Annotated in this window: 58 protein-coding genes and 2 pseudogenes (1 of these 60 only partly in view); 31 read left to right on the forward strand and 29 right to left on the reverse strand. The window is 67.8% G+C overall.

Going from position 1 to position 56,130, the window contains the following annotated elements; translation table 11 throughout:
- Positions 1–383, reverse strand: a 383-nt coding sequence (locus ABI385_RS08825; RefSeq protein ID WP_348103379.1) for a methyltransferase domain-containing protein, incomplete at its 3' end; no start/stop codon positions are given.
- Between the two features lie 166 nt (positions 384–549).
- Between ABI385_RS08825 and rpsA the strand changes: the two genes are divergently transcribed.
- The 8 genes from rpsA (at position 550) to ABI385_RS08865 (ending at position 8,598) form a co-directional block, all read left to right on the forward strand.
- A complete protein-coding gene (gene rpsA, locus ABI385_RS08830) occupies positions 550–2,058 on the forward strand; it encodes a 30S ribosomal protein S1 (RefSeq protein WP_348103380.1) in 1,509 nt (502 codons plus the stop codon).
- 164 nt (positions 2,059–2,222) lie between these two features.
- Positions 2,223–2,477 carry a hypothetical protein gene (locus ABI385_RS08835; RefSeq protein WP_348103381.1) on the forward strand — a complete coding sequence of 85 codons (255 nt, stop codon included), beginning with the start codon at positions 2,223–2,225 and terminating at the stop codon, positions 2,475–2,477.
- Positions 2,478–2,773: 296 nt separating this feature from the next.
- On the forward strand, positions 2,774–3,748 hold the full coding sequence (locus tag ABI385_RS08840) for a sugar ABC transporter permease (protein WP_348103382.1): 975 nt from the start codon (positions 2,774–2,776) through the stop codon (positions 3,746–3,748).
- A complete protein-coding gene (locus ABI385_RS08845; protein WP_348103383.1) occupies positions 3,745–4,572 on the forward strand; it encodes a carbohydrate ABC transporter permease in 828 nt (275 codons plus the stop codon). Before ABI385_RS08840 ends, ABI385_RS08845 begins: the two co-directional genes overlap by 4 nt.
- A gap of 51 nt (positions 4,573–4,623) precedes the next feature.
- Entirely contained in the window at positions 4,624–5,937 is a 1,314-nt protein-coding gene (locus ABI385_RS08850; RefSeq protein WP_348103384.1) for an ABC transporter substrate-binding protein, read from the forward strand.
- 1 nt (position 5,938) lies between these two features.
- Entirely contained in the window at positions 5,939–7,084 is a 1,146-nt protein-coding gene (locus tag ABI385_RS08855) for an ATP-binding cassette domain-containing protein (protein WP_348103385.1), read from the forward strand.
- Between the two features lie 399 nt (positions 7,085–7,483).
- Entirely contained in the window at positions 7,484–7,756 is a 273-nt protein-coding gene (locus ABI385_RS08860; protein ID WP_348103386.1) for a hypothetical protein, read from the forward strand.
- Positions 7,669–8,598, forward strand: coding sequence for a transposase (locus ABI385_RS08865; RefSeq protein WP_348103448.1), 930 nt, complete (start codon positions 7,669–7,671; stop codon positions 8,596–8,598). The genes ABI385_RS08860 and ABI385_RS08865 overlap by 88 nt, the downstream gene beginning before the upstream one ends.
- Positions 8,599–8,689: 91 nt before the next feature.
- On the opposite strand, the gene ABI385_RS08870 is transcribed toward ABI385_RS08865, so the two are convergent.
- Positions 8,690–9,187, reverse strand: coding sequence for a GNAT family N-acetyltransferase (locus ABI385_RS08870; protein ID WP_348103449.1), 498 nt, complete (start codon positions 9,185–9,187; stop codon positions 8,690–8,692).
- A gap of 414 nt (positions 9,188–9,601) precedes the next feature.
- Between ABI385_RS08870 and ABI385_RS18495 the strand changes: the two are divergent.
- Positions 9,602–9,928: pseudogene (locus ABI385_RS18495) on the forward strand (hypothetical protein); the annotation flags it as partial.
- A 467-nt stretch (positions 9,929–10,395) separates the two neighbouring features.
- Here ABI385_RS18495 and ABI385_RS08885 read toward each other — a convergent pair.
- Positions 10,396–10,716 (reverse strand): DUF1761 family protein, encoded by a 321-nt coding sequence (locus ABI385_RS08885; RefSeq protein ID WP_348103389.1) that lies wholly within the window; start codon positions 10,714–10,716, stop codon positions 10,396–10,398.
- Positions 10,717–10,800: 84 nt separating this feature from the next.
- On the opposite strand from ABI385_RS08885, the gene ABI385_RS08890 reads away from it, so the two are divergent.
- On the forward strand, positions 10,801–11,472 hold the full coding sequence (locus ABI385_RS08890) for a helix-turn-helix domain-containing protein (protein ID WP_348103390.1): 672 nt from the start codon (positions 10,801–10,803) through the stop codon (positions 11,470–11,472).
- Between the two features lie 343 nt (positions 11,473–11,815).
- On the opposite strand, the gene ABI385_RS08895 is transcribed toward ABI385_RS08890, so the two are convergent.
- Together ABI385_RS08895 and ABI385_RS08900 are read right to left on the reverse strand one after the other, a co-directional pair.
- Positions 11,816–12,229, reverse strand: coding sequence for a PPOX class F420-dependent oxidoreductase (locus tag ABI385_RS08895; RefSeq protein ID WP_348103391.1), 414 nt, complete (start codon positions 12,227–12,229; stop codon positions 11,816–11,818).
- The gene (locus tag ABI385_RS08900; protein WP_348103392.1) at positions 12,229–12,657 is read right to left on the reverse strand and encodes a DUF6069 family protein; all 429 of its coding nucleotides are present in this window, start codon (positions 12,655–12,657) and stop codon (positions 12,229–12,231) included. Before ABI385_RS08900 ends, ABI385_RS08895 begins: the two co-directional genes overlap by 1 nt.
- 94 nt (positions 12,658–12,751) lie before the next feature.
- On the opposite strand from ABI385_RS08900, the gene ABI385_RS08905 reads away from it, so the two are divergent.
- Entirely contained in the window at positions 12,752–13,195 is a 444-nt protein-coding gene (locus ABI385_RS08905; protein ID WP_348103393.1) for a MarR family transcriptional regulator, read from the forward strand.
- A gap of 652 nt (positions 13,196–13,847) precedes the next feature.
- Here the strand turns inward: ABI385_RS08905 and ABI385_RS08910 are convergent.
- Positions 13,848–14,672, reverse strand: a complete 825-nt coding sequence (locus tag ABI385_RS08910) for a transglutaminase domain-containing protein (RefSeq protein WP_348103394.1) — start codon at positions 14,670–14,672, stop codon at positions 13,848–13,850.
- Positions 14,673–14,949: 277 nt separating this feature from the next.
- Here ABI385_RS08910 and ABI385_RS08915 point away from each other — a divergent pair, with 277 nt between their 5' ends.
- Positions 14,950–15,345: an SRPBCC family protein gene (locus ABI385_RS08915; protein ID WP_348103395.1), complete on the forward strand. Its 396-nt coding sequence runs from the start codon at positions 14,950–14,952 to the stop codon at positions 15,343–15,345.
- A 102-nt stretch (positions 15,346–15,447) separates the two neighbouring features.
- Here the strand turns inward: ABI385_RS08915 and ABI385_RS18500 are convergent, their stop codons facing one another.
- Positions 15,448–15,540, reverse strand: a complete 93-nt coding sequence (locus tag ABI385_RS18500; RefSeq protein ID WP_407068245.1) for a type II toxin-antitoxin system RelE family toxin — start codon at positions 15,538–15,540, stop codon at positions 15,448–15,450.
- Positions 15,541–16,047: 507 nt separating this feature from the next.
- Between ABI385_RS18500 and ABI385_RS08920 the strand changes: the two genes are divergently transcribed.
- Complete coding sequence (locus tag ABI385_RS08920; RefSeq protein ID WP_348103396.1) at positions 16,048–16,344, forward strand: Rieske (2Fe-2S) protein; 297 nt, start codon at positions 16,048–16,050, stop codon at positions 16,342–16,344.
- Positions 16,345–16,439: 95 nt separating this feature from the next.
- Here ABI385_RS08920 and ABI385_RS08925 read toward each other — a convergent pair whose 3' ends face one another.
- The 4 genes and pseudogenes from ABI385_RS08925 to ABI385_RS08940 all read right to left on the reverse strand — a co-directional run.
- Positions 16,440–16,637, reverse strand: coding sequence for a hypothetical protein (locus ABI385_RS08925; protein ID WP_348103397.1), 198 nt, complete (start codon positions 16,635–16,637; stop codon positions 16,440–16,442).
- Between the two features lie 513 nt (positions 16,638–17,150).
- Positions 17,151–17,369 carry a hypothetical protein gene (locus tag ABI385_RS08930; RefSeq protein ID WP_348103398.1) on the reverse strand — a complete coding sequence of 73 codons (219 nt, stop codon included), beginning with the start codon at positions 17,367–17,369 and terminating at the stop codon, positions 17,151–17,153.
- A gap of 223 nt (positions 17,370–17,592) precedes the next feature.
- Positions 17,593–17,919, reverse strand: a complete 327-nt coding sequence (locus ABI385_RS08935) for an SDR family oxidoreductase (protein ID WP_348103399.1) — start codon at positions 17,917–17,919, stop codon at positions 17,593–17,595.
- Between the two features lie 64 nt (positions 17,920–17,983).
- Positions 17,984–18,184 (reverse strand): annotated as a pseudogene (locus ABI385_RS08940) (SDR family NAD(P)-dependent oxidoreductase); the annotation flags it as partial.
- Between the two features lie 69 nt (positions 18,185–18,253).
- Here ABI385_RS08940 and coaE point away from each other — a divergent pair.
- Positions 18,254–19,432, forward strand: a complete 1,179-nt coding sequence (coaE, locus tag ABI385_RS08945) for a dephospho-CoA kinase (RefSeq protein WP_348103400.1) — start codon at positions 18,254–18,256, stop codon at positions 19,430–19,432.
- 31 nt (positions 19,433–19,463) lie between these two features.
- Here the strand turns inward: coaE and ABI385_RS08950 are convergent, their stop codons facing one another.
- Together ABI385_RS08950 and ABI385_RS08955 are read right to left on the reverse strand one after the other, a co-directional pair.
- Entirely contained in the window at positions 19,464–19,859 is a 396-nt protein-coding gene (locus ABI385_RS08950; protein WP_348103401.1) for a hypothetical protein, read from the reverse strand.
- Positions 19,831–20,067 carry a hypothetical protein gene (locus ABI385_RS08955; RefSeq protein WP_348103402.1) on the reverse strand — a complete coding sequence of 79 codons (237 nt, stop codon included), beginning with the start codon at positions 20,065–20,067 and terminating at the stop codon, positions 19,831–19,833. Before ABI385_RS08955 ends, ABI385_RS08950 begins: the two co-directional genes overlap by 29 nt.
- 154 nt (positions 20,068–20,221) lie before the next feature.
- On the opposite strand from ABI385_RS08955, the gene uvrB reads away from it, so the two are divergent.
- The 3 genes from uvrB (at position 20,222) to ABI385_RS08970 (ending at position 23,787) form a co-directional block, all read left to right on the forward strand.
- Entirely contained in the window at positions 20,222–22,333 is a 2,112-nt protein-coding gene (uvrB, locus tag ABI385_RS08960; protein ID WP_348103403.1) for an excinuclease ABC subunit UvrB, read from the forward strand.
- 23 nt (positions 22,334–22,356) lie between these two features.
- Positions 22,357–22,803, forward strand: a complete 447-nt coding sequence (locus ABI385_RS08965) for a group II truncated hemoglobin (RefSeq protein WP_348103404.1) — start codon at positions 22,357–22,359, stop codon at positions 22,801–22,803.
- A gap of 87 nt (positions 22,804–22,890) precedes the next feature.
- Complete coding sequence (locus tag ABI385_RS08970; RefSeq protein ID WP_348103405.1) at positions 22,891–23,787, forward strand: EamA family transporter; 897 nt, start codon at positions 22,891–22,893, stop codon at positions 23,785–23,787.
- A gap of 31 nt (positions 23,788–23,818) precedes the next feature.
- On the opposite strand, the gene ABI385_RS08975 is transcribed toward ABI385_RS08970, so the two are convergent.
- The 3 genes from ABI385_RS08975 to ABI385_RS08985 all read right to left on the reverse strand — a co-directional run bounded on the left by ABI385_RS08975 (position 23,819) and on the right by ABI385_RS08985 (position 26,284).
- Positions 23,819–24,838 (reverse strand): TerC family protein, encoded by a 1,020-nt coding sequence (locus tag ABI385_RS08975; RefSeq protein WP_348103406.1) that lies wholly within the window; start codon positions 24,836–24,838, stop codon positions 23,819–23,821.
- Between the two features lie 230 nt (positions 24,839–25,068).
- Complete coding sequence (locus ABI385_RS08980; RefSeq protein WP_348103407.1) at positions 25,069–25,413, reverse strand: MmcQ/YjbR family DNA-binding protein; 345 nt, start codon at positions 25,411–25,413, stop codon at positions 25,069–25,071.
- A 10-nt stretch (positions 25,414–25,423) separates the two neighbouring features.
- Positions 25,424–26,284 carry an NlpC/P60 family protein gene (locus ABI385_RS08985; protein ID WP_348103450.1) on the reverse strand — a complete coding sequence of 287 codons (861 nt, stop codon included), beginning with the start codon at positions 26,282–26,284 and terminating at the stop codon, positions 25,424–25,426.
- 27 nt (positions 26,285–26,311) lie between these two features.
- On the opposite strand from ABI385_RS08985, the gene ABI385_RS08990 reads away from it, so the two are divergent.
- Positions 26,312–27,118: a serine hydrolase gene (locus ABI385_RS08990; protein WP_348103408.1), complete on the forward strand. Its 807-nt coding sequence runs from the start codon at positions 26,312–26,314 to the stop codon at positions 27,116–27,118.
- Positions 27,119–27,334: 216 nt separating this feature from the next.
- Here the strand turns inward: ABI385_RS08990 and ABI385_RS08995 are convergent, their stop codons facing one another.
- From ABI385_RS08995 to ABI385_RS09005, 3 genes are all read right to left on the reverse strand, one after another.
- Positions 27,335–28,063, reverse strand: coding sequence for a hypothetical protein (locus ABI385_RS08995; RefSeq protein ID WP_348103409.1), 729 nt, complete (start codon positions 28,061–28,063; stop codon positions 27,335–27,337).
- A gap of 175 nt (positions 28,064–28,238) precedes the next feature.
- The gene (locus ABI385_RS09000; RefSeq protein WP_348103410.1) at positions 28,239–29,396 is read right to left on the reverse strand and encodes a histidine kinase; all 1,158 of its coding nucleotides are present in this window, start codon (positions 29,394–29,396) and stop codon (positions 28,239–28,241) included.
- 26 nt (positions 29,397–29,422) lie between these two features.
- The gene (locus ABI385_RS09005) at positions 29,423–30,532 is read right to left on the reverse strand and encodes a hypothetical protein (RefSeq protein ID WP_348103411.1); all 1,110 of its coding nucleotides are present in this window, start codon (positions 30,530–30,532) and stop codon (positions 29,423–29,425) included.
- Positions 30,533–30,733: 201 nt separating this feature from the next.
- On the opposite strand from ABI385_RS09005, the gene ABI385_RS09010 reads away from it, so the two are divergent.
- A complete protein-coding gene (locus tag ABI385_RS09010; protein WP_348103412.1) occupies positions 30,734–31,402 on the forward strand; it encodes a response regulator transcription factor in 669 nt (222 codons plus the stop codon).
- Between the two features lie 58 nt (positions 31,403–31,460).
- Here the strand turns inward: ABI385_RS09010 and ABI385_RS09015 are convergent, their stop codons facing one another.
- Positions 31,461–32,156: a response regulator transcription factor gene (locus ABI385_RS09015; protein ID WP_348103413.1), complete on the reverse strand. Its 696-nt coding sequence runs from the start codon at positions 32,154–32,156 to the stop codon at positions 31,461–31,463.
- 170 nt (positions 32,157–32,326) lie between these two features.
- Between ABI385_RS09015 and ABI385_RS09020 the strand changes: the two genes are divergently transcribed.
- From ABI385_RS09020 to ABI385_RS09030, 3 genes are read left to right on the forward strand one after another with little or no spacing between them, the layout of a single operon-like run.
- On the forward strand, positions 32,327–32,851 hold the full coding sequence (locus ABI385_RS09020; RefSeq protein WP_348103414.1) for a hypothetical protein: 525 nt from the start codon (positions 32,327–32,329) through the stop codon (positions 32,849–32,851).
- Between the two features lie 40 nt (positions 32,852–32,891).
- Entirely contained in the window at positions 32,892–34,025 is a 1,134-nt protein-coding gene (locus ABI385_RS09025; protein ID WP_348103415.1) for a hypothetical protein, read from the forward strand.
- On the forward strand, positions 34,018–35,295 hold the full coding sequence (locus tag ABI385_RS09030) for a histidine kinase (protein WP_348103416.1): 1,278 nt from the start codon (positions 34,018–34,020) through the stop codon (positions 35,293–35,295). Before ABI385_RS09025 ends, ABI385_RS09030 begins: the two co-directional genes overlap by 8 nt.
- Positions 35,296–35,427: 132 nt before the next feature.
- Here the strand turns inward: ABI385_RS09030 and ABI385_RS09035 are convergent, their stop codons facing one another.
- The 3 genes from ABI385_RS09035 to ABI385_RS09045 are packed head-to-tail and all read right to left on the reverse strand — an operon-like array spanning position 35,428 to position 38,634.
- Entirely contained in the window at positions 35,428–36,114 is a 687-nt protein-coding gene (locus ABI385_RS09035) for an MBL fold metallo-hydrolase (RefSeq protein WP_407068246.1), read from the reverse strand.
- Complete coding sequence (locus tag ABI385_RS09040; protein WP_348103417.1) at positions 36,107–36,829, reverse strand: maleylpyruvate isomerase family mycothiol-dependent enzyme; 723 nt, start codon at positions 36,827–36,829, stop codon at positions 36,107–36,109. The genes ABI385_RS09035 and ABI385_RS09040 overlap by 8 nt, the downstream gene beginning before the upstream one ends.
- The gene (locus ABI385_RS09045) at positions 36,826–38,634 is read right to left on the reverse strand and encodes a glycoside hydrolase family 15 protein (RefSeq protein ID WP_348103418.1); all 1,809 of its coding nucleotides are present in this window, start codon (positions 38,632–38,634) and stop codon (positions 36,826–36,828) included. Before ABI385_RS09045 ends, ABI385_RS09040 begins: the two co-directional genes overlap by 4 nt.
- A 102-nt stretch (positions 38,635–38,736) precedes the next feature.
- Here ABI385_RS09045 and uvrA point away from each other — a divergent pair, with 102 nt between their 5' ends.
- The 3 genes from uvrA to ABI385_RS09060 all read left to right on the forward strand — a co-directional run bounded on the left by uvrA (position 38,737) and on the right by ABI385_RS09060 (position 43,226).
- Positions 38,737–41,841, forward strand: coding sequence for an excinuclease ABC subunit UvrA (gene uvrA / locus ABI385_RS09050; protein ID WP_407068249.1), 3,105 nt, complete (start codon positions 38,737–38,739; stop codon positions 41,839–41,841).
- Between the two features lie 302 nt (positions 41,842–42,143).
- Positions 42,144–42,656, forward strand: a complete 513-nt coding sequence (locus ABI385_RS09055) for a hypothetical protein (protein WP_348103420.1) — start codon at positions 42,144–42,146, stop codon at positions 42,654–42,656.
- 42 nt (positions 42,657–42,698) lie between these two features.
- Positions 42,699–43,226 carry a hypothetical protein gene (locus ABI385_RS09060; protein ID WP_348103421.1) on the forward strand — a complete coding sequence of 176 codons (528 nt, stop codon included), beginning with the start codon at positions 42,699–42,701 and terminating at the stop codon, positions 43,224–43,226.
- Positions 43,227–43,278: 52 nt separating this feature from the next.
- Here ABI385_RS09060 and ABI385_RS09065 read toward each other — a convergent pair whose 3' ends face one another.
- From ABI385_RS09065 to ABI385_RS09090, 6 genes are all read right to left on the reverse strand, one after another.
- Entirely contained in the window at positions 43,279–43,569 is a 291-nt protein-coding gene (locus ABI385_RS09065; RefSeq protein ID WP_348103422.1) for a putative quinol monooxygenase, read from the reverse strand.
- 81 nt (positions 43,570–43,650) lie between these two features.
- Positions 43,651–44,355 carry an ABC transporter ATP-binding protein gene (locus ABI385_RS09070; protein ID WP_348103452.1) on the reverse strand — a complete coding sequence of 235 codons (705 nt, stop codon included), beginning with the start codon at positions 44,353–44,355 and terminating at the stop codon, positions 43,651–43,653.
- Positions 44,356–44,369: 14 nt separating this feature from the next.
- On the reverse strand, positions 44,370–45,314 hold the full coding sequence (locus ABI385_RS09075) for an ABC transporter ATP-binding protein (RefSeq protein ID WP_348103423.1): 945 nt from the start codon (positions 45,312–45,314) through the stop codon (positions 44,370–44,372).
- Positions 45,311–47,083: an ABC transporter permease subunit gene (locus ABI385_RS09080; protein ID WP_348103424.1), complete on the reverse strand. Its 1,773-nt coding sequence runs from the start codon at positions 47,081–47,083 to the stop codon at positions 45,311–45,313. Before ABI385_RS09080 ends, ABI385_RS09075 begins: the two co-directional genes overlap by 4 nt.
- The gene (locus tag ABI385_RS09085; protein ID WP_348103425.1) at positions 47,080–48,003 is read right to left on the reverse strand and encodes a branched-chain amino acid ABC transporter permease; all 924 of its coding nucleotides are present in this window, start codon (positions 48,001–48,003) and stop codon (positions 47,080–47,082) included. The genes ABI385_RS09080 and ABI385_RS09085 overlap by 4 nt, the downstream gene beginning before the upstream one ends.
- Before the next feature lie 128 nt (positions 48,004–48,131).
- Entirely contained in the window at positions 48,132–49,358 is a 1,227-nt protein-coding gene (locus tag ABI385_RS09090) for a branched-chain amino acid ABC transporter substrate-binding protein (RefSeq protein ID WP_348103426.1), read from the reverse strand.
- Between the two features lie 311 nt (positions 49,359–49,669).
- On the opposite strand from ABI385_RS09090, the gene ABI385_RS09095 reads away from it, so the two are divergent.
- From ABI385_RS09095 to gap, 6 genes are all read left to right on the forward strand, one after another.
- A complete protein-coding gene (locus ABI385_RS09095; protein WP_348103427.1) occupies positions 49,670–50,134 on the forward strand; it encodes a Rieske (2Fe-2S) protein in 465 nt (154 codons plus the stop codon).
- A gap of 33 nt (positions 50,135–50,167) precedes the next feature.
- On the forward strand, positions 50,168–52,195 hold the full coding sequence (gene uvrC, locus ABI385_RS09100; protein WP_348103428.1) for an excinuclease ABC subunit UvrC: 2,028 nt from the start codon (positions 50,168–50,170) through the stop codon (positions 52,193–52,195).
- Positions 52,192–53,121, forward strand: a complete 930-nt coding sequence (rapZ, locus tag ABI385_RS09105) for an RNase adapter RapZ (RefSeq protein WP_348103429.1) — start codon at positions 52,192–52,194, stop codon at positions 53,119–53,121. The genes uvrC and rapZ overlap by 4 nt, the downstream gene beginning before the upstream one ends.
- A complete protein-coding gene (gene yvcK, locus ABI385_RS09110) occupies positions 53,118–54,125 on the forward strand; it encodes a uridine diphosphate-N-acetylglucosamine-binding protein YvcK (RefSeq protein ID WP_348103430.1) in 1,008 nt (335 codons plus the stop codon). Before rapZ ends, yvcK begins: the two co-directional genes overlap by 4 nt.
- Positions 54,126–54,316: 191 nt before the next feature.
- On the forward strand, positions 54,317–55,294 hold the full coding sequence (whiA, locus tag ABI385_RS09115) for a DNA-binding protein WhiA (RefSeq protein WP_348103431.1): 978 nt from the start codon (positions 54,317–54,319) through the stop codon (positions 55,292–55,294).
- Between the two features lie 131 nt (positions 55,295–55,425).
- Positions 55,426–56,130 carry the 5' portion of a type I glyceraldehyde-3-phosphate dehydrogenase gene (gene gap, locus ABI385_RS09120; protein ID WP_348103432.1) on the forward strand. 300 nt of this gene lie beyond the right edge of the window, so only the first 705 of its 1,005 coding nucleotides appear in the window; it begins with the start codon at positions 55,426–55,428; its stop codon lies beyond the right edge, outside the window.

Below are 56,130 nucleotides of genomic sequence, written 5' to 3' on the forward strand. Positions count from 1 at the left end.
GGAAGGGCCGCCGCGTCGCACTGCAGCAGCGGCAGCCACACCTCGGGGTCGGACCGCCCGTCGCCTCGGTCGATCTGACGACCTCGTCGCAGCATCCCGGCCGACAGGTCGGACGCGACGACGGCCGCACCGTGAGTCGCTACCCAGCGCCCGCACTGGCCGGCCCCCGCGCCGATCTCGAGCACCCGCATACCGGCCAGGTCGCCCAACAGGTGGACCTCGGCCTCGCGCAACCCTTCTGGACCCCAGACGAAGTCGGCGTCGCCGAGGAAGGCGCCGTGCTCGGCGTAGTAGTCCACCGCCTCGGTGTCCCACCAGGTCCGGTTCGCTCGCACGGTCTCGGGCTGGGCCGCCAGGCGGCGTTCGGCCGGTGGCGACGTCACGGCGTACCGGCGCTTTGACCGTGGCGCAAGTCCGCCGGTACGATGACCACGCACACGCGTGTGCGTCCTACGGTCATGCCCATCCCACGGTGGCGCGAACCGATCTCTTCATTCCAGCACCCTTCCTGTCCATTCTCTCTATGTCCACCAACGGAGTCCCTCCTACATGACTGCCAGCACGGCCATCAAGGCCGCCCCTCAGGTCGCGATCAACGACATCGGATCCGAGGAAGACCTGCTCGCCGCGATCGACGCGACGATCAAGGATTTCAACGACGGAGACATCGTCGAGGGTGTCATCGTCAAGGTCGACCGGGACGAGGTCCTGCTCGACATCGGCTACAAGACCGAGGGCGTCATCCCCTCGCGCGAGCTGTCCATCAAGCACGACGTCGATCCTGCCGACGTGGTCAAGGTCGGCGACGAGGTCGAGGCCTTGGTTCTCCAGAAGGAGGACAAGGAGGGTCGGCTGATCCTGTCCAAGAAGCGCGCCCAGTATGAGCGCGCCTGGGGCACGATCGAGAAGATCAAGGAGGAGGACGGCGTCGTCACCGGCACCGTCATCGAGGTCGTCAAGGGTGGTCTCATCCTCGACATCGGCCTGCGCGGCTTCCTGCCGGCCTCTCTCGTCGAGATGCGTCGCGTCCGTGACCTGCAGCCCTACGTGGGCAAGGAGATCGAGGCCAAGATCATCGAGCTCGACAAGAACCGCAACAACGTTGTCCTGTCGCGCCGCGCCTGGCTCGAGCAGACGCAGTCCGAGGTGCGCACGACGTTCCTCAAGGAGCTCCAGAAGGGCCAGGTGCGGACTGGGGTCGTGAGCTCGATCGTCAACTTCGGTGCGTTCGTCGACCTCGGTGGGGTCGACGGCCTGGTGCACGTGTCCGAGCTGTCCTGGAAGCACATCGACCACCCGTCCGAGGTCGTCGAGGTGGGCCAGGAGGTCACCGTCGAGGTCCTCGACGTGGACATGGATCGCGAGCGTGTCTCCCTGTCTCTCAAGGCGACGCAGGAGGACCCGTGGCAGCACTTCGCCCGGACCCACGCGATCGGTCAGGTCGTGCCGGGCAAGGTCACCAAGCTCGTCCCGTTCGGTGCGTTCGTGCGCGTCGACGACGGCATCGAGGGCCTGGTCCACATCTCCGAGCTGGCCGAGCGGCATGTGGAGCTGCCCGAGCAGGTCGTCACGGTCAACGACGACATCTTCGTCAAGGTCATCGACATCGACCTCGAGCGTCGTCGGATCTCGTTGTCCCTGAAGCAGGCCAACGACGAGAACGGCCCTGTGGCCGAGTTCGACCCGACGCTCTACGGCATGGCCGCGGAGTACGACGAGCAGGGCAACTACAAGTACCCCGAGGGCTTCGACCCGGAGACCAACGAGTGGCTGCCGGGCTTCGACACCCAGCGTGAGAAGTGGGAGAAGCAGTACGCCCAGGCCCACGAGCGGTGGGAGGCCCACAAGACGCAGGTCGATGCTGCCGCCAAGGCCGACGCTGAGGCTGCTGCGGGCGGAACCGACAACCCGACGTCCTACTCCTCCAGCACGGGCAGCGGCCCGGCCGAGGAGTCCGAGAGTGCGGCTCCGGTGAGTCCGCCCCAGCCGGTCGCCGAGGGCACCTTGGCCTCCGACGAGGCGCTCGCCGCCCTACGGGAGAAGCTCACCGGGAACTGACCGGTATGCCGGTCGACTGCTGAGAACGGCCCGTCACCCCCTCGGGGTGGCGGGCCTCTTGGTCTGAGGACGAGGACGAGCTCGGACCGACCAGGACGCCCACGGTGCCTCCCTGGGAGTGGCATCCTGATGCATGACTCGCACACGGTCGAGCACCACGGTGGATGTCCACCGATCCACCGAGGTGGACGCCGGCGACGCCGCCTACGACGAGCACCCGGCCGACGAGCCGCACGAGTGGGGTGACCCGGCCTGGTGGCGATCCGGTAACCCGGCGGTCGTTGGTCAACCTCGACTCGATCGAGAGCGCGTCCCTCGGCGTGCTCGTCGACGGGCTGGTTGTCGGCTGCCGGCTGGCCGATGCTCGGATGCGAGAGGTCTGTGCAGCACTGGCGATCGCGGTGGACTGCACCGCCTGACACCGGACGTGGCGCACCACAGGACCATGAGCCGGCTTCGTCCGTCGAGATCGACTCGTGTCCTGCCGGGTGGCGTGTTGTGCCAACCACGCGGCGATCCGTGGCGAGAATGACTCACGTCAGCGACCGCCCTCAGGCGTAGTCTCGTTGACGTTTGGCTCCACGACACCGACGTCACACGGAGGGTTCATGCGGTTCACCCCCGCCCGTCACCGGGCCCCGACACGCTCGGCCTCGATGGACGGCGAGCGGACTACCAGGCGCACGAGGCGCTCGAGGCATACGGACGGTTGCCGGTGACCTCCCAGGAGATCGTCATCGCGACGAGCGATCGGCCCGCCCCGCCACAGGCGAGCGGGGGGCCGCCACCGGCCGTCGGTGCACCCCCGAAGCAGTCCGGCCGGGACTGGCGCGAGTGGCTGCTCGCCGGAGGTCTGCTGCTGCCCAACCTGGCGCTGCTCATCGTCTTCACCTACCGCCCGCTGCTCGACAACATCCGGCTGTCCTTCACCGACTGGAACATCTCGTCGCCGACGTCGAGCTTCATCGGCCTGTCCAACTACACCGAGTGGTTCACCCGGGCCGACACCCGGACCATCGTCGCGAACACGCTGATCTTCACCATCGCGACCGTCGTGCTCTCGATGGGCATCGGTCTGGCGCTGGCGTTGCTCCTGGACCAGCGGCTGCGGGGACGCAACCTGGTCCGTTCGGTCGTGTTCGCCCCGTTCGTGATCTCCGGCGCGGCAATCGGGGTGGCGTTCCAGTTCGTGTTCGACCCCAACTTCGGGCTCGTCCGCGACCTGCTGACCCGGATCGGGGTGAGCACGCCCGACTTCTACCAGCAGCAGCACTGGGCGTTGTTCATGGTGACGGTGACCTACATCTGGAAGAACCTCGGCTATGCCTTCGTCATCTACCTCGCGGCTTTGCAGGGACGCCGCGAGGACCTCGACGAGGCGGCCGAGATCGACGGCGCCTCGTCGTGGACCCGGTTCCGGCGAGTGCTGATGCCGCAGCTGCGGCCGACGACCTTCTTCCTGTCTATCACCGTGCTGCTCAGCTCGGTGCAGGTCTTCGACATCATCAACGTGATGACGCGCGGGGGACCGGTCGGCATCGGCACCACCACGCTGGTCTACCAGGTCTACCAGGAGACCTTCGTCAACTTGAGGGCCGGATATGGCGCGACCGTGGCCACGGTGATGTTCCTCGTGCTGCTCGCCGTCACGGTGTTCCAGGTGCGGATCATGGACAGGAACAAGGTATGAAGCGCGGGCTCGGCTGGACGGCCGTCGGCTACGTCGCGATGGTCGCGGTCGTTCTCGTCGTCGCCGTGCCGTTGTTCTGGATCCTCATCACGTCGCTCAAGGAACGGCCGGACATCTACACCCGTCCGGCGCAGTGGTGGCCGAACCCGGCCACCAAGGAAAACTACGGCGACGTCACGACGCGGATTCCGTTCTGGAACTACCTGCGCAACTCGGTGATCCTCACGAGCGCCACCGCGGCCGCCAAGATCGTCCTCGGCGTGCTCAGCGCTTATGCGTTGTCGCTGTTGCGTTTTCCCGGTCGCAGCATCGTGTTTCTCGTCGTCATCGCTGCGCTGATGGTGCCCAACCAGATCACTGTCATCTCCAACTACGCGCTGGTCGCCCAGCTCGGCTGGCGCAACACCTACCAGGGCATCATCATCCCGCTCGCCGGCGTGGCGTTCGGGACGTTCCTCATGCGCAACCAGTTCCTCTCGCTGCCCGGCGAGATCATCGAGGCGGCCCGCCTCGATGGCACCGGCCCGATGAAGCTGCTCTGGCGGATCGTGATGCCGCTGTCGTGGCCGACGCTGGTCGCGTTCTCGCTCATCACGGTCGTCAACGAGTGGAACGAGTATCTCTGGCCGTTCCTCATGTCCGACGACGAACGGGTGGCGCCGCTGCCGGTCGGGCTGACCTTGCTGCAGAACAACGACGGCCTGACCAACTGGGGCCCGGTGATGGCCGGGACGATCCTCGCGATGCTCCCCATCCTCGTGCTGTTCCTCTTCCTTCAGCGCCAGATGATCAAGGGCCTGACGGCGGGGGCTGTGAAGAGCTGACCCAGCCGACCCACGTGCACTGAGACGCATACCCAAACGGAAGGCACTCCCATGCAGGATCTGACTCGTCGAGGTTTCCTCGGACTTGCCGGCGGCACGGCCGCGGCGGCAAGCCTCGCAGCGTGCGCCGGCACCGGCAGCCCGGCCACCGGTGGCGGCGGTGGTGGTGCCGGCACCGGCAGCGGCACCGGGACCATCGAGTTCTGGAGCAACCACCCCGGGACCTCGAAACCCGTGGAACAGACCATCATCGCGGCCTTCCAGAAGGCCAACCCCGGACTGACCGTGAAGCTGGTGGACGGGGGCAAGAACTACGAGGAGGTCGGGCAGAAGTTCAACGCCGCGCTGGCCGGCGGGTCGGTGCCCGACGTCGTCGTGGCCTCCGACGTCACGTGGTTCAACTTCGCGCTGAACAAGCAGTTCACGCCGCTCGACCCGCTGCTCTCGTCGGCGGGGATCAAGACCGACGACTACGTCGACTCGCTGTTCAACGACTACAAGTTCAACGACCAGCACTTCGCCCTGCCGTACGCCCGATCGACGCCGCTGTTCTACTACAACAAGGACCTCTGGAAGGCTGCCGGCCTGGAGGACCGCGGCCCGAAGACGTGGGACGAGTTCAAGGAGTGGGCGCCCAAGATCGCCGCCGTCACCGGTTCGGACAAGTCGGTGTTCGAGATCCCGGACGGGTCGAACTACCTCGACTGGTACTTCCAGAACATGGTGTGGTCGTTCGGCGGGCAGTACTCCAAAGAATGGACCCCGACCTTCAACGACCCGAAGACGGTCGAGGCCGGGAAGTACCTCCAGTCGCTGGTCAGCAACAAGTGGGTCAAGTTCGGCAAGACGCCGGAGGCCGACTTCGGAGCTGGCATCGTCGCCTGCATCCTGCAGTCGACCGGTTCCCTCAAGGGAATCGCCGCCGCGGCCAAGTTCGGCGTGGGAACGGCGTTCCTGCCGGGCACCGACAACTGCCCGACCGGCGGCGCGGGGGTCGCGATCCCGGCCAAGATCTCGGACGAGCGCAAGGCCAACGCCCTGAAGTTCATCGAGTTCCTGACGAACGCCGACAACACCGTGACCTTCACCCAGGCGACGGGGTATATGCCGGTGCGCAAGTCCGCGCTGGACAACGCAAGCGAGAAGGCTTTCCTCGACAAGTACCCGAACTCCAGGACCGCCGTCGAGCAACTGCCCCATACGCGCTCGCAGGACTACGCGCGCGTGTTCGTGCCCGGCGGCGGCGCCCGGATCGGCAAAGCGCTGGACCAGGTTGCCCAGGGTGGCGACGTGTCGTCGATCTTCCAGGGCCTCAACGACGAGACGCAGCAGGCCTACGACAGCCAGATCAAGTCGAAGCTCTGACATGGCCACGGTGTACTTCGACGAGGCAACCCGGATCTTCGCGTCCGGTCAGGCCCCTGCCGTCGACCACCTGACGCTCGACATCCCCGAGGGTGAGTTCCTCGTACTGGTCGGCCCGTCGGGGTGTGGGAAGTCGACGACGCTTCGTATGCTCGCCGGCCTCGAGGCGGTCAACGGAGGACGGATCCTCATCGACGGTCACGACCAGAAAGGTGTACGTGGTCGGGACCGGGACGTCGCGATGGTCTTCCAGAGCTATGCGCTCTACCCCAACATGACGGCGGGGGAGAACATGGCGTTTGCCTTGACGAACGCCAAGGTCGCCAAGGACGAGATCCAGAAAAGGGTCGCCGAGGCAGCGCGCATCCTCGAGCTCGAGCCCCTGATCGACCGCAAGCCGGGCCAGCTGTCGGGTGGCCAGCGTCAACGGGTGGCGATGGGCCGAGCGATCGTACGCAACCCCAAGGTGTTCTGCATGGACGAGCCACTGTCCAACCTGGACGCCAAGCTGCGGGTCAGCACCCGGTCGGAGATCGCGGCGCTGCAGCGGCGCCTCGGGATCACGACGGTGTATGTCACTCACGACCAGGTCGAAGCGATGACCATGGGCCATCGGGTCGCGGTCCTCAGGGACGGCCGGCTGCAGCAGGTCGGCACCCCGCAGGACCTCTATGACAACCCGGTCAACACGTTCGTCGCCGCGTTCATCGGCTCGCCGTCGATTACGCTCATCGAGTCGCCGGTGCACGACGGCGTCGCCTCGGTGCACGGGGCGAGCGTCCCGCTGAACCGGGCGCTACTCGCGGGCGCCACGGACTCTGTCGTGGTCGGCCTGCGTCCCGAAGCGTGGCGGTTGGTCGACGCCGGCACCCAGAACGCCGTGGACCTGCGCGTCGACCTGGTGGAGTCGCTCGGGTCGGAGTCGTTCATCTACGGCGTACCGGTGGACCATTCGGCGGCGGGTGCGGGCAGGCCCGCCGACGACGCTGACGTCATCGGTCTCGGCGGCGGAAGCCGGGGCCAGCGGATCACGGTCCACGCCGGGAAGAAGGTGCGTCCCGGGGTCGGCGACGTCGTCCGCATTGCCTGCGACCCCGACGAGGTGCACCTTTTCGCCGCCGACACGGGGGAGCGGCTGACGGCCTGACGGGCGTAACCGAGCGAGTCGGGCGGCCGGTCGTTCGAAGCCTCCTCAGCCCCCCGGGCGACATAGGTTCAGGTTTCCTGAGTCCTCACCTGCCGGATAGCGGACGTTGCACGGAGGAAAAAACCCGCCGGCGCCGGGTGCCGGACCGAGCCCCGGCCACCCGTCCGCGTATGAGCACCAGGTCTGGGTTGGCGGCGGGCTAACCCACTGGCGAGAGCCTGTGGCCCTGTCGTGGTGGCCATGTTGGAGTCGACCCCGGCTAACACGACGCACTGGTCGCGGTCCTCGATGGCGGCACGCAGCGGGTTGTCCAAGTCCTCCATTGGGCGGATCTAGCGCGCGTTCGGGCTCAAGCCGCACCACACCGATGGGTTCAAGGTTTCCACAGATCCACTGTTCGTGGACAAGGTCTTCGATGTTGTCGGGCTGTACCTGAACCTTCCCGAGGCGGCCGTGATGCTGTGTGTGGATGAGAAGAGCCAGGTCCAGGCCCTGGCCCGCTCACAGCCGGCGTTCCCGATGATGCCCGGCATGCCGGAGAAACGCACCCACGACTACGTCCGGCACGGCACGGCACCACCAGCCTGTTCGCGGCATTCAACACCGCCGACGGCACCGTCATCAGCTCGCTGCACCGTCGTCATTGCACGGTGGAGTTCAAGAAGTTCCTGACCACGATCGACGCGCGGGTCCCACAGGACCTGGACGTGCACCTGATCTGCGACATTTACGGCACCCACAAGAGCCCAGCGATCATCACCTGGCTAGCCGCACACCCACGATTCACCGTCCACTACACCCCGACCTACTCCAGTTGGATTAACCAGGTCGAGCGGTGCTTCGGGTTCCTGACCGAACAGCTCCTCCAGCGCAGCGACCACCGCAGCGTCCAAGCGTTGGAGAGAGACACATCCGCGCCTGGGTCAAGGCCCGGAACCAGAACCCCAGACCGTTCATCTGGACCAAGTCCGCCGAGCAGATCCTCGCCTCACTCTGACGACTTCTTAAACGAATTGGCGGGGGACACTAGCGACCCGGAGGTGAAAGGTCATGGCATCCAGCGTGCTCGTGGTCCCCAGTTGTGGCAACTCCTGACGAAACCGGCCAGAGGGGACAGGGGCATGCCCGCGCCGGTCACCAGCGGCCGCGGGTTGCATCCGGATGGGCCCTGTTCATGGCTGCCCTATTACGCCCCGGCCCTGTTATGGCCTTCGCTGCTGCTGGCAGTCACCTTCGCCTACCTCCGGCGGCGCATAAGTTGCCGGAGCCGACCTAACCCAGGCGAGCGGAAAGCAGAGGCAGGACGAGCGCCGACAGCACTACTCCATCGACAGTGCCGCGGCGAGACCTGGCTTTGCCACCGCCGCGGTGGGAGTACCGGGCGGCGCACGCGGTCACATCGTCTTCCCCGACCGCGCCGACACCGGCAAGCGCACGATCTATACCGCCACCGCCCAGAAACTCGACGGTCACTGGATCTTCGTCGGCTACCAAACACGCCGCTGGTGGCCTGAACCCGCGCAACGTCGATCGACTACTCGCTGCAGCCCGTAGAGCCATCGTCTTGCGGGACCGCACGCTCGTAGCCGAAGGGGGGCGTTGCGGCTATATCCGCATGTGGCTGATACGGGTCTCGTAGTGATGCAGCTGAGAGTCAGTTTCGACCTGGAGGAAGCCGGCGTGTTCGAGGGTCCGCTGTGATGCAACGTTGTCGAGATCTGTGTCAGCGCGGATCGTCGTCACGCCGAGATCGGCGGCAATCTGCACCAGGCTTCCCAGTGCTTCCGCCGCGTAGCCGTGTCCTCGCGCGGACGGCACCAGTCCGTAGCCGATCTCGACGACTTCGCCATCGGGGGGTCCTTTGAATCCAACGCCACCGACAGCCAGCCCGTCGGATCGAAGCCTGATCTGGTAGTAGCCGAAGGGACGCTGGTCGCCGTTCTGCTCGGTAGCGCGCAGAATGCCGCCGATGGCAGCCAGGTCTCCTTCGAACGGATAGTCGGCTGCCCAAGCGTCGCCTGCTTGCGGCGCATGATCGCGGATGCGCCGGGCCTCCTGCTCGTCGACTGGATGCAGGCTCAACCGTGCCGTGCGGAACTCCATGTCGAGCACTCAACCCACATGCTCAGCTGAGCGCAACCGGGTTACGACCCCCTCCGTCTGCCGCGGTCCACGCGGCCGGGCCAAGCGGCTAGGTACGGGTCCGATGCCAGCTCGGACATCAACGCAAATAGACCATCATCGAACAGTTGTGACTCGCCAAGCCGAACCCCTACCGGAACGGGCCGTGCGGGAGATGGCAGGGTTGCTTGTGTGGGTGTAGATCGAGCCGTGCTGTTCCAGTTGGCAACGTACGAGCCGTTTGAACGTGTCGCCAAGGCCATGCCTGGTGGTGAGATGGCTGCATGGCGGGCCGCGTCTCGCTAGGTAGCGGGACGCTCCCAAGCCGAAGCGCTGACTGCTTCAGCCGGCCTGCTCCAGGGAGGCCACGGGGTCAGCGTCGACCTGTTCGGTGAGCTGGTCGAGAACGCTGCTGCTGCCGAGGAGGTAGTCGAGGACTACCAGTCGCTGGCGACCGCGCTGCCCCCGCCGCCGGCGGATGCTTGGCTGTCGGTGGACCTGACCCATCTGGCACTGGATACCGACTCGACCGGTGCCGCAGACCGGCTCGCTGCCATCGCTGAGGCCCTGGCCGACGGACGGCGAGTTCAGGTGCGCGCCGAGAACGCCGCCCGGACGGACACGGTCCTGACCTGCGTGCTGGACGTGGCCAGCCGTGGCTTGGCCGACCGGGTCTGCGCCACGGTGCAGGCGAACCTGCGGCGCTCAACCGTCGACGTGGACACGTTGACCCAGGCGGGCGTCCACGTCCGGCTGGTCAAGGGCGCCTACGTCGAGACCAACGGTGCGCACCCCTACGGCGAACCCACCGACGTGGCATACCTGCGCCTGGGATTTCAGCTCGCCCGGGCAGGAGCGGCATGGTCCATGGCCACTCACGACGGCCGGCTGCGCGAGGCGCTACTACTCGCACTGGGAACGGTGCCAGTAGAACAACTGCTCGGCATACGCCCAAGGTTCTCCTGGACCTGCGCGAGCGAGGTGCGGCCGTCCCGCAGACCGATCGTCCGCGGGACGCCCCGAGTTGCGCTGTTGCGCCTTCAAGCAGGAGCGAGGGCGCGTCACGAGAGGTGTGGCGTTGAGCGGCTCTCCAGGTCGTCGCGAAAGCTACAGCAGCCCGATCACCAGTGCCATGGCGAGAAACAGCACCAGTTGATAGCTGCCGTTGATCAGGGTCAGTTTCGGCGGCTTCAGCTCGAAGGCATTGTGCTGGAGCAGCGTGTGGCCGAGAACGTCGACCACGCCACGAGCCCGACCAGCAGCGCCATCCACACCGACCCGTCTTTCGTGGCCGCTGAGGCGGTCCCGATGCCGACTGCCAGTCCGACCGCGGTCACGCTGTTCGCGATGAGCAGTTGGACCATGTTCCTTCTGCTGGCGTTCTTGGACTGCGCCGGAGTTATGCCGGTCAGCTGCCACCACAGGCTCACGAAGACCTTGCCGTACCAGACGCCCGCCACCACCATGCCGGCCACGACGGCGAGCACGGCACCGAGCCAGTCGATCTCCATCACATGACTCCTTGATTGTCCGAGCCGGGTGCGATCCGAGTCTCACCCTGCAGGAACTCCGCAGGCTTGATATAATCAACTACAATGGAGACTGTCAAGTATTCTTCGGGCCGCTCTTACGGCCAGTTCTGTGGACTCGCCCGCGCCTTAGACGTGGTGGGCGACCGCTGGAACCTCTTGATCGTTCGCGAGTTGCTGCCCGGACCGATGCGCTACAGCGAACTGAAGACCTCCCTCGCAGGGATCGCGACCAACCTCCTGGCCCAGCGACTGCGGAGCCTCGAGGAAGACGGGATCATCGAACGGCGGCTTGGGGATGTGGGAGTCCTTTATGCCCTGACGCCGTGGGGCGTGGGACTCCGCGAGCCGATGGAGGCGCTTGGTAGATGGGGTGCGCCGCTGATGATGACAGGACGTGACGGCGATTCGTTCCAGCCGCGCTGGCTAGTGCTCGCGCTGCCTGCGCTACTTCGCGACGTGAGGGCCACTCCCGCACTCGAACTCGGCTTCGAGATCGAAGGCTTCCTCATCGTCTTGCACATCGACGAAAACGGTCCGCGCGTGGTCGTCCAGCCCGACCGCGCTCCGGGCACGATTTTGAAAGCGGCACCAGAGATCATCGTCGGGCTTGCAGCCGGCGGGCTCACCATCGACCAGGCGACCTCCGCAGGGCGCGTCCAGGGCGATCCCAAAGTCCTCAACAGAGCTTTTCCTGCGGGGCGGGCTACCCCCGCGCCCCCGACGGGTAGTTGCTGACCCGGAGCGCACCTCGTTTCGGCGCCACTGCTTGAGTTTGCTGAAGTACCGCTGGACGACGTTGCGACCGCAGTATCGGGATTGCCGCTCGTCACCGACGTCGTCGACGAGGGCCGACAGCCGGGGACCGCGAGCAGCGACGCGGCCTGATCGACCCCGCCGCCGACCTCGACCTCGCCGTCACGCTCTGCACCGGCTCCTGGTACGGCCGCGCCCCTCGCCGAGCCGTTGCCACCACCGAACTGGCCAACCCGCGCCGCCGCACTCGTCTGGCGCGCCGTCGGCGGCACACCCCCAGAAGGACCGACCCGTCCCAGCTGACCATGGCCCTTTGGGGCGAGGTTCAGGGCGGGGGTGCGGTGTCATCGAGGCCCCAGGAGATGATCGTGGCGGGCACGATGCGGATCATCGCTTCGGTGCGTCCGTGGTCACCGCCTCCGAGGGCTTGGGCGGTTCCTTGCACCGTGATGCTGCGGGGGTGGAAGGGCGGTAGGACGTCGTCGACCACGAACGCCGCGCGCGGGTTGGCTTGGACGTTGCGGTACTTGCGGGTGGCGGCGAAGTTACGGCCGGAGATGTCGATGGTGCCTAGTTCGTGGTTGTAGGACCAACCGACCGGCACGACGTGCGGAGCTCCGGTCGCATCGGCGGTAGCCAGGCGCCCGAGTCGTGGCTCGGTGAGGAGGTAGTCCAGTTCGGCTTTGGTGAACCGGGCCGTGGTGTGGGTGACTGTGTCGGCGTCGGGCTGGCTGGGCATCAGCGCGGCACCGTGGTGCGTCGCAGGAGCGGAATGAGCACGGCGGCGACGGACAGGTGCAGCAGCATCAGCCAGGCCGCTGCTGCACTGGTGGCGGCGGCGGTCAGGGGGCCGGCCAGCGACACCAGGAGCACTGTCGCTGCGGCGCCGGTCCAGACGGTCCGGGCTCGAGGGGTGTGGTGCTCGAGCAACGCGAGCAGCCCCCAGCCGGCCAGGGACACCAGCAGGCTGGTCGCGAGAACGGCGGCGGCTCCGACGTTCTGCTCGGTGCTGCTCCCTGGGGTTCGCACCGTCAGGCTGACCTCGAGCAGGGGCACCGCGAGGGTCCAGAGGGCCAGTGTGGTGACAACCGTGGCGGTGACGGCGACCGCTCGGTGGCGCAGCTGTCGGTGCATTGTGGCGGGCGTGGTGGCGGTGAGCGTGGACATGGACGGCTCCTTTGCGTAGAGTTGCTTATGTGCCTAAAGGTTATCCACATAAGCGATCTTCTGGCAAGAGATGGACGGCACAAAAGTGAGGCACGTGGTGGACTTCGAACAGGCGGCCGCACTGAACACTGCGATCCGATCGATCGGGATCCGACACCGTGCCCTGGCCGACGCGCTTCTGGCTCCGCTGGGTGTGCACACCGGTCAGGAAGTCATCCTGCTCGAGCTGGACGCCAAAGGTCCCCGCAGCCAAGGACAGCTCGCCATCTCCAGCGGCTGCGAGCCGCCGACCATCACTGGCAGCGTCCGCAAGCTGGAATCAGCAGGTCTGGTCGTGCGCCGACCATCGTCCACCGACGGCCGGGTCACCATCGTCGAGCTCAGCGACCAAGGCAAAGCACTCCTGCCAGATCTCAAAGCCGCTTGGCGACAACTGGCCGACCAGACCGTCGCCGGCATGTCCTCAACCCCTACGGGCCAGCTCACCGACGTGCTGACCGACCTGGCAGCCAGCCTTGCCACCCCGGCTCGCCCATAGCACCCGGACCGGCGCAGTGGACGATCGGCTATCGGTGCCCCACCGGCATCACCCAGCGGAAGGCACTGAGGAATGGTCCTCGGCACCAGCACGACGCCGAACATTCACTTCGACGCACGCCGGCCGCCTCGGCCGCGCGAGTTCCCAGGGCCGCGCCCACGTACAAGTTGACGACCGCGACAACCCCTCGCGTCATGGAACCACCGTATGCCGATCGACCTCTGAGCTTCAGTCGGTGGCTGCGAACATAGCGGCGATGGGCTCGATGTCTTGAGGTGAACCCGCTGGGGCAGTGACGCGCAAGACGGGTTGCCCTCTCTCCTCGTCAACGGCCCAGCTGACGAACGCGCAGCACACGCGTTCTTCCGCGACTAGCTCCTGCAGCTCGGCCAGCACCTCTGGGCCAGCCCGATAGCGGACCTTGAGCTCGCCGTTGGTGAGTTGGGCGGTGGGAGCTGCGATCTGGTGAAGATGCTGCCACCGTCGCAGTCGCGACGGACCGTCGCTCGCCCCGAGTGTGCAGGCCACTGGCGGTTCGACATGTTCAACGGCACCAGAAGATTCAGTCACATATCCCATCAGAGACCTCGACTTTCCCCGAGTCAAGATCCGTCGTAAAGGGATCCCGTTACGACGATCGCGCCTTGGCTCGTCAGTGGGTTATGTCGGTGGGTACCTGTAGGTCCTTGTGGGAATAGACGGCGGCAATGGCTGCAACGTCGCCGGAGGAGCAGGTGCTGGCCAGAGTGTCGAGCAGCTCGTCGTAATCGGGCCCTGTCGTGCCGTCGTAGGCCTCGGTCATACGGCCCCATTCGTCCCAGGGAAGCATTTCGACCTTGTTGAGCGCAGCGAGGTCCTTGACCGCGTTGCCGCGGATCTCCGCAGGCCCCCAGTTCTCCGTCCCGTATACCCCGAACTTTGATGCGTCGATCTGTCCTCGACGAAAAGCCTGCCATGCTTCACCACCGGAGAGGAACTCATCGGCGGTCGAGCGCTCGGGGTGCTGCAAGACCGTGCCGCCGAGGATCTCGGTGTCGATGCGTGTCCATAGATCGGCGTCCTGGTCCCAGTATTCGGTGATCCAGTGATCGACCCCTTGACCCGGCTGGAAGTAGGTCGCGAAGCCGCAGCGCACCCGGGCACGGATCCCGCGGTAACGCAGTAAGGCGCAACTCAGGACAGCGAAGTGTCGGCAGGTGCCGATCACCCGGTCTTCGGGTGGACGGGACACAGCCAACGACTTCGGGTCCAGTGCCAGCAAAGCCCGCACGAGGTCCGTGGCCGAACGAAGCTGGTTGGTCGCGAAACGCTCCTCGGGCAGGTTCAGTGACTGGGCTTCACTCGGTTGGATGACCAGCCCATGCGCCGACCAACAGATCCCAACCGGGTCATCGGACACGGTTTCAAGCACCGTGGCCGGAAACTGGCTGAGCGTTGTGAACGGACCCGGTATCGCGTAGTCAATGATCATCACCATTCACTTAAGCGTAGGCACCACCACCGACACTCACTCCGCACGCGACATGCCCCACCATCGCCGCAACGGGATCCGCCTACGGCACGGGTCGGCGACCAGCTGATCATCCCTCGACTGACACTGGCCGAATGCCGTCAGCGCTTATGCGTACACCAACCCATTGACGCAGCAGATCCACCAACCCACCTGAGCGTCGTCCCGCGCGCGGATCGGCTACCTGGCTTTGGGCGTTAACCGTGGTTCGGAGCGGCGGGTCCCGCAGCCCTACGATCGTCTTGTGAACAGCAGGACAGAGACACAGAGCATCGAAAGCGACGCCGAGCTCGCGGCCGTCGTGGCGCTGCTCGCCGAGCCCACGCGCATCCCAGACTGGGCACCCGCCTTCGCGGACGCGGTCACCCTGGACGACGGGTCACGTTGGCGTGCGACGAAAGATGGTCAGGATTTCTCTGTGCGGGTCGTCGTGAACCGAGAGGCAGGCACGGTCGACTACCTACGCGAGATCTCCCCTGGTCGGGAGGGTGGAGCCTTCATCCGAGTGGTACCGCGACCTGGCGGTGGCAGCGTCGTCATCATGACCCTGCCCGTCGCGCCGAGCGCAGAGCGGGCTGCCCTCGCCGCGACACTGCGGGACGAGTTGAACGCACTGGTGAACCTGGTCGAAAGCAGCTGAGGCCTGTCCGCGTGGAGGAATCGACCTCGGTAGGTCGGACCAGCAGCCAGAGGAAGACCAATCAGTAGCACTGACCAATCCCCTTGCGTACAATCGCTCGGGTCAGTCGTAGATGCCGCTGCGGTTGCCCACGTCGAAGGCGATGATGACGAGTTCTCCGCGGCGGATGTCGAGAATCACGCGACAGTCGCCCACTCTGAGTCGCCACAGGGCCCAGGAACTGCGCGCACGCCAGGCGAAGCGGGCGCACCCCAGCTGTCTCACGAACACCCGGCACGGTGAGCGCGGCTCGAACAACCTGCGCGCGATCGTGCGTGTGTGCGAGATGCCGTATGCCGGGTGCGGTGGGGTCTGCTGGGATCACCCCGGGGGACTTCCGCGTCCCGTCAGGCTGGGTCAGCTTCGTGTGCCCCGGTGGGCAGTACGCGAGAGATCCTGCCTGGTGACTCGTCGGACTGCGAGTTCCGCTCTGCACCTCCGGCCGCGTCGACAGTTGCGGTCAGCCACACCAGGCGCCCCTCGTCGCTGGGCTCGGCACCGCAGCCATCTGCCCCTTGGTTGACCGGACATCCCTGTTCGCCACGTTTCGACGTCCGACTCTGCCCCGCGAGAGCTGGCCTGTGCCAGGATGGGCGCAGTGAGCACCGGGAGGAGCAGATGGTGACAAGCCGGATTCCGAAGGCTGATGTCCCGCGAGGAACTGTGACAGGGTCGGGCCCTTATGCGGTCGGCGATAACGGCGCGTACTTCGCCGTCAGCCGACGCTGCCGGCATCTTCGCGCAGATCTGGCAGGTGGCAGCATCGACGCCGATGGCTGCCTGGTCTGCCCTTGGCATCAGTCCACCTACGACGTGACCAGCGGACAGATGACGCGTGGGCCACAAGGAGGGTTCGCGAAGGTCCCGGGCCTGGGCGCCGCGTTCATGGCACTGACCAAGGTCTGGCCGCTGCGCCGCGGCACGGTCACCGTCGACGGTGACGAGCTTAAGGTCGACTGACGACTGTCGCTGGCGCCGATTGGCGACCGATAAGGGTGCAGCAGGCTGCGCCGTGGGTGCCGACACCGAAAGGGTGCCGGAACAGCCGCTGCGCCCTATTCGAGCCGCGCGAGCTGCGCGGACCGTCCGTCGGTCAGTTCCCGCCACTCTTCGGTCAGCAGATAGCCCTCATCGGGGCGACCGGTTTGCTCGTCCTCGTCGGCACGGAACTCGAGACGTCCGGTGTCTTGCTCCAAGACATGGACCTCACCGTCGCGTGTACCGCCTTGCAGAAGTATCCGATGCCCAGCCATGGCCACAGTGTAGGTCTACGTGTCGCCGTTACATCTCACGACGAGACTCACGAATTGTGCTCGCGTCGAGGTAGCTCGAGGTTACTCGAGGTACCGACCTTGGCGCGCACCCGGTCGGCCATCTCCTCGGGGGCCCTCACTCCGACCAATCATGTTGCGTTGCAGGTCGGTCGCGACCCCACCGGGGTTGACGGCATTGGTGACGATGCCGTCGGGCGACCGCAGACGGGTCGCTTCGAGGGCGAACAGGGAGTTAGCGGTCTTCGACTGAGCGTAGGCGATCTGGGGTCGTAGCCGCGTCGCTCGAAGTGGAGGTCCTGCAAGTCGACGCCAGCGCGCCTGTGCGCCGTCGAGCTGAGGGACACGATCCGTGCCCCGTCGCGCCCCGACGCTCCCAGGGCCAGAGCGTCGTGAAACCGGTGGCCCAGGGCGAAGTGTCCGAGATGGTTCGTGGCGATCTGCAGCTCGCAGCCATCCTGGGTGCGTTCCAGGCCGCCGGTGACCAGTCCGGCACTATTGACGAGCAGGTGCAGCGGACCGGCCCAGGCCTCGACGAAGCCCGTGAGCGTATGCCTGTCCGGCGGCGGTCAACGCCTGAGCCGTCTCGGCGCCGATCTCGGATGCCGCTCCCGTGACGATCGCGCGGACGCCAGTGAGGTCGACGCCCCCGAGCACATCGTCCGCAGTGCTAGAGGCAGTGAACGGCGTCGAGATGAGGTCAGAACTGCTCATGGTCATCACCATGAACCCTCGACGAGCAGCGGTCCCAACATCCATGGGGCTGTGCGGTGTCCGGGCTGCACGGCGTAGCCGCAAGCCCGGCGACCACCACCGTCGCCGCAGCCCTGACCAGGCAGCTGCCCGCGCGCGTACGCCTCATACCCCTGCGCGGGGAACCGCAAGAGCCCGTCGAATGTTGCTGACCCGACTGGCTGGCCGGGTGCCCCCTGTCACCTCAGCGGTGGCCGAGCATCCCACCACCGTTGACCTGCAGGATCCGGCCCGTCGTCCAACCGCCGCCGTCGGAGGCGAAGTACGCCACCGCCTCGACCACATCGGCAGGCGTACCGGGCCGGTTCATCGGGATGCGTGCCAACCGGTTCTCGCGCAGGCCCGGGTTGTCGCGCAGCCACTCCTCCCAGAACGCGGTGTCCGGGACGAACCCAGGCGCCACCGCGGTGACGGTCACGCCCTCCGGCGCGAGCCGGGTGGAGGCGTCCCAGACCGCGGTAAGCCTGCGCCAGGGCCAGCAACCGGTCCACGGGGTCGTCGGTCTCGCCACTTCCCGGGTAGGTGCCCCCGGCGTTGAGGACGAGCACGTCGACCGAGCCGCGGGCCACCAGGGCGGCTGCCAGGGTGGCAACCGACTCGGGCGACATCAGGTCCGCGACATGCGTGCTGACCTCAACGTCCGCCGTCAGAGCGCGAAGGCTCTCGGCTGCGCGTTCGAGCACGTGGGGGCGTCGTCCCACCAGCGAGACAGCACACCCGTCCCGGCCGAACCGCTCCGCCACGGCCCGGCCGATGCCCCCTCCGGTCACGACCACACGACGAGTCAGGGTGACGACGCTAGCCGACCCGCACGGTGGTCCGACCCGCTTGGCTAGGCTGACCGGGTGCTGAACGTGGGCCTCACCGGCGGGATCGGGTCCGGCAAGTCCACCGTGGCAGCTGCGTTGCGCGAGCTCGGTGCGGTGCTGGTCGACGCCGACACCGTCGCTCGGGAGGTCATGCAGCCGGGCACCGCGACCCTGGCCCGGGTGGCCGAGCGTTTCGGCTCACACCTGATCGAGGCGGACGGGTCCTTGGACCGAGCTGCGTTGGCAGCACTGGTTTTTCCCGATGCACAGGCGTTGGCGGCCCTCGACGCCATCACGACGCCGGCGATCTCCGAGCGGGTGCGAGAACTGCGCGACCAGGCTCCGACCGGAGCGGTGTCCGTTTTCGACATGCCCCTTCTCGTGGAGCGCCGCCTGTGGCCGAAAGAGCACCTCACCGTGGTGGTGGGTGCCGACGAGGAGGTGCGGGTCGGCCGTCTCGTCGACCAGCGCGGCATGGATGACGGCGACGTCCGGCATCGAATTGCCGCGCAAGCCACGGACGACCAGCGTCGGGCTGCGGCCGACGTCTGGATCGACAACACCGGCACGTACGACGAGACGATCGCACAGGTCCGGCGTCTCTGGGAGGAACGCCTCACCCCCTACCAGGCGAACCTCCAGTCGGGCACTCGCACCAAACGCCCGGACGAGGCGGCGGTGGTCCCCCCGGACCCAACCTGGTCCGCCCAAGGTGCTCGCCTGGTGGCCAAGCTGCAGGACACCCTGGGTGACCGGGCGGTCAGCGTCGACCACATCGGTTCCACGAGCGTTCCCGCGCTCATCGCCAAAGACGTGATCGACCTGCAGGTCGGGGTTCGTCGGCTGCCCGACGCCGACGACCCGCGGTTCGTCGGCGACCTACGCGAACGGGGGTTCCTGCGCGTGCACGAAGTGCTCCAGGACCACCCGTACCCGGGTTCGGCCGACCCCGTCGGATGGCAGAAGCGGTTCCACGCGTCGCTGGACCCGGGACGCGTCGCCAATGTGCATATCCGCGAGATCGGTTCTGCTGGATGGGTTTTCGCACTGCAGTTCCGCGACTGGTTGAGATCAGTGCCGTCGGCCAAGCAGGACTACGCCGCCGAGAAACGACGCCTATTGTCTCGCACTTACGCGACCGAGGAGTACGCCGCGGCCAAGGAGCCGTGGTTCGACCAGGCCTACGCCCGCGTGCAGGAGTGGGCTGGCTCGTGAGGACAGTGGCAAACCGCGGCTCGGCTGGGTGCTACCTCCGTCGGAGCCGGCTGCGTACCTCAAGGTAGAGCAAAACGGCTACACGCTTCAGGAGCGCGGGAACGGCGCTCAGCGCCGGGCGCAGGCGTGCTGACCCGGACGGCGTGATGTAGACCCGACCCATGGCCTTTCCCCGAGACCTCACGTCGATACGTAGACCGGCGAACTGTTCGAGAGGAACGGAGATCGGCAGGTCGCGCCGCAAGCCGCGCCCCGGCAGACAGCGCATCAGCGTCGCCAGGTCCGGCGCCTCGAGGACCAGCCCGTTCTCCCCGTTGCCGAGGTGGGCGGCCGTCGAGCCCCGAGCATCGCTGACCTCGACTGTCAGGTCAGCGACGAACGCCAGGCGACTGGCGAGCTCAGGAGTGCGAGCCGTTGACGGCTCCACGGGTCTCCTTGTCGGAGGTCGTGATGCGCAGTGTCCCGTTGAGCTTCCACGACGCCCGAGCACTGTCTGGTCCAGTGGAGCGGGGCACCTCGACGGTCATGTCGACGAACGTGTAGTCGATGGTCGCCTCCTTGCCGGTGAGGTAGGACCACATGTCACGGCCGAGGTCTGAGAACGAGGTCGTGCCGTCGAGGGTGTCGGTGGACATCACAGCTCCTGAGGTAGCGGGGCGCACTGCGGCATGATCCAGAACTCCGGCGGCTCACATGCACTCTCCTCGGCCAGTATGCGTGCAGCCCGCGGCGGCCGCACTTCGACGGCGGGGTGGGATGGGTGTCGGTGGCGAGGCATACCGTTGCCGTATGCGTCCGAAGAGTGACATCAAGCGCACCGTGGCCCCCTTCGAGGTGATCTCGGAGTTCTCGCCCAGCGGCGACCAGCCGACGGCGATTGCCGAGATCGCCGAGCGGGTCAAGGGCGGCGAGGGCAACGTCGTGTTGCTCGGTGCCACCGGCACCGGCAAGTCCGCGACCACGGCGTGGGTGATCGAGCAGGTCCAGCGGCCCACCCTCGTCATGGCACCCAACAAGACGCTGGCCGCTCAGCTGGCCAACGAGTTCCGCGAGCTGCTGCCGAACAACGCGGTCGAGTACTTCGTGTCCTACTACGACTACTACCAGCCCGAGGCGTACATCCCGCAGACGGACACCTACATCGAGAAGGACTCCTCGATCAACGACGAGGTCGAGCGGCTGCGGCACAGCGCGACCAACTCCCTGCTGACCCGGCGCGACGTCATCGTGGTCGCGTCGGTGTCCTGCATCTACGGCCTGGGGACGCCGCAGGAGTACATCGACCGGATGGTCCGCCTCAAGCTGGGGCAGCAGATCGAGCGCGACGAGCTGTTACGACGGTTCGTGCAGATGCAGTACACCCGCAACGACCTCGCGTTCACCCGTGGCACCTTCCGGGTGCGCGGTGACACCGTGGAGATCATCCCGGTCTACGAGGAGCTGGCGATCCGGATCGAGTTCTTCGGCGACGAGGTGGAGCGGATCTACACCCTGCACCCGTTGACCGGGGAGGTCGTCCACGAGGAGGTTGAGATGTATGTCTTCCCCGCCACGCACTACGTCGCCGGGCCCGAGCGGATGGACCGCGCCATCGGCGGCATCGAGCTCGAGCTGGCCGGCCGGCTCGACGAGCTCGAGACGCAGGGCAAGCTGTTGGAGGCTCAGCGTCTGCGGATGCGCACGACCTACGACATCGAGATGATGCGCCAGGTCGGCTCGTGCAGCGGCATCGAGAACTACTCGCGCCACATCGACGGACGTTCCGCGGGGTCGGCTCCGCACTGCCTGCTCGACTACTTCCCCGAGGACTTCCTGCTCGTCATCGACGAGTCGCACCAGACGGTTCCGCAGATCGGCGCGATGTACGAGGGCGACATGTCCCGCAAGCGGATGCTCGTCGACCACGGGTTCCGGCTGCCGAGCGCGATGGACAACCGTCCGCTGATGTGGGAGGAGTTCCTCGACCGGATCGGCCAGACCCTCTACCTGTCCGCGACTCCGGGGCCTTACGAGCTGGGGCGTTCCGGCCCCCCGGTGGAGCAGATCATCCGGCCCACCGGCCTGGTCGACCCGGAGATCGTGCTCAAACCGACCAAGGGCCAGATCGACGACCTGCTCCACGAGATTGCCCTGCGCACCGCGAAGAACGAGCGCATCCTCGTGACGACGCTCACCAAGAAGATGGCCGAGGACCTGACCGACTACCTGCTCGACAAAGGGGTGCGGGTTCGTTATTTGCACTCCGACATCGACACTCTCAGGCGGGTGGAGCTGTTGCGAGAGCTACGGCTGGGTGAGTACGACGTGCTCGTAGGCATCAACCTGCTTCGCGAGGGGCTCGACCTGCCCGAGGTGTCGCTGGTCAGCATCCTCGACGCCGACAAGGAGGGTTTCCTGCGTTCGGCACGCAGCCTGATCCAGACCATCGGGCGTGCGGCGCGCAACGTCAGCGGCCAGGTGCACATGTATGCCGACAAGGTCACCCCGTCGATGCAACAGGCCCTCGACGAGACCAACCGACGGCGCGAGAAGCAGGTCGCCTACAACCTCGAGCGCGGCGTCGACCCCCAGCCGTTGCGCCGGCGGATCGCCGACATCACTGACATGCTGGGCCGCGAGGACGCGGACACCGAGGCGCTGCTCGGCAGCGGACGCTCCCAGTCCCGCGGCCGGGCGGTCAAGGGCGGCGGCCGTGGGGCGCTGGCCGCGGACATCTCGGTCTCCGCGGGCGGACGGCACGAGTCGATGGCCGCCTCCGACCTCGCGAACCTCATCCAGGAGCTCACCACGCAGATGCACGGCGCCGCCGCCGAGCTGCACTTCGAGCTCGCGGCTCGGTTGCGCGACGAGCTCGGCGACCTCAAGAAGGAGCTCCGCCAGATGAACCGCGCCATGGCCTGACCGGCTGTGCCATGGTGGTGGCCATGCACAGCGTCTACGACGCCGCCGGCGGTGACGCTGGGCTACAGCGGCTGGCGGCCGCCTGGCACGACCGGGTGATGGCCGACGGGGTGGTCAGCCATGCCTTCAGCCACGGATACCAACCCGACCACACCGAGCGACTGGCTGCTTACTGGGCCGAAGCCCTCGGCGGTCCACCGTCATACAGGCAGCGCTATGGGGACGAGTCGTTCGTCGTGCGCCAACACAGCGGCAACGGCGAGCACGACGAGATGAACCGCCGCGCGGTGGCGTGTTTCGACCTCGCACTGGCCGACGTCGAGCTCACCGACGAGCCGTTGTGTGGCGTGCTGCACGACTACTTCGCCTGGGCGACCACGACGACGATGAGCCGCTACCACGAGTCAGCGACCGATGTGCCCGACGATCTGGCGCTCCCGCACTGGTCGTGGGACGGGCTGCAGGCCTAGCACGCTGAGGCCGGCGCTGGACGTCCGCCGGGCCGCCGGTACGTCTGCGGACTGCTGGTCCTGACGGGGATGGCGTTGGATAGGGGTATGCCGACGCCGGGGTTCTCGTCCCGCGTGCCGGCACCGCTGCTGGTCCTCCTGGCAGTCGTCTCGGTGCAGTTCGGGGGCGCGCTCGCGGCCACGCTGGTGCCCACGATCGGTGCCGCCGGCTCGGTGACGCTGCGCCTGCTCATCAGCACCGTCATCCTGCTCGCCGTGGCCCGCCCGCGTCTGCGGGGGCACTCGCGGGCTGCCTGGTCGACGGTCGCGCTGTTCGGTCTCGCGCTGGGAGCGATGAACTGGTCGTTCTACGCCTCGCTCGGGCGGCTTCCCATCGGTGTCGCCGTGACGATCGAGTTCCTCGGACCGCTCGTGCTCACCATGGCCCTGTCGCGACGGGCCGCCGACATCGTCGCGGTCGGCGGGGCCGCGGTCGGTGTGCTCCTCATCTCGCGGGCCCTGAACGTGCCGTTCGATCAGCTCGACCTCGCCGGGTTGGGGCTGGCTGCGCTCGCAGGCGTGCTGTGGGCGGCGTACATCCTGCTGTCCAAACGGACGGGGGCCGCCTTCTCCCGGCTCGACGGGCTGGCTCTCGCCATGGTCGTCGCCACAGTGGTGGTGACCCCGTTCGGGTGGGGTTCCATGCCCCTGTGGACCGGCGGAGTCCTGCTGAAAGGGCTGGGGATCGCGGTCCTGTCCTCGGTGCTTCCCTACTCGCTCGAGCTGCTGGCGTTGCGCCGACTCAGTCCTCGGGTGTTCGGCGTCCTGCTCAGCCTCGAGCCGGCCGTTGCTGCGTTGGCCGGGTTGATCGTGCTCGACCAACGCCTCACAACCTGGCAGGTGACAGGCATGGTGCTCGTCGTCGCGGCGAGCGTCGTCGTCATGGGCACCACTCGCGGCGGAGGGCCCGCTCTGGAGGAACCTGGAGCGACGGCTGGCGCTTGAGCCTCGCTCAGCCGGTCAGCCGGTCAGCCGGTCAGCCGGTGACCGGGGGCGGCGGGACCTCTGAGGTCGAGCCGTGGTCGCGAGCCGCGTCGTGCGCGGTCTTGACCAGGCTGGCCACCGTCGTCACCGTGAGGATCAGCATGATCGCGCCGAGCGAGACCGTGATCGGGACCTCGGGCACGGGGATCGGGTTGCCACCGTTGAGGAACGGCAGGTGGTTCTCGTGCAGTGCGTGCAGGATCAGCTTGACGCCGATGAACGCCAGGAGCACGGACAGCCCGATGCTGAGGTAGACCAGACGTTCGAGCAGACCGCCGATCAGGAAATAGAGCTGCCGCAGGCCCATCAGTGCGAAGATGTTGGCGGTCAGGACGAGGTAGGGCTCCTTGGTCAGCCCGTAGATCGCCGGGATCGAGTCGAGCGCGAAGAGTAGGTCGGTCGTGCCCAGGGCCAGGATGACGATGAACATCGGGGTGAGCAGCCGCTTGCCGTCGAGGCGAGCCACCAGCTTGGTCCCGTGGAAGTCCGGGGCCACCGGGAAGCGGTTCTCTACCCACCTGAGCAGCCGGTTCTCCTCGAACTGGTCGTCGTCGCTCTGACCTTGTCTAGCAAGCTTGACCGCGGTGTAGATGAGGAACGCCCCGAAGATGTAGAACACCCAGGCGTACTGGTTGATCACCGCCGCGCCGAGGGCGATGAACACACCGCGCAACACGATCGCGATGATGATGCCGATGAGCAGCGCCTCCTGCTGCAGCTTCTCGGGCACCACGAACTTCCGCATGATCAGCAGGAAGACGAACAGGTTGTCGATCGACAGCGAGTACTCGGTCAGCCACCCGGCGAAGAACTCGCCCGCGAACTGGCCGCCGGAGTGGAACCAGATCCAGATCCCGAACGCGACGGCGAGACCGACATACAACGCGAGCGCCAGCGCGCACTCGCGCGCGCTGGGGACGTGCGGTCGTCGTCCGATGACGACGACGTCCCAGGAGAGGAACACCGTCATCAGGCCGATGGTGACCCACCAGGTCAGGGGGGAGACGTCCACGGTTCAACGAGCCTTCCGGTCACGGTGCATGAGTGCGCAACCGGAGGTCTCTCCCGCCCGAATGGACGGACCGGCTCCCCGGGCGCCTCGACCGGTGAAGGTCGTGGGTGCCGTGATGACGAGGAAACCGCACGCGGGGATACTCCCCTCCGTAACCAGCCCATGGTGTCACATCCGGGCGGCTGCAGGGGTGCTGCCGTCCCCATGCGGGTCAGCCTGACCAGCCGCCCCTAGGGCCGACGGGACCTCGGCAGCCTGGCGACAACCAGCTCGTACGACGTGTCAACGGCGTCGCGAAGCTCCAGGTCGGGGATCGTCCCGCGCAGGCGAAGCGAGTTCCACCCCGAACGACCCAGGTATGCCATCACGGTCGCGTCCTCGGGGTACTGGCGAAGCCACTCGTCCGCGCTCGGGTCGTCCTGCCGGCTGCCCCCGCACTTGACTGCGACGACGTCCTCGTTGGTGAAGGCGAAGATCTTCTCGGCGACCTTGACCACGAGGTCGTCCCCGAACGGCCGGTCCGTCCAGGCGCCGGGCTTGGCCAGGCAGTAGTCGAGCAGCTGGTCCAGGGTCATCCGGGCCACCTCAGCCGGGTAGTCGTCCGGCCGCGACCAACGTCGCCCGGCGACCATCGTCCAATGGCTCCTCGACCACCCCGCAGTGCCCGCAGGCGTGGATCATGTTCATCGGCGCGGTGACGATGCCGACATGGTCCGTGCCCGACGTGGCGGTCGTGCTGACCGCATCCGCAGCTCCCTCTGCGCTGCCCGCGAAGAAGTAGAGGTCGCCCGGCTGCACGGCGTCGAGCTCGACGGGCTCGCAGATGGCTCGCTGGTCGTGCGCATCCCGGGGGACCACCCGCCCGAGCTCGCGCTGCACGAGATGGACCAGGCCGGAGCAGTCCAGCCCCCACGGCGACATCCCGCCCCACAGGTAGACCAGCCCCAGGTGTTCCCGCGCCAGCTCGAGATCCGGCCGGACGCCGCGCCCGGCGACAATCCACGACTCGTCGCTCGGGCCGTCGGTGTGGCCGCCGGTGTCGTCGGGGATCAGATGGGCCCGGCGCAGCCAGCCGGGGTAGCCGCGCTCGTCCAGCGAGCTCGGCTGCCACGGGCAGAACACCTGGACCCACTCCGACCCTGACCCTGACTCTGCCCCCGAATCTGACCCCGAATCTGCCCCCGAATCTGACCCTGACTCTGTCGCATCGTCGGCCACGACCAGTACGGGTTCACCGGCGACCAGCTGGCTGTCCAGGCGGCCGTGCAACCCCAGGCGCCCGTCCCCTGACTCGCCCTCGAGCTCGTGCTGGTCGAGGGCGCGCAGCCAGGCAACGGAGTCTGGGTCGTCGGCGACGATTGCTGCGTCGACGGGACGGGGACGGCTCGGGTCGGTCCACAAGGACGAGACCGGGACGGCGACTCGCATCGGCTGCACGGTCCCCATTCTTGCCACACCGGCATACTGCCGCGTATGCCGCCCGCTCATCCTCACCTCGCGGCGCGCCTCACCGAGGTCGTCCGACGCGCACCCGGCCAGATGGGGGTGGCGGTCGTCGCAGACGAGGGCTGGTCGTGGTCGTCTGACGCCGACCGCGTCGGTCCGTCGGCGAGCACGGTCAAGGTGCTGATCCTCGTGGCAACCCTGCGCGCCGTCGAGCTCGGCACTGTGGCGCTAGACGAGCCGGTTCCGTTGCCGGGAAAGCGAGTTGGAGGAGCAGGCCCGTTGAGCCTGCTGCCCTCGGTGACGAGCCTGCCGCTCGTCGAGATGCTCCGGTTGATGATCGCGCTCAGTGACAACGACGCCACCAACGCGGTCATCGACCACGTCGGTCTCCTGACCTCATCGGCGCTGCCCACACTGCTCGCGAGCGTGCCCACCCGGCATACCGCGCTACGGCGGCGGCTGATGGACTTCGCCGCGGCCGAGCGCGGCCTGCAGAACGAGACCAGCGCCGCCGACCTCGTGGCCGTCATGGTGGCTCTCCGCCGGGGTCGGTTGCTGGGCGGGGCGATGACCGCGGCGGCGTTCGAGGTGCTGCGCGCCCAGCAGGACCGCGCTGGTCTGCCCGGGTATCTGGCCGAGGACGTGCTCGTGGCCTCCAAGACGGGCGAGATCGTCGGGGTCCGAGCCGACGTGGCGGTCCTCGAGCGAGGGGCGCGCTGGGTCGCGGTCGCCGCCCTGGCGGACGACCTCGTCGACGAGGCCGGGGTCGACCGGGGGAGTTCCGTCATTCCGGTGTTCGCCGCCATCGGCGAGCTGGCCGCGGAGCTGCTCTGACGCATACCGGCCCGTGTCCGCCAGCACAGGCCGATCGACACGGTGCGAGAGGGACGTATACGCCCAGTCCACCAAGCCTGACGAAACCGGCCGGGCGCGTTACCGGGGACGAGAGGGTTGGCGACGACACCATGCCGTCGGCGGTCAGCCAGACCGTGCCGCCAGCTCGTAGAGGTGCATTGCTTGATCCAGAGGGTCGGCGCCACGCGGCACGGGTCACCGGGTGGTCCGGGTCACCGGGGTGGTGGGCGGCAGGCTCCACTCGTCATCGGGGAGGGCGATGACCGCGAGTGCAGCGAACGCCATCCCTACGGCCGTCATCGTCCAGCCGACCAGGTCCAGCACGTGGTTGCCCGTTACAGCCGCCGCGAAATGGATCGGCTGGGACACGCCGAGGACGAGACATCCGACGAGCTGGACCCGGCGTGACCGCCACAGCGCCACGGCTAGGACGATGGACCCGAAGACGTGGCCGACGACGAAGATGTTGGTGGGGATCGTCGTGGTCGGGAGCTGGTTTACGTACTCTGCGATCCGCGCCACAGCGGCCGCATCTACAGTGTGGGCGCTGACACTCATGCCGATGTAGTCGACGAGCCCGACAGCATAGAGCGAGAGATACGCGGGCACGATCAGGAGCGCCGCGGTAGCGGAGAGAATCGGCGCGCCACGCGACGACAGTTTGATCGCGGCGAGCGCCCCCGGCACCAGCGTGAGCGTGGCAATCAGGCTCAGCCAGAGCACGAGTCCCTCGCTCGACGGGTGCGTCGCGATCTTGGCCACCGTCGTCGGCACGGAGTCTGTGGTGTTGTAGGGCATGGCGAAGCGCAGGACCGCGACGGCGAGCGGGCCTACAGACATCAGGACAGCGGCGAACCAGCGCGAGGCGGTGCGCAGGTCCCGGGCCGGTAGCGCCTGGAGCGAGGGCTGGGTGATGACGGACATAGGGCTGTCCTTTCGTGGGCGGTGTACGAAAAGACTGCAGGGACAGCGCATTCAGGCGCGTCCTCCTGCTGGGCGATCTCCGCGTCCAGACTCCGCACGTTCTCGTAGTCGCTTTGTCGTATGGCGTGTCACGCCCGCGCGAAAGGCCCCCCGCCCAAGAAGCCAGACGGACTCGTCAGCCGCTCCGCCGTGGCAGTCCGGCCCAGACCGACCACCCGCCTTCAGTTGTCGAGTGCGTCACCAATGTGCCGCCGCACGCTTCGATCCGCTCGCGCATGCCCACCAACCCGTGCCTGCCGCCAAGGCCCGTCTCCCGTTGGCCGTCGTCGCGTCCGCGAGCGTTCGTCACCGACACCTCCACCTGCCCCGATCGCGCGTCCACCGTGACCTCGATGGGCGAGCCCGGGGCGTGCTTCATGGCATTCGTCATCGCTTCCTGGACGACGGCATACGCGGCGTCCGCTTCGGGCCGGTCGAGTAGGTCGACCGCGTCGACCGACCCACAGGTCACGACCAGGCCCTCAGCACGGGCCTCTTCGACCAGCCCGGTGATCGAGCGGCCGACCGGAGGCAGGTCGGCACCGATCAGCAGGACGAGTCGCCGGATGTCGGCGGCAGACTGGCGTGCCGAGCCGGCGATGTGCTCGAACGCCTGCCGCGCCTTCTCGGGGGACTTTCCCGCCAGCTTCTGGCCTGCGTTCGCCTGGACGACCATCGCGGTCACGCCGTGCGCGACGACGTCGTGCAGCTCCCGCGCGATCCGAGTCCGTTCGAAGCGGACGGACTCTTCGACGTACTCGTCGCGGGCTCGTATGAGCTCAACCGCCTGCTCGGCCAGCTCGGTTCGAGCCCGCGACCGGGACGCGATGATGCTGCCGACAGCAGATGGCCCAACGGTCGCGAAGAAGATCAACGGGTTGACGCCGTCGGCACCGTCCCGCAGCAGTCCACCGGCTTGCCAGGCGGTGGCCAGCAGTGCGATGCCAGCGAACGCCCGGCCCGGTGTTGCGCGCGTCGCAAGCCGGAAGGCCAGCAGAGCGACAGGGACAACCAGCAGCCCCTCGCACGCCCCTTGCGCGGTTCCGGTGAGCAGCTGCGACGCGAGAAGGACCGGGGCGGCAAGCAACGCGGCAGCCTGGGGATGCGTCCGGGCCAGGGTCGCGCACCCGCAGGTCACGGCGAGTACGGCGACAACGGCGAACACCCTGACAGCCGATGAGCTGCCCATCACCCCAAGCGCCAGAACGGCGACGGTCCCCAGACCGATCGCGAGGACCAGGTCTCGCGCCGGTCCGGCAACGAGCCGCGTCACCGGGCTCGATCCGGCAGTCATGAGCCCGCAGCTCAGACGACGGACGGTCAGCCGACGGCCCACGGCACACTTGCCACCCACTGCAGCCGGCCGTCGCAGCGGTCGGCGACAAGCGTTCCACCCTGTATGACCACACGTTGATGCGCCACGGTGGCCTCCAGGCCGCGAGTAGAGACCGAAGCGAGGGCCCCTGCGACGCACAGCTCCAGCTCGGCGTCGTGGAAACGCACCAGAACCTCCACCGGGTCCGAGCCCCGGTCGAAGGTCCCCAGAAGCTGCTCGATGATCCGGTAGCCGGGCAGCGGAACCCCATCCGGGGGTGACCCCGGCGCACGCTCGACGGTCAGCACCCCGTGGTGGCGCTCCACGAGGTCCTCCAGGCGACCCAGCGTCAGCACCGGGCGAGCCAGAACATCCCGAAGCGCGTCGACGTCGGCCCGCATCTGGGTCAGGGCCGTCCGCCCCTCCGCGGCGATTGCGGCGAACGTCGCCCGTGCTGTGACCAGGTCATCGAGCTGCGCACGTCCCGCATCCGCAGCGGTGGCCATCGCGTCGATGTGCCCCTGCAGGTCGCGGTCAAGCCGGACGGTGATGCGCTGCCGCTCGTTCAGGACCGCCAGCTGAGCCGTCCGTCTGCGTGTGGCAACCAGCTTCACGTTCTGCTGGGTGATCCGCGCGATGGTGTCGTTACGCGACCGGATCGTTCGGCCCGCCCACCAGAATCCGGTTGCTGCGGGAGCGAGGGGTAGGAACGTCAGCGGTATCAGGGCGGCGTCGGCGCTGCACATGGCAAACAGGTAGACCAACACCGAAGCCATCGCGATGGCTGCGGGTCGGCGCCGCAGCCGGAGCCCCACGGCACAGGCCAACCAGAGCGCGGCCGGTATTGCAGCCCCGCACCGGACGTATTGGCCGACGACAACCCAGTTCGTCAGCGCCGCCGCAGCAGCGAAGACCGTGGCTGGCAACGGGTAGCTGCGAGCCACGACGACAGGCAGGGTCATCAGCATGGCGGCCAGCCCCGCTAGCACGTCTCCGTGCGGGTCGCCGGCATACAGGTCGACGTGCACGATGACGAAGACGACGGCCGACAGCGCGACTCCGGCGACGACGTCGGCGGGGGAAATGGGCCCCCGGCGCACCGGCATAACGAGCACACGACTCGAACCTGGCCATCCCATCGCAACCTCCGACGTCTTCGGCGCCCGGATAATGCGGCCCGGTGTCCTGACCCCGAGGCCGCGAGCCCGTCGCTCCGACTGTATGGCGACGCGAGGTCCCGGTCATCCACCCGTAGGCTGACTTCTGCTCTACATGGGACAGATGCTCCGGGACACCCCGGGTCGGAAGGCAGAGGAATGAGCGACGAGCCGATCACTGTCCTGGTGGCCGACGACCAGCAGCTCGTGCGCAGCGGCTTCAGCGTGATGCTCGACGGCGAGCCGGGGATCAGCGTCGTCGGTGAGGCGGGCAACGGCCAGCAGGCCGTGGTCATGGCGCGCGAACTGCGACCCTCGATCGTCCTGATGGACATCAGAATGCCGATCATGGACGGGCTGCAGGCTTCGCGCGAGATCATCGCCTCGACGTCGGCCAGGATCCTCGTTCTCACGACGTTCGATGCCGACGAGTACGTCTACGAGGCGTTGCGATTTGGTGCCAGCGGCTTCCTGCTCAAGGACTCGCCGCCGGAGCAGCTGATCGGCGCCGTTCGGGTCATCGCCCGCGGCGACGCGCTGATCGACCCCGCGATCACCCGCCGGCTCATCACCGCTTTCGCCCGGTCGAACACCGCTCCGGTGACATCGACCCCAACATTCTCGATGCTCACGCCGCGTGAGCTGCAGGTGCTGCGCCAAATCGCGCGCGGGTTGTCCAACCGCGAGATCGCCCGGGCGCTCGTGGTTGAGGAGAGCACGATCAGGACCCATGTGACCCACATCCTGATGAAGCTGGGGCTGCGAGACCGTGTGCAGGCCGTCGTGCTCGCTTACGAGAGCGGACTCGTCACTCCCACAGGGGAATAGGAACTGTTGCGGGCCGGCCGTCGGTGCGCTGCCCCCTGATGCCGGACCCGGGTCGCGGCTAGCTTTCTGGACCGGACGTGTCTGCGACCACGAGGCCGGTCTCGTATGCGAACACAACCGCCTGCACCCGGTCGCGCAGCTCCAGCTTGGCTAACACCCGCCGCACGTGCGTCTTGACGGTGTTCTCCTCGATGACCAGCGTGCCGGCTATCTCGGTGTTGGACAGCCCTCGTGCGATGAGCCGCAGTACTTCCAGCTCTCGGCTGGTGAGAACGGCGACCCGGGCAGGCGTCCCGGCGAGCGGCGCGGCGCGGACGAAGCGGGTGATCAGGCGTCGGGTGACGCTGGGGTCAATCAGCGCGTTCCCGGCCGCGACGACACGGACGGCCGCGACCAACTGATCAGCCGGCGCGTCCTTGAGCAGGAAGCCGCTCGCTCCGGCCCGCAGCGCTTCGTAGATGTAGTCGTCGAGGTCGAAAGTTGTCAGGATGAGAACGCGGGTCGCGGTCGCGGACAGTACCTGACGGGTGGCCCCGAGCCCGTCGAGTCGAGGCATGCGGATGTCCATGAGCACCACGTCAGGGTGTAGCGACACGCAGCTGTTTACCGCGTCGACGCCGTTGTCGGCCTCTCCCACGACCTCCAGGTCCGGCTCGCGCTCCAGCAGCACCCGGAACCCGGCCCGGACGAGGCGCTGGTCGTCGGCGATGAGCACCCTGATCGGGTCCGTGGCCGGAGTCGGACGCTGTTCCACCACTCGTGCATGTCCTTACTCCGGCCGCCGGAGCAGGCAGCGTGGACCCGAGCGTAATCCCGCAGAGCTACGCCCGCGGGGAAGATCCGCCCCAGGGGTGATGTCGTGGCGACCGGCCCGGGCGACCCTGAGGTGGACAGCATCGGCTGCACATTTCCTCAGGAGGCGTCATGACCCCACTCATGGGCATCGTTATCGCCGTGCTCGCCGGCTGGCTCGCCCCCAGCCCCCGGGCAGTCGTCGTTGCTGTTCTTATCCCGCTGTCAGGAGCGACGCTGGTCCAAACCTGGGACCTGGGAGCCGACTGGGGTAGCAACCCTCCAGACACGATCCGTCAGGTCAGTTACTGGGTCGTGCAGACCATCATCGTGGCGATCATGACCGGGCTCGCGTTGGGGATCCGGTGGCTGCGACTTCGGCGCGCCATCGCCGGCGGAGGCGTGGTGACGTACCCTGCGTTCTCGGGCCGCCGAGGGACGGTGGTCCTGCTGACAAGCAGCATCGTGATGACGGCGATGCTCTTCGCCGCGGCATACGGCCTATCGACGGTTTCGAAGCACCACGGTCAGGGCGCCAGTGATATCCCGTGGACCGGGGTACTTGGTATTGCTCTCGGTGGCATCATGCTGGTCGCGCTCCTCGTTGCCGTCATCCGAACGGCAGTCGGCGATCGCCGTGATGACGCGTCCGCTTGACGGGCTACCGTTTCGGCGGCGCCAGACCGACACTAGGCAGGTGAGGAACACGCTGCCCGAGGCCGGGCGCCGATGCATCCGGCTGCTCCACGCCGAGGCATGGGGGCTGCGCCTGGGAGCAGCGCTGTGCACCGTTGCGCTGAGCGCCTTCGCGGTTGCCCTCGTTGTGTCCCAGAACGCCGGAACCGGTGCGGCCGGTGCCATCCTGGCGATGATCCTGCCCGTGGTGTTCGCGCGCCGAGCGCCATCTGGTGCGGCCGCGACGCTAGCTGTGGCGACGCTGGCCAACGGGTTGCTGTTCGGGCACCTCGTACGCTGCGGGGCCGCCCTGCCGGCGGCGTTCTTTGTTGCCTATGTCGTGGCCGAGCAGCTCCCTCACCCGCGGCGGTGGCCCGCACTCGGGCTGGTCCTGACCGGTGTGGTCCTGCAGTGCGGCAACGACCCCCAGCTCGGCTGGTCCCAGATCCCCATCATGGTGGCAACCACCCTGATGTTTTTCGCCGGTGGCGCCGCGATCCATGCGAGGGTCAGCCTGATCCGACTGCTCCGCGAACGCAACGCCGAGCTCAGCAGGCAGCGGGAACGCACCGCGCAGGCGAAGATCGCAACCAATCGAGAGCGAGTCCACGACGGGCTCACCGCGGGCATACGCCTGCAGATCCACCAGATCTGCCGACTCACCCGCGAGTGCCAGGCGGGCACCGCCCAGCCCGACGTGAGCCTTGCCGAGATCGAACGACTCGGCAGGTCAACCCTGCATCGGATGCGGGACGTCGTGGGAACGATGCACTTCGCATCGACCGAACCCGAGCCTGCCCTGGGTAACCTTGCCGAGCTGGTGCGGACAGCGACCGCCTGCCGGGTTCACCTGACGGTCGAGGGGGAGGTCCGCACCCTGCCCGCGAGCGTCGAGCTGTCCGGGTACCGCATCGTCGAGCAGCTCGTGGCGGCGCTACGGGACGACCCGGCGGCTGACGCTCGAGTGCGGGTGGGCTTTGAACCGGCAGCCCTCGACCTGCGGGTCACCGGCCCCGCGGGGGCATCCGACCGAGATACCGGCATGCGGGCGATCCACGACCGCGCCGCGCTCCACGCCGGCACAGTGGTGCTCTCCGAACCGAACGGCCGCCTCGATGCCCACGTCCGGCTGCCCGTCTTCAGCAGCCATGGCTGAGTCGGCCAAGTGGCCAGTCGGGCCACCGGCGCTCGACCTGACGCTCGCTGCCGTGGTCTGCTTACCGGGACTCGTCGCGGCGCACTGGTCTGCTGCCGGTCCCGGTAGCCCCCTGCCAACGGCGAGCGCGCTGGTGGTCTGCGGGTTGACGGTCGGCATGCGCCGATGGTGGCCGCTCGCAGGCCCGGTGGTCGGCTCGGTCGCGGTGGTCCTGGCCGTAGCGACGCGCAGCCTGAACCCCGATGGCACCTCCGTCGGCGCTGGGATCATCACGATGAGCCTCTTGGTGTGGCTGGCCGCGATGTCCTTCACGGTGGGCAGTAGCCCAAACCGGGTCGTGTCCCTGGTGGCTCTTCCATTCCTGCTCGTCACGCCCCAGTGGGGGTCCACCCTCAACCCGTTCCCGATCATTCTGACGGTCGGGCCGTGGTTGATCGGGCGTGTCGTCCGATCTCAGTACCGTCTCCTCGAAGCGCTAGACAGCCGCGCGTCGGCACTCGCCGCGGAACGCGATCGGTATGCGGCCGAAGCGGTGCGCCTGGATCAGGCACGGCTCGCGCGGGAGCTGCACGACATCGTGGCCCACAACCTGAGCGTCATCGTCATCCAGGCCGCCGCCGGACAAGGAGCCACCGACCCGGACGTGGTCCCCACGACCCTCGCCGACATCGCCGAGCTCGCCAACCAGGCCGATGCCGATCTCGGAGGCCTCGACCGCGTCCTCGCGCAGGATCCCAGACCCCTCTCGCGTGAAACCTTCGCGCAGGTGATCGCGCACGCCGAGAACACCGGCGCCACCATCAACGTGACCATCACCGGCGACGTGGAGTCAATCGTGCAGCCACGAGCCGCGATCGCCTACCGGGTGCTGCAGGAGGGACTGACCAACGCGCTCAGACACGCACCCGGAGCCCCTATCGCCGTCTCGATCAGCTGCGCGGACCCAGTCGAGGTCACCGTGACAAACTTCTGTCCGCCAGCACAGGATCAGAGCCTGGCGCTCCTCGGCTCAGGGCACGGCCTCGACGCTCTCGAGCAGCGCATTACGTCGCTGGGTGGAACCTTCGACCGGTATCGCACCCAGCGAGGCGGCTGGACCATCAGTGCCCGGCTGCCGGGCGTGGACACGCGGGTCGCCGCCAGCGCCGGGCCGATCCTCAGCCCTGGGGCTGACGTCACGCCCCCGAGGTACACGTCCAGGGTGACGACGCCACCGGCCCGAGTCCCGACACTGGGCACGGTGCCTCCTTCACGACCGAGGAGCTGGTGATGACGCTGGACATCTCGACGACATTGCTGCAGCCGAACCTCCGATACGCGCAATACCCGAGCCTCGTGGACGCCATTGCGCCGCAGACGCCCGCTGTTTCGTCCGTCACGCCGCTGCGGGTAGCGAGCGCGTCTACCAGCCTCGGGCGCGCCACTCGGCCAGGTGCGGGCGTTCGACCCCGAGCGTGGTGTCGGCGCCATGCCCGGGATAGACCCAGGTGTGGTCGTCGTAGGCGTCGAAGACCCGGCCGCTGACATCGCGGATCAGGGAGTCGAAGCTCTGCCCCGGGCTCTTGGTGTTGCCGACGCCACCGGGAAAGAGGGAGTCCCCGCTGAACAGGTGCGTGTGCCCGGTGGGGTCGGCGTAGGCCAGCGCGACCGAGCCGGGCGTGTGACCGCGCAGGTAGACGACGTCCAGCGTGATCTCCCCGAACGTCACCGTGTCGCCCTGGGCGAGCCGGTCGTCCACCGCCACCGGGAGGGCGTCGGCATCCTCCGAACCCGCCGCGGTCCGGGCACCCGTCGCCGCGACGACCTCCGAGAGCGCCCGGTGGTGGTCCCAGTGCTGATGCGTGGTGACCACCCAGTCGAGGCCGCCGGTGCCCTCGGTCACCAGGGCCAGCACCCGGGGGGCGTCGTCGGCCGCGTCGACGAGCAGCTGGGACCCCGTGGCGCGGCAGGTGAGCAGGTAGGCGTTGTTGTCCTGCTGGGACACACTCGCCTTGCGGATCACGAGGTCCGGCAGCTCGCGGACGTCGCTCACGCCCCCGGGAGTGACCTGCCCGGTGTATCCGTCGGGGCGCTCAGACACGTCAGCCACCGAACGGCAGGGTGGGCAGCTCGCCCTGGAGGCCGTCGGTCGTCCCGCGCGCCAGCCACGCGAGCACCGCTGTGCGACTGCCGGACACCGTCGCCTCGCCGTCACCGATGGTCCACGCATCGCCCTCGTCGGTGCGGATCGTCATTGACGGGGTCTCGGTGTTCAGCCGCAGCCGCCGGACCTGCTCCTCCACGAATCTCAGTGCCAGAGCGGGATCGACGTCGCCGAACCCGAAACCGGAGCCGAGGTCCACGTGGTGGTAGACCACCTCGCGAAGCCGCATGAACGGCAACGCCCCGACGCGCACGACGACGTTGTTGCGCGCCGTCACCGTGTGGTCGGCCAGCTCGTCGGACAGTCTTTCCGACGCCGACTTGAGCCGCGCCGCACTCGACTCGAGGTCGGCGAGCTGCTCGTCGAGGGGCCGTCCGGCACCGGCCTCGATGTCGACATCGCGGGCCTCGGCGCTCGCATACATGGGGACGTCCTCGCCGGTCACGGCGCTCGTGACGAGGTTGAGCAGGGCGTCCGCGTTGCGCGAGACGTGGGCGAGGACGTGGCCCTTGGTCCACCCCTCGCACAGGCTCGGAGCGCCGACCTGCGCCGGGTCGAGTGCCCGGACGGTCGCGAGGAGCAGGTCCGTATGCGTGTCGACAGCCGAGCGGTCGGCAGCGAGTAGCGAGGTGGCCGGGGCGGGGGTGGCTGACGAGGTCATGGTTCCACGGTAGTGACTGCGGCCAAGGAGTGCGCCGCCCCGATCAGGGCGAGGTGGGAGAAGGCCTGCGGAAAGTTGCCGGCCATCCGGCCCCCGTGCGCGTCGTACTCCTCGGACAGCAGCCCGACGTCGTTGGCGAGGCCGACCAGCTTGTCCATGAGCCGCTCCGCCCGGTCGGTATGGCCGGCCATCGCGAGCGCCTGGACCAGCCAGAACGAGCAGGCGAGGAAGGGGTGCTCCGTCCCCGCTAGACCGTCGACGCCGGACTCGGTGCGGTAGCGCAGCAGCAGACCGCCGCGCATCAGGTCCGCCTCGATCGCCTCGATGGTCCCGAGCACCCGGGGGTCCGTGGCGGGAAGGAAACCACAGCTCGGGATGAGGAGCAGCGACGCGTCCACCTCGTCCGTGTCGTAGTGCTGCGTGAAAGTGTTGCGCCGCGCGTTGAATCCTTTGCTCAGCACCTCGTCCCGCACTCGGTCCCGCAGCACTCGCCAGCGCTCGACGGGACCGTCCAGCCCGCACTCCTCCACCCCCTTGATCGCGCGGTCGAACGCCGCCCAGACCATGACCCGCGAGTGGGTGAAGTGCCGCAGCGGGCCACGGATCTCCCACAGCCCGTTGTCGGGCTGGTCCCAGTGGTCGCCGAGGTTCTCCACGAGCGCGCGCTGGATCTTCCAGGACCGGTCGGACTCCGCGACACCCTGCTCACGCCCTCGGGACAGCGAGATCATCACCTCGCCGAGGACGTCCATCTGGCGCTGGCTGACGGCCCCGTTGCCGACTCGGACCGGCGCCGAACCGGCATACCCGGGAAGGTGGTCCACCGTCCGCTCGGGTAGCTCCCGGCTGCCGTCGACGCCATACATGATCTGCAGGTCCTGGGGGTCGCCCGCGACGGCCCGGATCAGCCAACGCCTCCAGAGTCGGGTCTCGTCGGTGAACCCCGAGGCGATCAGGGCCTCGATGGTGAGCGACGAGTCCCGCAGCCAGCAGAAGCGGTAGTCCCAGTTGCGTGCCCCGCCGAAGTCCTCCGGGAGGCTGGTCGTCGGCGCCGCCACGATCCCGCCGGTGGCAGCGTGGGTGAGCAGGCGCAGAACGAGAACGGAACGGACCAGCGCGGCGCGGTACGGGCCTTGGTAGGGGCAGCGGTCCGCCCAGTCCTGCCAGTCCTCGCGCGTCATGTCGACCGTGGCGTCGTTGTCGAGCCGCTCGGGCACCGGCCGATAGGACTGGCACCAGGTGGTGGAGAAGGTGTAGCTCTGCCCGGCCGAGACATCGAACTCGTCGACGTGCTTGCCGCCCTTGGCCTTGGGGAGGCGGTCACCGCGCAGGGCGAGCATGTCCGGGCCCGCCACCGCCGAGATCAGCTTGTCGTCGGCCCCGCCTGGGCCGGTGGAACGACTGACCCAGGGGGTGATCTTGCCGTAGCTGAACCGCACGACCCACTCGTGGCGGATCCGGACGGTGCCCTCCAGGCCCTCGACGACCCGGATGATGTCGGCACGGTCGTCCCCGGTGGGCATGACGTCGGTCACCCGGACAACGCCCGACGCGGTGCGATGTGTGGTCTCGAGAACGAACGAGTCGCCGACGTAGCGCCGGGTCGACGTCGCCTCGCCGACGGGGCCGATCAGCCACCGGCCGTGGTCCGGCGCCCCGAGGAGAGCCGTGAAGCACGAGGGCGAGTCGAAGCGGGGCAGACACAGCCAGTCGATCGACCCCGCCCGGCTCACCAAGGCGCAGGTCTCCATGTCGCCGATGACCGCATAGTCCGCGATGGGTGTCGACGTGGGGGGGTGCGCCATGCGTGCAGGGTATGCCGAGAGTCTCCCCGTTCCGATGTCACGAAGCTGCGGCTCGCCTGGCGGGGCGCTCTCGGTTCAAGGCTGTCGGTGGTGGCGCTTAGGGTGGATGTCGTGCCTGCCGTGCCCCCTGTCGACGCCCCGCACCGCCACGACTCGCTCGTCGTTCGCGGTGCCCGGGAGCACAATCTGAAGGACATCTCCGTCGAGCTGCCCCGTGACAGTCTGATCTGTTTCACCGGGCTTTCCGGGTCGGGCAAGTCGTCCCTCGCATTCGACACGATCTTTGCGGAGGGGCAGCGCCGTTACGTCGAGTCGCTGTCCGCATATGCCCGACAGTTCCTCGGGCAGATGGACAAACCGGATGTCGACTTCATCGAAGGGCTGTCCCCGGCGGTCTCGATCGACCAGAAGTCGACCAACCGCAACCCCCGGTCCACGGTGGGCACGATCACCGAGGTCTACGACTACCTCCGGCTGCTCTTCGCGCGGGCCGGCCGTCCGCATTGCCCCGTCTGCGGCGAGCCGATCACCCGTCAGTCGCCCCAGCACATCGTCGACCAGCTGCTCGAGCTGCCGGACCGGACCAGGTTCCAGGTCCTGGCACCGGTCGTCCAGGCCCGCAAGGGGGAGTACGTCGACCTGTTCGCCGAGCTGCAGACCAAGGGCTTCGCCCGGGCCCGGGTCGACGGCGAGGTCGTCTCGCTCGCCGACCCGCCGAAGCTCGAGAAGCAGATCAAGCACACCATCGAGGTGGTCGTCGACCGGCTGGTGTCCAAGGGCGGCGAGGCCGGGTCGAAGCGCAGGCTCACCGACTCCGTGGAGACCGCTCTCGGGCTGGCGGGCGGTGTCCTGCTCGTCGACTTCATCGACGTGTCGGCCGAAGACGTGCGGGAGCGGGACGCGGTCAAGGAGCGGCGCTTCTCCGAGCGGATGGCGTGCCCCAACAACCACCCGATCGCCATCGACGAGATCGAGCCGCGCTCGTTCTCGTTCAACTCCCCGTTCGGCGCCTGCCCGAAGTGCACCGGCATCGGGACCGAGCTCGAGGTGTCCGAGGACCTCGTCGTCCCGGACGACGACCTCTCCCTCAACGAGGGCGCCATCGCGCCCTGGGCCCAGGGTTCAGGGTCGGCGGAGTACTTCCAGCGCGTCATCACCGCGCTGTCGGAGGACCTCAAGTTCTCGATGGACGCGCCGTGGAAGTCGCTGCCCGCTCGCGCCACGGAGGCGCTGCTGCACGGGGAGAACTACCGCGTCCACGTCAAGTACCGCAACCGTTATGGCCGGGATCGTTCCTACACCACGGGTTTCGAGGGTGTGGTGCCGTTCGTCAGGCGGCGGCACGGCGAGACGGACTCCGACTGGAGCCGGGAGCGCTATGAGGGCTACATGCGCGAGGTGCCGTGCCCGGTGTGCAAGGGCGCCCGCCTCAAGCCGGAGATCCTCGCCGTGCACATCGGCGGCAAGAACATCTCCCAGATCTGCGCACTCGCCATCAACGAGTGTGCCGAGTTCCTCGCGACCGTCGACTTCACGACCCGGGAGCGGCAGATCGCCGAGCGGGTCATCAAAGAGATCGGTGCACGTCTCGGGTTCCTCCTGGACGTCGGACTCGACTACCTCTCGCTCGACCGCCCGGCCGGCACGCTGTCCGGCGGGGAGGCGCAGCGGATCCGGCTCGCGACCCAGATCGGGTCCGGACTGGTGGGCGTCCTCTACGTCCTCGACGAGCCGAGCATCGGCCTGCACCAACGCGACAACCACCGGCTCATCGAGACGCTCACCCGGCTGCGTGACCTCGGCAACACGCTGATCATCGTCGAGCATGACGAGGACACCATCGCGACGTCGGACTGGGTAGTCGACATCGGCCCCGGGGCGGGGGAGCATGGCGGTCAGGTGGTCCACTCCGGGACCGTCCAGGGACTGCTCGAGCACCCCGACTCGATCACCGGCCAGTATCTCTCCGGGCGCCGCGAGATCACGATCCCGGGTGTCCGCCGTCCGTTCGACGGTCGCGAGGTCACGGTCGTGGGCGCCCGCGAGAACAACCTGCGCGACGTGACGGTTTCGTTCCCACTGGGCAACCTCGTGGCGGTGACTGGCGTCTCCGGCTCCGGCAAGTCGACCCTCGTCAACGACATCCTCTACAACGTCCTGGCCAACAAGCTCAACGGTGCCCGGCACGTCCCCGGCCGGCACAAGACCGTCACCGGACTCGAGCACCTCGACAAGGTGGTGCATGTCGACCAGGGCCCGATCGGGCGTACCCCGCGGTCCAACCCCGCCACCTACACAGGTGTCTTCGACAACATGCGCAAGCTGTTCGCCGAGACGACCGAGGCCAAGATCCGGGGCTACCAGCCAGGCCGGTTCTCGTTCAACGTCAAAGGCGGTCGCTGCGACAACTGCTCCGGTGACGGCACGATCAAGATCGAGATGAACTTCCTGCCGGACGTCTACGTGCCGTGCGAGGTCTGCCACGGAGCGCGCTACAACCGGGAGACACTCGAGGTCCACTTCAAGGGTAAGACCATCGCGGACGTCCTCGACATGCCGATCGAGGAGGCGGCGGACTTCTTCGCCGCGGTCCCCTCCATAGCCCGGCATCTACGGACACTCAACGACGTCGGACTGGGCTACGTGCGACTGGGTCAGCCCGCCCCCACGCTTTCCGGTGGTGAAGCGCAGCGCGTCAAGCTGTCCACCGAGCTGCAGAAGCGCTCCACCGGCCGCACGATCTACGTCCTCGACGAGCCGACCACCGGTCTGCACTTCGAGGACATCCGTAAGCTGCTCGAAGTGCTCCAGGGTCTGGTGGAGAAGGGCAACACGGTCATCGTCATCGAGCACAACCTCGACGTGATCAAGAGCGCCGACTGGGTCGTCGACCTCGGCCCCGAGGGCGGCAAGCGGGGCGGCCTGGTGATCGCCGAGGGGACGCCGGAGGAGGTGGCGGCGATGCCCGAGTCGTTCACCGGCCAGTTCCTCGGTCCCATCCTGGACAGGGGCCGAGCCGGTATGCCGTCGGCCCGCCCGAGTATCTCCGCTGCCGGCGCGCGCTCGAGAAAGGCCGTAGCCAGCAAGGCGAGCGCGGCCAGCAAGGCGAGCGCAGCAGGCAAGGCGAGCGGGGCTAAGACGGCGCCCGAGACCAAGAAACTGGCGACGGCGGCCACCTCTAAGCCCCGCGCGCGACGCACCGCCTGACGCGCTGCCGTTCGGGCCTGCCATTGACGGTTTCCGCAGCCCTAGCGGACGCCAGCATGCAGACTGCCCTGCTCTTCCCGTTCAGGTCTGGGGGTACCGTCCGTTCCGCCGGGTGGGCCGGTGTCCTCGCAAGCTCCACGATGATCGTCGGCTACTTCCCACCAATGCGACAGGCCTGACTTTCCCAGCGATCTAGCCGAGAGACCGAGCGCCGTCGTCGTATCAGAGCCGGCGCATCGCTCTCCCAGCACACGACGGCTCACGCCGAGGGGACAGCACATCCGAACGGGGAAGTGATCTTCATGGGGACCGAGCAGGAACCATCCTACGTCGAGTACCTGAGACAGCTCGAGGAACTGCTCGGCCCAGAGGCCTACCAGCAGACGCTGAGAGAGACCTACGCAGACGCTCTCCGGCAAGCGGTATCGACGTCGGACACCGCCGCCGCGTCGGACCTCTACGCAGCGTGCGGGCATGACCTGACGATCGTGCCTTCCACTCCGGCCTGGACCGGCTTCGCGAGCTGGTACGAAGGCCGTCTCGCCGTCGTCGCTGACCACGTCCTGTTCTTTGCCACCACGATCAGAGCCCCGGGTTGCCGAGTCCTGTTCGACATGGCGGGGCCTGCTGTCGAGGTGACCTTCTCGCGAAAGATGGGTTCGATCTCCATGACCCTACGAGATGGGTCGACCAAGAAGAAGGTCTTCCTGACTCCTCCGCGGCACAGCAGTCTGACCGAGGTCAGCGCACCGGCCGAGGGTCCTGGCTTCTCGGCGGTCGTTGATCAGGTCAAGGGGCTTTTCGATGCGGCCTGATCCTTGGGCGAGGCCGCGGGACTGCTGGGCGAGAGCGTGTCGATGTTCAGGTCTTACCGCATCGCCAAGGCCCACCAGGAGATGTGGAGGGTCTACCTCGACCGCCTGAAATCAGGGGAGTCAGCGCCCTTCACCAACCGGGGCCCTGAGATCCAGTCGACATCGATGACAACGCAACCTAGCGAAACGCTGCCGCCCGCGACCAAGCGACCACGGGTGATCGCCGAAGCGTCGTCGGTGACCACGGCTGGCGGTACCGCTGGGCGGCGGACAATGTCGGGGGACGAGGAGGCCGACGGGCATCTGGCGGAACGCGTCGCAGGCGCCAGCGGGGTATCGGCGGACGCGGCGCAGGTCGTCATCGACATGATCACGGACAAGGTGTTCGAGGAGATCGAGCAGCACGGACGGTCCCGCGTCCCGGCGTTTGGGACGGTTGTCTTGTCCGAGCGTCGGCAGCCCGGTTTCTCACAACCGACAGGGCACGTGACGTTCCGAGCCACCAAAGGCTTCCGCGATGCTGTCGAGATAGAATCGGAGGTGGCGAGCCTAGACGTTGCCCATTCCTAGCCTCCGACGACCTGTGGCGCCATCGCCCGCGTAGCGAGCATCAGGAGCAGTGTCAGGCGGGGGTCAGCGGGTGGATCGCCGGGGGAGCGGCGAGAGCGTCCTTGGTCGCGTCCAGCGCCGCGGCGATGTGGGCCGAGCCGAGGTGGGCGTCCAGAGCATCTTGGCTGACCCACTCCTCGACTGTGACGAAAGTGCCGGGGGTCGCGGCAGACTCGAACAGGTCGTACCGCACGCACCCCTCCTCGGACCGGGTATGGCCGAGCAGCTCGTTCAGGGCGCCCTTGACGACCGCCTCGGACCCAGGCTTGGCGGTGATCAAGGCGACGGTGTTGAGCACTGTCATGGTTTCGACTCCATTGTCGTAGAAGGGGTTGTCGTGGAAGGAAACCCGCGGTCGATTCCGGCCGCGGGCATACTGCGTGGGTCAGTCTTCGCCGAGGTAGGCCTTGCGAACGTCGTCGCTTGCGAGCAGTTCCTTGCCGGTGCCGTGCAGGACGATCGAGCCGACCTCGAGCACGTAGCCCTTGTCGGCGAGCTTGAGCGCGGCCTGCGCGTTCTGCTCGACGAGCAGGATCGTGGTGCCCTGCGCCTGCAGCGTCCTCACCGTCGACATGATCCTTTTCATCATCAGCGGTGACAGACCCATCGACGGCTCGTCGAGCATGAGCAGCTTGGGCCGACTCATCATTGCCCGGCCCATGGCGAGCATCTGCTGCTCACCGCCGGAGAACGTGCCGGCGGCCTGCTTCGAGCGTTCCCGCAGGATCGGGAACAGCTCGTATGCCGCGTGCAGGTCCTCGCGGATCGCCCCGTCCTTGCGGGAGAACGCCCCGAGGAGGAGGTTCTCCTCGACGCTCAGCCGAGGGAAGATGCGCCGGCCTTCGGGGGAGTGCGCGACGCCGAGCGAGACGATCTCGTGAGCGGCGGTGTCGTTGATCTGGTTGCCCTGGAACCGGATCGAACCGTGGGTGGACCGCAGCAGACCGGAGATCGTGCGAAGCGTGGTCGTCTTGCCTGCTCCGTTGGTGCCGATCAGTGTGACGACCTGCCCCTCCTCGACCGAGAACGTGATCCCCTTGACGGCCTCGATCTTGCCGTAGGAGACCCGCAGGTCGTTGACCTCGAGCAGTGCTGTTCCTGCGGTCACTCGCGCCACCCTTCACCCTCGGTCGCCCCTCGGGCGTCGTGCGGCACGTCGTCGAGACTGCGCCCCGCAGCCTCGGCCTCCTCCCTTGTCTCCTGCTCCGCTTCGGCCTCGGCCTCGGCGTCGTCGAGCTCGTCACCTGTGCCGATGTAGGCCTCGATGACGCGGGGGTCGGACTGCACCTCCGACGGGGTGCCCTCGACGAGGGTCTCCCCGCGGACCAGGCAGAGTACCCGGTCGCAAAGGTTGAAGATGAACCTCATGTCGTGCTCGATGACCACGACCGCGATGCCGCTGTCCCGGATCTTGAAGATCAGGTCGCTCGCTTGACGCGTCTCCTGCGGGTTCATCCCGGCCGTGGGCTCGTCGAGCAGGACCAGGGCGGGGTCGGTGGCGAGGGCGCGGGCGATCTCGAGGCGCCGCTGGTCGCCGTAGGGCATGTTGCGGGCCAGGGACTCCGCCGACCGACCGAGCCCGACGTAGTCGAGCAGCTCCTGAGCTCGGGCGCGCGTGGCCGCCTCCTCGCGCCGGAACTTCGGCCCACGGATGATCGAGGTCAGGGCCGCGGAGGAGGTGCGGCAGTAGCGGCCGACCATGACGTTCTCGAGGGCAGTCATGTTGGCGAACAGCCGGATGTTCTGGAAGGTCCGGGCCATCCCCGCCAAGACGACGGCGCGCGGTTTGGGCGGCAGGACGGAGCCCTTGAACGTCACCTGCCCCTCGGTCGGCTTGTAGAGGCCGGTGAGGCAGTTGAAGAACGTTGTCTTGCCGGCGCCGTTGGGACCGATGAGACCGACGATCTCTCCCTCGCGGACGACCAGGTCGACGTTGTTGACGGCGGTCAGCCCGCCGAACCTCATGATTACGCCGCGGGCCTGCAGGACCACCGCGGCGCCGTCGGACGGTGCGCGTGCGGTGCTGTCGGTGCTGTGAGTGACGGTCATGCGGTGGCCTCTTCCTCGAGGTGGATCTGTTCGATCCGTTCGGCCAGACCCTCGTCATCCTCGTGGAACTCGAGCTTGCGGCGCTGGCTGGCGATGATGCCCTCGGGGCGGAACCGCATCATGATCACGAGCACGAGACCGAAGATGAGCAGCCGATAGTCCGAGATGAACCGCAGCTTCTCGGGGAGCACGTTGAGGATCACCGACCCGATGAGGACGCCCGCCACGGTGCCCATACCGCCGAGCACGATCGCGGCGAGCAGGAACGCCGAGTTGAGGAAGACATACTGGTCGGGCGTGACCGACACGTCCTGGTGGGCCTTGATCGTGCCCGCCATGCCGGCGAGGAACGCGCCGCTGGCGAAGGCGAACAGCTTCAGGCCGAAGACGTTGACACCCATCGCCTCCGCGGCTTTCTCGTCCTCACGGATCGCCACCCAGCCACGTCCGATTCGGCTGTTGTTGAGTCGCACGAAGATGAGGATGACGAACGCGGCGAGCAGCAGCAGGAGGAAGTAGTAGTTCGCAAAGCGTCCGAGAACGATGCCGAAGACCGTATGCGACTGGCCGAAGTCCCAGCCGAACACGACGAGATCAGGGATCGCAGGAACGCCGTTCGGTCCGTGGGTGAGGTTGGGGCCGTTGATGCCGTCGAGGTTGCCCATGGCGAGGCGGAAGATCTCGCCGAAGGCGAGCGTCACGATGGCGAGATAGTCACCCGAGACCCGCAGCGTCGGCGTACCGATGATCAGGCCGAGGGTCGCCGAGACGCAGGCGCCGAGGACGACGACGAGCAGGAACGGCGGCTTCCAGCCGACTGTGGCGAAGGCCGAGTCGGACAGGACGGCGGCGGTGTATGCCCCGGCGCCCAGGAACGCGATGTACCCGAGGTCCAACAGGCCGGCCAGGCCGACGACGATGTTCAGGCCGAGCGCGGTCGCGGCGAAGATGATGACCTGGGTGGCGATCGACATGTTTGCGTCGGACCCGCCCTGCGTGAACGGGAACAGGAACGCGACCACAAAGGCGCCGAGCATGAGGACCTGACGGTTCTTCTGGGCGATCAGGCCCAGCCAGGTGAAGAAGTGCGACCTCGCCAGCGCCCACATCAACGTGCCCAGGACGACGAAGAACAGGACGAAGACACCGCCGTCGTCCTGACCGAGCGCAAAGGCCGCCCCGAACAGCGTGATCGCCAGCAGGATCACGATGGTGACGATCTCCAGCCAGGACGGGACGGACGCGAGCAGGGCGTCCTTGGTCTCGCGGGATCGTAGGAGCAGACCGCCCGCCGCGAGCACCACCGATCCGAGCCAGGAGACCCAGCCGCCGGGGTTGATGTTGATCAGGCCGCCGGACTGGTAGGCGATGATCACCAGCGTCAAGGTCATGAACGCGAAGGAGCCGATGCCCAGCGCGGACAAGGCTGCCGCCGAGTCCAGCCAGCTGCCGAGGCGTCGTAGCGGGCCTCGGTACATCAGCAGCAGCACGATCGCGACGACGCCGAGGATGATGGCGAAGATCTGGATCGTCCCGGGATAGCCGCTGATCGACAGGTCCTGGAGCACGTTCGCGGTGTAGCTCCAGGACAGCCAGCAGCCGGCGATGAGGATGACCGCACCGGCCAGCCCGAGTGGCCACGCAAGGGCGCCGAGGCGCTCCCGCATGCCGTCCAGCCAGGTCGGCTCGGTGGGCGGAGGAGCGTTCAGCTGTGCGTCCTGATCTTCCGGCGAGGCGGGCGGAGTCGGGGCGGCCGAAGAGGTACTCACGCTCGGTCCACCACCCTCGCGCCGAGCAGGCCCTCTGGCCTGAAGACGAGGACCACGATCAGGAGCACGAACGCCCACACGTCCTTCCAGGCCGACCCGCCGAACTGTCCGGGGATGAACTGGGTCGCCAGCGACTCGACGACCCCGAGGACGAGGCCGCCGACGACGGCCCCTTGGATGTTGCCTATACCACCGAGCACCGCTGCCGTGAAGGCTTTCAGACCGGCGATGAAGCCGATATGGAAGTCGATGTTCTGGTTCTGCAAGCCCTGTGCCACACCGGCAACCGCCGCGAGGATGGCGCCGAGGACGAACGCCACGACGATGATCCGGTCGACGTTGATGCCCATCAGTCGTGCCGTGTCCGGGTCCTGCGAGACCGCCTGCATCCCGCGTCCGAGCTTGGTGCGGTTGATAAAGTAGAACAGCAGGGCCGCACACACGACGAGGGCGGCCACCGTGAAGATGGCGGCGCGCTGGATGGTCAGCGAGCCGAGGTGGAGAGCGGGGCCAGTGACCACCTCGATGGGTGGAAACGGCAGTTTGCTCTTGGCGCCGGGATAGAAGAGCCGCACGGCCTCCTGGAGGAAGACGGACACACCGATCGCGGTGATGAGCGGCGCGAGGCGTGGCGCGTTGCGCAGCGGACGGTAGGCGAAGCGCTCCATGATGACGGCGATGACGACCGACGAGACGATGGCGCCGACCATCATGATCGGCAGCACCCACACGGCGGTGGTGCCGGAGAAGAGAGTGGACCAGGTGGCCAGCGCCCCGAACGCCCCGATCATGAATATCTCGCCGTGGGCGAAGTTGATCAGCTGGACGATGCCGTAGACCACGGTGTAGCCGACGGCGATGAGCGCATACAAGGACCCGAGGGTCAGGCCGTTCACCAGCTGTTGGAGCAGATCGTTCATGCGTGCTTCACCGGTTCTCTCCCGAGATCGACAGCGGCCGAGGGCATGCGGCTGGGGGGGACATCGTGCACCTGCGACAGACACAGGGGCGGGGCAACTGCGCCCGCCCCTGTGTCTGTTCCGCCGACCTACTTGAAGGTGTCGGTCTTGTCGGTGACCCAGGCGCCGTTGTCGACCTTGTAGACGGTGATCACCTTGGACGTCGCGTCGCCGAACTCGTCGAACGAGACCTTGCCGGTCACGCCTTCGAACGAGACACCGCCGACCGCCTTGATCGTCGCCTCACGGGCCGACTTGACGTCCGAGGCGCTGGCCAGGGAGGTCTTGAGGCCGTTGATGATGGCGTTCGCGGCGTCATAGGAGTACCCGCCGTATGCGGCCGACGGGTCCGGGAAACCGGCTGCGGCATACGCGGCGAGGAACTTCTTGCCAGCCTCACTGCTGTCGGCCGGGGCGCCGACCGAGGTGGCCAGGTCACCGTTGCTCGTCGTACCGGCGAGTGCGATGAACTTTGGGTCGTAGATGCCGTCGCCACCCATGAGGGGGACGTTGAGGCCGGACGCCTTCATCTGCTGCGACAACGGACCCGCCTGCGGGAACTCACCGCCGTAGTAGACCGCCTTCGGTGCACTCGGAGCGACCTTCGACACGACGGCCTGGTAGTTCGACTCGTCGGGGTTGATGGTCTCGGCAGCCGTGATGGTGCCGCCACCCTTCTTGAACTCCGTCGTGAACGCGTCCACCAGACCCTGGCCGTAGGCCTTCTTGTCGTGGATGGTGGCGACCGACTTGATGCCCTTGCCGAGCAGGTACTGGGCCGCAAACGGGCCCTGGACCGCGTCGGTGGTGCAGGTGCGGAAGTAGGTGTCGTAGGGCCGCTTGGGGTTGGTCAGGTCGGCGCCCTTGGTCAGCGTCGGGTTGGTGTTGGCCGGCGAGACCTGCACGATGCGGGCCGACTGGAAGATCGGCTGAGTCTGCTGGCTGACACTCGAGTTGAGGTTGCCGACGACGCCGATGACGTCGTTGTCGGCGGCGAGCTTCGTGGCGGCGTTCTTGCCGACGTCCGCCTTGGCCTCGTCGTCCACTGCCTCGACCTCGAGCTTCCAACCGGGCACCGTGCCCGCGGCGTTGGCCTGCTTGACGGCGAGCTCAACCGAGTGCTGGATGCCCTTGCCGAGCGCGGAGAGGTCACCAGAGAGAGGGGCGATGACCCCGATCTTGACGGTCTTGGTGGCTGCGCCACCCGTGCTGCCGCCGGTGGTGGTGCCGGAGTCGCCGCGGGAGCCGCAGGCCGACAGGGCAAGCGCCGCGACAGCGAGCGGAACCCCGATCCGGACGATGGAACGCTGATGCACAGATCCTCCTGGGAATGTTGGGCGCGGGACGACCCCCGACGCCCCCCGTCGCGACAACCGCGAGCGTGTCGCACAATAACCCCCTGCCGGGCCCCAATCCCGCGCCCTGAGCACCTCCGTGTCTGTCTTGTGATGTAGGAAGCTGGTGTTTCGTCCCTGTTCAGACACAAAACCGTCGTTTCGACCGGTGAACCAGGGCGCTGGTCATGGCGTCACCACAGGTGGTTGACAGCCGTGACGGGCACGGTGGACCTGCTCAGGTCGTTGAACCGGCACGTCTGAACCAGACCACCTAAAGGCAGGACGAGGCCATGGCAGACCAGCCCATCTCCACCGCGCGTGACACCGAGACGCTCAACCGCAGAACGGTCCTTCGAGCCGCCGGGATCACCGGGGTCGGCGCCGCCGGCGCCGGCGTCCTCGCCGCCTGTGGCGGCTCCGGCTCGACGTCGACCGGCTCGGGCGGCGCCGCTGCCAGCAGTACCACCGCCGCCTCGGTCAAGGCGGCCGACGTCCCGGTGGGCGGCGGCCTGATCAACCCCGACGCGCTCTTCGTCGTCACGCAGCCCACGGCGGGGACCTACAAGGCATTCAGCGCCGTCTGCACCCACCAGGGATGCACGGTGACCAAGGTGACCGGCGGGAAGATCGACTGCCCTTGCCACGGCAGCCAGTTCGACATCTCCACCGGGGCGCCCACGGCGAGCAGCCAGGCCAAGAAGGCGCTGCCGGCCAAGACAGCCACCCTCAACGGGGACACCATCACCGTCGCCTGACCGGGTGACACCCCGCATACCTAGAGTTGGGGGGTGGCCGACCCGTCGACGTACCGCCCCAAGGCGGGGGAGATCCCGGTGGACCCGGGCGTCTACCGGTTCCGCGACAGGGACGGCCGGGTCATCTACGTCGGCAAGGCCAAGTCGCTGCGTCCCCGGCTGTCCTCGTACTTCCAGGACATCGGGGCCCTCCACCCCCGCACCGCCACCATGGTCCGCACCGGTGCGAGCGTCGAGTGGACGGTCGTCAAGACCGAGGTCGAGGCGCTGCAGCTGGAGTACAGCTGGATCAAGGAGTTCGACCCGCGCTTCAACGTCAAGTATCGCGACGACAAGTCCTACCCGTTCCTCGCCGTCACGCTCGGTGACGAGTTCCCCCGCGCGCAGGTCATGCGGGGGGCCAAGCGCAAGGGCACCCGCTACTTCGGCCCGTTCTCGCACGCCTGGGCGATCCGCGAGACCCTCGACCTGCTGCTGCGGGTCTTCCCCATGCGCACCTGCAGCTCCGGCGTCTTCAAGCGGGCCACCCAGAGCGGCCGGCCCTGCCTGCTGGGCTATATCGACAAGTGCTCGGCTCCCTGCGTCGGTCGGGTGACGCCGCAGGAGCACCGAGCCATCGCCGAGGACTTCTGTGACTTCATGGCGGGCAACACCGCGAAGTTCGTCCGGCGCATCGAACGCCGAATGCAGGAGGCCTCGTCGGCGCAGGAGTACGAGCTCGCGGCCCGGTTGCGCGACGACATCGGTGCCCTCAACAAGGCGCTTGAGAAGTCTGCGGTCGTACTCGCCGACGCCACCGACGCCGACGTGTTCGCCCTCGCCGACGACGAGCTGGAGGCAGCCGTCCAGGTCTTCCACGTCCGCGGCGGTCGGATCCGTGGACAGCGCGGCTGGGTCGTCGAGAAGGAGAGCGAGGACGTCCCCGACCTCGTCGGCCACCTGCTGCTCCAGGTCTACGGCGACGAGGGCGGCGAAGCCGTGCCACGCGAGGTGCTCGTCCCGGTCCTGCCGACCGACGCCGAGGCCGTCCAGGTCTGGCTCGGTGGGCTGCGCGGGTCCAACGTCGACCTGCGCGTGCCGCAGCGCGGCGACAAGCGCTCGCTCATGGACACCGTCCGCCGTAACGCCGAGCAGTCTCTCGCCCGGCACAAGGTCGCGCGAGCCGGTGACCTCACCGCCCGGAGCCAGGCGCTCCAGGAGCTGCAGGAGGGCCTCGAGCTGGAGGACGCGCCGCTGCGGATCGAGTGCTTCGACGTGAGCCACGTCCAGGGCACCAATGTCGTGGCGTCCATGGTCGTCTTCGAGGACGGCCTGTCGCGCAAGAGCGAGTACCGCCGGTTCATCGTTCGCGGTGCGCTGGCCGAGAGCCCCGACGGGCTGCCCGGCACGATCGACGACACCGCCGCGATGCACGAGGTGCTGACCCGACGGTTCCGGCGCTACCTGGACGAACGGGAACATTCGACCGAGATCGACCTCGGCCCCGAGACCGACGACGGTGAGGATGCCGAGGAGGGTATGCGTCGGGCCCACGGTCCGATCGATGAGGTCACCGGCCGGCCGCGCAAGTTCGCCTACCCGCCCAACCTCGTCGTCGTCGACGGGGGTCTCCCGCAGGTCAACGCGGCCAAGGCCGCGCTCGACGAGCTCGGCATCGAGGACGTCGCCCTGGTCGGCCTGGCCAAGCGGCTGGAGGAGGTCTGGGTCCCCGGCCAGGACTTCCCGGTGATCCTGCCGCGCACCAGCGAGGGCCTCTACCTGCTGCAGCGGGTCCGCGACGAGGCGCACCGGTTCGCGATCACCTTCCACCGCCAGCGCCGTTCCAAGGCGATGACCGCGTCGGTGCTCGACGACATACCGGGCCTGGGCGAGGTCCGTCGCAAGGCCCTGCTGCGCCAGTTCGGCTCGGTCAAGCGGTTGCGCGCCGCATCGGCCGAGCAGATCGCGGAGGTCGCCGGGATCGGGCCGACCCTGGCCGTCGGGATCGCGGCGCGCCTGGTACAGGACTCGTCCTCGGCGGTGCCGGCCGTTAACGTGACGACCGGGGAGGTGCTCGAATGACGGACAAGGTCCCACCGGCGGCGATCCGGAGCGCGCGCGCATCGCCGGGCGCCGACGAGCCCATGCTCGTCCTAACCGGCATGAGCGGCGCGGGACGCTCGACCATGGCGAACGTCCTCGAGGACCTCGGCTGGTTCGTTGTCGACAACCTGCCCCCGCAGATGCTGCCGCAGCTGCTCGAGCTGCACGAGGAGTACCTCGACCGCACTCCCGACCCGCTCATCCGTCGGGTCGCCGCCGTGGTCGACGTCCGCAGCCACGGGGTGTTCGCCGACTTCGAGCAGATCGTCGCCGAGCTCGGCAGCGTAGGGCACCGCCCGTCCGTCGTGTTCCTCGACGCCACGGACGAGGCGCTGGTACGTCGGTTCGAGAGCGTCCGCCGGCCGCACCCGCTGCAGGCGGACGGACGCCTGTTGGACGGCATCCAGCGCGAACGCCTGCTGCTCGGCGAGCTGCGCTCCGAAGCCGACGTCATCCTCGACACGTCCGGGCTCAACGTCCACCAGCTCGCGGCCAAGGCGATGTCGCTCTTCGCCGGCGATGGCGCCGCGCAGGTGCGGCTCGCGGTCATGTCGTTCGGGTTCAAGTACGGCGTGCCGCTGGACGCCGACTTCGTCCTCGACCTGCGGTTCCTGCCCAACCCGTTCTGGGTGCCGGAGCTGCGGCCGCTCACCGGACGAGACGCGGTGGTCTCCGAGTTCGTCCTCGCGCAGCCGGGCGCCACCGAGTTCGTCGACGACGTGGTGCGCCTGCTGGGCCCGGTGCTCAACGGGTTCGTCCGGGAGAACCGCCGCTACGTGACGATGGCCCTGGGCTGCACGGGTGGGAAGCACCGCTCCGTCGCGATCGCCGAGCAGCTGGCTGTCCGACTGGCCGACGGTCGCGTCGACACCTTCCTCGTGCATCGTGACTTGGGGCGCGAGTGAGCCCCCGTCCCGGGCGCGGCCCACGGTCCTCACGCGACCCGCGCTCCTCACGCAACCCGCCGTCCTCGCGCAACCCCAAGGTCGTCGCTCTCGGCGGCGGGCACGGGCTGGCGGCCTCCCTCTCCGCGCTGAAGCTGTTGACCGACCGGGTGACCGCCGTCGTGACGGTCGCCGACGACGGAGGCTCGTCCGGGAGGCTGCGCGAGGAGTTCGCCGTGTTGCCCCCGGGAGACCTGCGGATGGCGCTTGCGGCCCTGTGTGACGACACCGAGTGGGGGCATACCTGGCGCGACGTCCTGCAGCACCGCTTCCAGGGCGACGGACCCCTCGCCGGGCACGCCCTCGGCAATTTGCTGATCGTGTCGTTGTGGGACCTGCTCGGCGACACCGTGGACGGGCTCGACCTGGTCGGCCGGCTGCTGAACTCCCGGGGCCGGGTGCTGCCGATGGCCAGCGTCCCGTTGGAGATCGAAGCCCAGATCGCCGGTCACGACGGGGCCTCACCAGAAGCCCTGGTCACCGTGCGGGGGCAGCACCGGGTCGCCTCGAGCACAGGACGCGTCCAGAGCGTCCGGCTGTTGCCCCCCGACCCCGCCAGCCCGCCGGAGACGCTCGAGGCCGTCGCCGAGGCCGACTGGGTCATCGTGGGTCCGGGGTCCTGGTTCACCTCCGTGATGCCCAACCTGCTGGTCCCCGACCTGCGCGACGCCCTGGTCACGACGAGGGCCGGCAAGCTGCTCAACCTCAACCTCGAGGTCCACGCCGGCGAGACCAAGGGCTACCGGGCACAGGACCATATCGAGAGCCTGGTCAAGCACGCACCCGAGCTGCAGTTCGACGTCGTCCTCGCCGACCCCTCGTGTGTCGAGGACGAGGCCGAGGTGCAGCGGGCCGCCGATCTCGTTGGCGCCAGGCTCGTCGTGACGAGCGTGGCGACGACCGGACAGCCCGGCCGTCACGATGCCCTGAGACTCGCTGCCGCCTACCGCGACGTCATCGGATAGCCTGCGGCTCTCCGAACCCCCACCCCACCCACCGATCCGCCTGTCTCGACGGCCTTCGACCCCGATTCGCCTGCGACCGGGCCTGGCCTCGGAACCAGGGTCGTGGCAGCCGAACTACGGGTTCGGCGGTTCCGTCGGGGGACCAGATCGGACAACCGGATGACGATGGGCAGGGTGGCAGGATGGCGGGCATGGCGATGACGGCGAAGGTCAAGGACGAGCTGAGCCGCTTCGAGGTGACCAAACCCTGCTGCCGCAAGGCCGAGGTGGCGGCGACGCTCCGCTTCGCCGGTGGCCTGCACATCGTCGGGGGCCAGATCGTCGTGGAAGCCGAGCTCGACACCGCCAATGCCGCCCGTCGCCTGCGCCGGTTCATCGGGGAGGTCTACGGCCACAAGTGCGAGGTCCTGGTGATGTCGGCAGGGGGATTGCGCAAGAGCAGCCGGTACGTCGTACGCGTCGTCGACGAGGGCGCGATGCTGGCCCGCCAGACCGGGCTCATCGACTCGCGCGGCCGGCCCGTGCGAGGTCTGCCGCCAAAGGTGGTCAGCGCATCGGCCTGTGACTCGGAGGCCGCCTGGCGCGGCGCGTTCCTCGCGCACGGCTCGCTCACCGAGCCCGGCAGGTCGTCCGCGCTCGAGGTGACCTGCCCCGGACCGGAGGCCGCGCTGGCCCTGGTGGGCGCTGCGCGCCGCCTAGGGATCCAGGCCAAGGCCCGCGAGGTCCGCGGGGTGGACCGGGTCGTCATCCGTGACGGCGACGCGATCGCGGCGATGCTCACCCGGCTCGGCGCTCATGACGCCGTCCTGGCGTGGGAGGAGCGCCGGATGCGGCGCGAGGTCCGTGCCACCGCCAACCGGCTCGCGAACTTCGACGACGCCAACCTGCGCCGCTCGGCCCGCGCCGCTGTCGCTGCCGGCTCACGCGTCGAACGCGCCATGGAGATCCTCGGCGCGGAGGTCCCGGACCACCTCGGCGACGCCGGACGGCTGCGGCTGGAGCACAAGGAGGCGTCGCTCGAGGAGCTCGGCCAGCTGGCCAGCCCCCCGATGACCAAGGACGCCGTCGCCGGGCGGATCCGCCGACTGCTCGCGATGGCCGACAAGAGGGCTTCAGACCTCGGCATCCCGGGCACGGACGCCAACCTCACGCCCGACATGCTCGAGTAGCGCACGCACATACCGAGCTCGTATGGAAGTGGTGCCTTGCCCGCAGGACGGACGCGCGTGAGCCACGTCACGACCAGGGGACTAGGGTCGTGAGGCATTGCAGACCCATCATCCGGAAGGTTTGAGACACCGTGACTGTCCGCGTAGGAATCAACGGATTCGGCCGCATCGGCCGCAACTTCTTCCGCGCCGCAGCGGCGTCGGGACACGACATCGAGATCGTCGGGGTCAACGACCTCACCGACAACGCCACGCTCGCGCACCTGCTCAAGTACGACTCTATCCTCGGCAGGCTCGACGGTGACGTCAGCGCCTCGGAGGACGAGATCACCGTCAACGGCACGTCCTTCAAGGCGTTCGCCGAGCGTGACCCGGCGGCCCTGAAGTGGGGGGACCTCGGAGCCGACGTGGTGATCGAGTCCACGGGCTTGTTCACCGACGCGCTCAAGGCCAAGGCGCACGTCGACAACGGGGCCAAGAAGGTCATCATCTCGGCTCCCGCCAAAAACGAGGACTTCACCGTCGTCATGGGCGTCAACGACGGCGACTATGACGCGGCAAAGCACACGATCATCTCCAACGCGTCCTGCACGACGAACTGTCTCGCGCCGATGGCCAAGGTGCTCAACGACGAGTTCACCATCGTCAAGGGCCTGATGACGACCATCCACGCCTACACCCAGGACCAGAACCTCCTGGACGGCCCGCACAAGGACCTGCGCCGAGCCCGCGCGGCCGCTCTCAACATCGTGCCGACCTCGACCGGAGCCGCGAAGGCGATCGGACTGGTCCTGCCTGAGCTCAAAGGCAAGCTGGACGGCTTCGCGATGCGCGTG

The organism is Lapillicoccus sp., assembly GCF_039935575.1.
GTDB lineage: Bacteria > Actinomycetota > Actinomycetes > Actinomycetales > Dermatophilaceae > Lapillicoccus.

What these genes read in the sequence shown, in the direction of transcription:
- rpsA (WP_348103380.1), top strand. Translation starts at nt 550, where the DNA reads ATGACTGCCAGCACGGCCATCAAGGCCGCCCCTCAGGTCGCGATCAAC.
- ABI385_RS08835 (WP_348103381.1), top strand. Translation starts at nt 2,223, where the DNA reads ATGTCCACCGATCCACCGAGGTGGACGCCGGCGACGCCGCCTACGACG.
- ABI385_RS08845 (WP_348103383.1), top strand. Translation starts at nt 3,745, where the DNA reads ATGAAGCGCGGGCTCGGCTGGACGGCCGTCGGCTACGTCGCGATGGTC.
- ABI385_RS08850 (WP_348103384.1), top strand. Translation starts at nt 4,624, where the DNA reads ATGCAGGATCTGACTCGTCGAGGTTTCCTCGGACTTGCCGGCGGCACG.
- ABI385_RS08855 (WP_348103385.1), top strand. Translation starts at nt 5,939, where the DNA reads ATGGCCACGGTGTACTTCGACGAGGCAACCCGGATCTTCGCGTCCGGT.
- ABI385_RS08870 (WP_348103449.1), bottom strand. Translation starts at nt 9,187, where the DNA reads ATGGAGTTCCGCACGGCACGGTTGAGCCTGCATCCAGTCGACGAGCAG.
- ABI385_RS08885 (WP_348103389.1), bottom strand. Translation starts at nt 10,716, where the DNA reads ATGGAGATCGACTGGCTCGGTGCCGTGCTCGCCGTCGTGGCCGGCATG.
- ABI385_RS08890 (WP_348103390.1), top strand. Translation starts at nt 10,801, where the DNA reads ATGGAGACTGTCAAGTATTCTTCGGGCCGCTCTTACGGCCAGTTCTGT.
- ABI385_RS08895 (WP_348103391.1), bottom strand. Translation starts at nt 12,229, where the DNA reads ATGCCCAGCCAGCCCGACGCCGACACAGTCACCCACACCACGGCCCGG.
- ABI385_RS08900 (WP_348103392.1), bottom strand. Translation starts at nt 12,657, where the DNA reads ATGTCCACGCTCACCGCCACCACGCCCGCCACAATGCACCGACAGCTG.
- ABI385_RS08910 (WP_348103394.1), bottom strand. Translation starts at nt 14,672, where the DNA reads ATGGTGATGATCATTGACTACGCGATACCGGGTCCGTTCACAACGCTC.
- ABI385_RS08925 (WP_348103397.1), bottom strand. Translation starts at nt 16,637, where the DNA reads ATGGCTGGGCATCGGATACTTCTGCAAGGCGGTACACGCGACGGTGAG.
- ABI385_RS08930 (WP_348103398.1), bottom strand. Translation starts at nt 17,369, where the DNA reads ATGAGCAGTTCTGACCTCATCTCGACGCCGTTCACTGCCTCTAGCACT.
- ABI385_RS08955 (WP_348103402.1), bottom strand. Translation starts at nt 20,067, where the DNA reads ATGTCCACCGACACCCTCGACGGCACGACCTCGTTCTCAGACCTCGGC.
- uvrB (WP_348103403.1), top strand. Translation starts at nt 20,222, where the DNA reads ATGCGTCCGAAGAGTGACATCAAGCGCACCGTGGCCCCCTTCGAGGTG.
- ABI385_RS08965 (WP_348103404.1), top strand. Translation starts at nt 22,357, where the DNA reads ATGCACAGCGTCTACGACGCCGCCGGCGGTGACGCTGGGCTACAGCGG.
- ABI385_RS08970 (WP_348103405.1), top strand. Translation starts at nt 22,891, where the DNA reads ATGCCGACGCCGGGGTTCTCGTCCCGCGTGCCGGCACCGCTGCTGGTC.
- ABI385_RS08980 (WP_348103407.1), bottom strand. Translation starts at nt 25,413, where the DNA reads ATGACCCTGGACCAGCTGCTCGACTACTGCCTGGCCAAGCCCGGCGCC.
- ABI385_RS08985 (WP_348103450.1), bottom strand. Translation starts at nt 26,284, where the DNA reads ATGGGGACCGTGCAGCCGATGCGAGTCGCCGTCCCGGTCTCGTCCTTG.
- ABI385_RS08990 (WP_348103408.1), top strand. Translation starts at nt 26,312, where the DNA reads ATGCCGCCCGCTCATCCTCACCTCGCGGCGCGCCTCACCGAGGTCGTC.
- ABI385_RS08995 (WP_348103409.1), bottom strand. Translation starts at nt 28,063, where the DNA reads ATGTCCGTCATCACCCAGCCCTCGCTCCAGGCGCTACCGGCCCGGGAC.
- ABI385_RS09000 (WP_348103410.1), bottom strand. Translation starts at nt 29,396, where the DNA reads ATGACTGCCGGATCGAGCCCGGTGACGCGGCTCGTTGCCGGACCGGCG.
- ABI385_RS09010 (WP_348103412.1), top strand. Translation starts at nt 30,734, where the DNA reads ATGAGCGACGAGCCGATCACTGTCCTGGTGGCCGACGACCAGCAGCTC.
- ABI385_RS09020 (WP_348103414.1), top strand. Translation starts at nt 32,327, where the DNA reads ATGACCCCACTCATGGGCATCGTTATCGCCGTGCTCGCCGGCTGGCTC.
- ABI385_RS09030 (WP_348103416.1), top strand. Translation starts at nt 34,018, where the DNA reads ATGGCTGAGTCGGCCAAGTGGCCAGTCGGGCCACCGGCGCTCGACCTG.
- ABI385_RS09040 (WP_348103417.1), bottom strand. Translation starts at nt 36,829, where the DNA reads ATGACCTCGTCAGCCACCCCCGCCCCGGCCACCTCGCTACTCGCTGCC.
- ABI385_RS09045 (WP_348103418.1), bottom strand. Translation starts at nt 38,634, where the DNA reads ATGGCGCACCCCCCCACGTCGACACCCATCGCGGACTATGCGGTCATC.
- ABI385_RS09055 (WP_348103420.1), top strand. Translation starts at nt 42,144, where the DNA reads ATGGGGACCGAGCAGGAACCATCCTACGTCGAGTACCTGAGACAGCTC.
- ABI385_RS09060 (WP_348103421.1), top strand. Translation starts at nt 42,699, where the DNA reads ATGTTCAGGTCTTACCGCATCGCCAAGGCCCACCAGGAGATGTGGAGG.
- ABI385_RS09065 (WP_348103422.1), bottom strand. Translation starts at nt 43,569, where the DNA reads ATGACAGTGCTCAACACCGTCGCCTTGATCACCGCCAAGCCTGGGTCC.
- ABI385_RS09075 (WP_348103423.1), bottom strand. Translation starts at nt 45,314, where the DNA reads ATGACCGTCACTCACAGCACCGACAGCACCGCACGCGCACCGTCCGAC.
- ABI385_RS09085 (WP_348103425.1), bottom strand. Translation starts at nt 48,003, where the DNA reads ATGAACGATCTGCTCCAACAGCTGGTGAACGGCCTGACCCTCGGGTCC.
- ABI385_RS09095 (WP_348103427.1), top strand. Translation starts at nt 49,670, where the DNA reads ATGGCAGACCAGCCCATCTCCACCGCGCGTGACACCGAGACGCTCAAC.
- rapZ (WP_348103429.1), top strand. Translation starts at nt 52,192, where the DNA reads ATGACGGACAAGGTCCCACCGGCGGCGATCCGGAGCGCGCGCGCATCG.
- whiA (WP_348103431.1), top strand. Translation starts at nt 54,317, where the DNA reads ATGGCGATGACGGCGAAGGTCAAGGACGAGCTGAGCCGCTTCGAGGTG.